The organism is Dasania sp. GY-MA-18 (genome assembly GCF_024734385.1).
Classification (GTDB): domain Bacteria; phylum Pseudomonadota; class Gammaproteobacteria; order Pseudomonadales; family Dasaniaceae; genus Dasania; species Dasania phycosphaerae.
In genome coordinates, this window is record NZ_JANHAP010000008.1 from 115,344 (window position 1) to 172,570 (window position 57,227).

Consider the following 57,227-nt stretch of genomic DNA (forward strand, 5'->3'; position numbering starts at 1 on the left):
CCAGGTTACCGCAGGCCAAACTGGTAATCGTATTGGCGTTGGTATAAGCCTGTATGAGTTCTTCATTGGCAACGATGATGCCCGTGCGCGCACCCGGCAGGCCCAGCTTGGATAAGCTTAGGGCTAGTATGGTGTTTTCATCCCAGTGGGGTTTGGCATCGCAAAATAAAATATTAGGGAAGGGCAGGCCGTAGGCGCCATCAATAATTAAGGGTATGCCCTGTGCTTTGGCTATGCTGCTGAGGTGCGCCAGCTCATCGTCGGTTAATACATTGCCGGTGGGGTTGGTGGGGCGGGATACACATAGGGCTGCAGTGCTCTGGCTTAATTGCAGCTTAGAAAAATCTACATGGTATTTAAATAAGCGATTATCCAAATGTTCAATGTTGGGCTTGGTGGCGCTAAACAGTGGCTCGCTAAGGCCGGTATCACCATAGCCTATATACTCTGGTGCTAAGGGTAAGTGTATTTGGCGCTGGCTGCCGTCGGCCATTTTGCCGGCCAGCAAGTTAAATAAAATAAAAAAAGCGGCTTGGCTACCATTGGAAATGGCGATATTGGCAGCACTTAGCTGCCAGCCAAATTGCTTATTTAAAAACTGGGCTAGCTCGCTGCGAAACTGGCGCTCGCCTTGGGGCGATTGGTATATGCCCAATAGGCTGTGACGACTGTCGGGGTTGTTAAGAATATTCTCCAAGCACTGTTGAAACTCTTCTTCAACATGAGGGATACGGGCAGGGTTACCGCCCCCCATAAAGATCATGTCGGGGTTTTCGTTAAGGGCGCTGCCCAAATCGTCCATTAAATCGACGATACCGGAGTGGCCAGCAAATTTTTCACCAAAAGCGGATAATTTCACGTCTGCTCTACATTAATTCAAGTAAGTGGGCTTGGCAGCTTATATGAAAATGCATGCCTATTTATAAAAGCAGGATTATAACTCATTATAGGTGCTTTGAGTCTCTAGTCGCTAGCGCAAAGTCTGTGAGCAAAGTCCTTAGAACAAAAGCCTCTAGATCCCTCTAGAACATAAGCCTCTAGAACAAAGCCCCTAGAGCTAATGCGCTAAGCTAATGCCTATAAAGTTGTTATTTAAAGAGGATGTACTATGTCGTTAGAGAAGGTGAGTGAGAATAAATGCTTTGCTGGCAGGCAGTTGCGTTACAGTCATCAGTCGGCAGTATTAAACTGCAGCATGAATTTTTCGATTTATCTGCCTGCAGAGGCTGGCAGCCACAAAGTGCCGGTTTTATATTGGCTATCAGGTTTAACTTGTACTGATGAAAACTTTGTTACCAAGGCCGGTGCTCAGCAGTTTGCAGCCCAACATGGCGTTGCCATTGTTGCTCCCGATACCAGTCCACGCGGGGAGGGAGTACCCGATGACGCCGATGCTGCCTATGATTTTGGCCTAGGCGCTGGCTTTTATGTTGATGCCACCCAAGCTCCCTGGTCGCAGCACTACCATATGTATAGCTATATCTGTCAGGAGTTACCCGAGCTAATCAATGCTAATTTCCCTGTGGATGGCCAGCGCAGCTCTATTTTTGGGCACTCTATGGGCGGCCATGGTGCCTTAACCATAGCACTAAAAAATACCGATAAATACCAGTCCGTCTCGGCCTTTGCTCCTATAGCTTCAGCTATGCAATGCCCCTGGGGTGAAAAAGCTTTGAGTAATTATATAGGCACCAACAAAGAGGACTGGCGCCAGTATGATGCCACTGAACTGGTGGCAAAAGCTGAGCGGCAAATCCCCATGCTGGTTGATCAAGGCACGGCTGATAATTTTTTGGTCGAGCAGCTTAAGCCGGTGTTATTACAGCAGGCTTGTGATGCCGCAGGCTATCCAGCCACTATACGCATGCAAGAGGGCTACGATCACAGCTACTTTTTTATGAGTAGCTTTATGGCTGATCATATTGCCTTTCATGCTAAGTATTTAAAGTGATAAAAGTATTTTTAATATACCGGCTTACAGCCGGTATATTTTTAACCTATGTATACGCTGTTATCAGCTATACTCTATAGTCTTGAAAAATATCATCGGGAAGATAAATTAGAACTGCACCAGTTATAAATATAATGAGGGGACTATGGCCGATAAAAATAAAAACAGTGGCTTTACTATAAAATTAAAACATTTACTTATAGTTGTTTTTATTTTTATTTCTGCGGTGCCGTTATTTTTCAGCCTGCAGTATCTCAATCAATACGCACAAAACCAATATCGTGAGCAAGTGGGCGAGAAATTAGAGGCCTTATCGCTGATAGCCAAGCAACGCATTTTAACCTCTGTCGCTAGGCTGGAAGATAGCGCCGCGCTGATAGCTAGCCGCACTCAAATGCGTGCATATTTGGCACAATGGGGGCAACAACAATCACCAGAGCTATTAGAACAAATCAATAAAATAATCTTTGATGCCAGCGCTGCGGTTCCGCATCTGCATGAGATTAGTCTTTATAATAATGAAGGCGCTCCTCTCACATCTACTATAGAAGCTTCGCTAGAAGAAAAGCTACTGTCGCCGCCTGTTAAAGGCACTAAGGTTCAGGCCGAACCTTTTGAAAACTCACTTTTGCTTACCGCAGTAACACCGTTAATCTTGGATAGGAAGAAGGTGGGGTACTTAAAGGTGGCTTTTTTTGCTGATTTTTTGTTAGAGCTTATAGAAGAAAGAGCCGGTTTAGGAACGACTGGGGAATGGTTGATTGTTACACGCAGTGCCGAGGGGCATGCTCTTTTTGTTACCCCGCTAAAATACGATAAAAATGCTGCCTTTACCCGCATCATTGATAAAGCTCAAATAGATATACCCACGACGCAAGCATTGTTGGGTAATGAAATATTAATGGATCAAGCGCCTGACTATATGGGGCAGCCGGTGATGGCTTATACCCGCTATCTACCTAAGCAGGACTGGGGTTTAGTAGTAAAGATGCATGAATCTGAAATCGCTCAATTAACGGTAGAGTTTAAGCGCGTGTTACTGCTACTGGAGACGGTGATTATTGCTTTGGCGGTTATTATTGGAGTGATAGTTTCCTTTTATATTGCCATGCCCATAGAGCGCTTAAGAAGTTTTACCCAAAAGGTTAGCTCTGGTGATTATAGTCATAATGTTGAGCCTAGCGGTTGGCTGGAAGCCAAAGAGTTGACTCATTCGTTTAATACTATGACCAAGTCTTTGCGCGATTTAAATGAAAATCTATTAAAAAAAGTTGAGGAACGCACTCAAGAGTTAGATAAAGCTAATCAGCGTTTGCTAGAGTTGGCGAATAAAGATGAATTGACTGGTGTAAATAATCGGCGTTATTTTGAGGAAAGATTAGGTCAAGAGATCAAACGCGCTAAACGAAATGGCAGCTCTTTAGCCTTGGTCATGTTAGATCTTGATTATTTTAAGGTGGTCAATGATACCTGGGGGCACTTGGCAGGGGATCAAGTCTTAAAAACGGTATCACAAAAATTACAGTATTGCCTGAGAGATACCGATATTATTGCCCGTATAGGTGGCGAAGAATTTTGCTTGGTGATGCCAGATGGCTCTTATGATGGCGTTATTGCCCATCTAGAGCGTATACGTATAGATATTGCAGCGCTAAAAATTATTTATGAATCCCATGATATATCCATAAGCTGCAGCATGGGGCTGGCGTTTTGCCGCGAGTCCGATACGATCCAAAGCTTAATGGAAAGGGCTGACGATGCCTTATACCTTTCTAAAAACGCTGGGCGCAATAAGCTTAGTGATGAAAATGGAGTGGTGCAGTCTGTGATGGCTAGTAATACAGAGGCTAAAAAAACGGGCGAGTAGTGTGTGAGGGTTAGGCTGCACAGCTAACACTTTAGTTGTTATAGCATTATTTATGCAGCCTGATGTTAAGTTAATAAGCTCAGGGTGTAAGAGTTAATTACAGCTTTCGCTGATGACAACTCTTGAGATGGGGCTGCCATCGTGGGCCTCATTCATGGTTTGCTGTAAAAAGTTTGATAATGCTCGTTCTATATTTAGCTGCAATTTTGGGTCTGCCAGATAGGCGTCAGCCTTTTCTTTAATTTTTTGGCTCATCCGTTCTCTGACATCTTGTTGCACCACAGCCTCTAAGTCAGTGTAGAAAATGCCGTCTATAGTGGTGCCTCGGTCTGGGTTGATGGAAATCTGCTTATTGGTCCATACCACGGCAGGGGCGCGCACTTGCACCACACCTTTTTGTGGGTCTAGTACTTTTGAGCACCAATCCCAATCTTGTAAATCGTAGCCAAATGTAAAGGTGTAGTCGGTAGAGTAAAAGGCATGTACCAGGTCTTTTAAGACCCCAGCACCACCTGCGGGCCTATCGTATTTTTCCTTAAGCTCTAAAATAAAAGTTGTGGTAACTTGAGCAAACTCAAAGGTTAGTGCATCTTTTAAAATGCCGTCTAGAGCTTTTATTTTGCGCAGTTTCTCCAGCTCTTCAACTCTTTGTTTTTGTTTTATCCAGTCTTGGGTGATATAACTGCCCGCAGCACCAAGGGCGATGAGTATAATTACGAGTACTAGATTGATGTTTCCTTTTTGCTTGCTCATAGTGCTGTCCTTTAGGTTTTATAATAAGTCTCTATCTGGGCTAGGTTGGTATTGATTATTACAGGCTTAAGCGTAGACCTTAACTGAAATTGCAGGCATAAAAAAGCCGAGAGCTGCATTGCAACTCTCGGCTTAATTATTATAGGCGCTAGCCCTTGGGTTTGGTCAACCACTCTTTGCCTTTTAGCATGTGGTTAAAATACACATAAGGCAGTACTTTGGCCTTTAAAAACCAGGCTAAGCGAGTAGGTTTTAAACCATTGAGTAAGCAGGTGGGGAAAGTGGGTGTGACCTTACCGCCATAACTAAACTCAGCTAATACTATCTTGCCGTGCTCAACAGTTAAGGGGCAGGCGCCGTAGCCGCCGTAGTTATCGAGCAGGGCGCTGCCATTGAGTAGGCGTAGAACATTTTCAGCGACTATGGGGGCCTGCTGCCTGACTGCAGCGGCAGTTTTAGCATTAGGGGTAGTGGTGCAGTCGCCCAAGCCAAAGATGTTTTTATGCTGGCTATGCTGCAATGAACCTTGGTTTACATCTAACCAGCCTGCTTCGTTAGCCAGCGGGCTGGCTTTGATAAAGTCAGGGGCCGACTGCGGCGGGCATACGTGTAGCATGTCAAATTCGCGCTCTACGGTAACGTCGTTGCCATCGGCGTCTTTACCGGCGAAAGTTGCAATTTTTTTGTCGCCATCTACCGCGATAAGGTTGTGATTAAACTGTAGGTCGGCGTTATATTTTTTCACGTACTCCATCAATGCCGGGATATAGTCGGCAACGCCAAATAGAGCGGGGCCGGCGTTGTAAAAGCTGATGTCTATATTGTTTATGCTGCCATTTTGAGTCCAGTGGCTGGCCGATAAGTACATGGCTTTTTGCGGCGCACCTGCGCATTTAATCGGCATGGGCGGCTGGGTGAATAGGGCGGTGCCCGATTTTAGATTTTGCACCAGCTCCCAGGTATAGGGGGCTAAATCGTAGCGGTAGTTGGAGGTAACGCCGTTTTTGCCTAGTGTCTCTTCTAAACCTGCGACCTTAGCCCAATCTAATTGTAGGCCGGGGCTAACCACTAGCGCATCGTAGCTGAGGGTGTCGCCGTTATCTAAAGTTACTTGGTTTTGCTCTGGCTGAAAGCTGCTAACGGAGGCTTGTATCCATTTTACGCCGCTGGGTATTAGGCTTTGGGTGGGGCGTGCGGTTTCGGCTTGTTTGAAGATGCCGCCGCCTACCATAGTCCAGCCGGGTTGATAGTAGTGTTCGCTCTGCGGCTCTATCAGGCTGATATTTATTGAGGCGTTGCGTTTTAGCAAGCTGGCAGCGGTTGCAATGCCGCCGGCGCCACCGCCTATGATGACTATGTTCTGGCTCATGGTATTCTCCATATGTCTTTATTAGTAGGTTTGAATTGCTAAGCTGCTGACCGCATTTGCCGCTTATAGCCTGTGCTAGTTATAAATTAAGGGCCTGTTTAGCTAGGCTGAGATCGTACCCCAATGTTTTCGCATGTTCTATAGCTTGTGCTTGCTCGGCACCTTTTAAGGTGCATAGCCACAGGTTGGTGGAGCGCGTTCCGGTGCGGCAAAAAGCAAAGCTTGGGCCTTGAGCCTTTTGTAGTTGGCTGGCCATTTCGTCTATAGCATTTTGTGGCAGGCTACGTTGTATAGGGATGTGGGCATATTGCAGGCCTGCATCCGCAGCGGCCTGGGCTATCTCGTCGCTGCTGGGTTGACCTTCGGCTTCGTTATCGGGGCGGTTGTTAATGATCAAGCTATAGCCTTTGGCTGCTATGGCAGCCACATCGCTGGGCTGTATTTGTTCTGCGGTAGTAAAGGCTGCGGTATGGCGCTTCATTTTAAGCTTACTCTCATCAAAGGGCTGGCTGGTTTTTTGCCCGCACTGCAGGTTCGCGGGGATGGCGACATCCATCATTTTGGGGTTGGCTAATTTCAAGTTGTGCATGATGTCTACAAACTCGCTGGCTTGCGAGACTTGCAGGCGCGGATTGTTGGCTTTTTCCTCGCCTATGCTGGATTGCGTCCAGCCCTTGTAGTCGTGAGCGGGGTAGACCAAGGTGTCATCGGCCAGGGTTAGTACTTTGTTAAATAAGCTGTGATATAGCGTCTCGGCGCTGCCATTTTGGAAATCGGTGCGGCCGGTGCCGCGGATTAACAAAGTGTCACCGCTAAAGAGGTAGCCCTGTGGGTTGCTGGCACTGGGTGCCAAGTAAAAGCATAGTGAGTCGTCCGTATGGCCAGGGGTAGCTAGCACAGTAAGGGCTATTTTACCGCAGTGAATTTTGTCACCATCGGCCACATGTTGATCGGCGCAAGCCAGCCCAGAAATATGCGAGACTATGGTTTGGCAGCCTAGGCGTTCACGTAATGCCCCTAAGGCGGTGATGTGGTCGGCGTGTACGTGAGTGTCTAGTGCGTATTTAAGGCTGAGTTTGAGTTCGCTAAGTAGTTGTATATAAAGATCGGTTTGTTCAAACACCGGATCTATCAGTAGGGCTTCGCCACTGTCGGTATCAGCGAGTAAATAACTATAGGTATAGCTGGCTTGATCGAAGAGTTGTCGTATAAGCATGCGCGAGTCTCTATAACACTATGGATAGGCTTTTGACGTAGGCGTTGCAAGATACGCTAGCGAGGAACGCCCAAGGCGATTATACATTTTTTTACAAAAAGAACTGACTTAAAGCGCATGCTCTGCCGTTTTTTACCGCTGGTAAAGGCTGCAGAAAATGCGCTTGCCGTAATGCTAGCTGTGGCCCGGGGGAACCCTTAGGCCGAAACTTTTGCGACTTCCTCAGCCTGCAGGCCTTTAGGGCCATCAACAAGGTTGTATTCTACCAGTTGCCCCTGCTCTAAGGTTTTATAACCTTCGCCGGCAATAGCGCGAAAATGTACAAAGACATCATCGCCAGATTCTTGATTGATAAAGCCAAAACCTTTGGCATTGTTAAACCATTTTACGGTGCCAGTAATACGTGATGACATTGTTTTACCTCATTGTTGTTATTTTTGAAGAGTAAACAGGCGCCCTTAGAATAAGCATTGCTAGCTTAGGCTGCGGCGTAGTAGCCGCCATGCCAGCGTTGCTATTGATTATGTTTATTCACAACTGGCGTCTATAAATATTACTCACTCAACATTATCGACACAAAATCGATTATGTCTAGTTTCTGCGGCGTATAGAGGCGGAAATGTAAATATTACCAAAAAGAAAAGGCGATACCCGTGGGTATCGCCTTGTGCTTGTGACTAACAGTTAATTTTATAACTGTTTTATGCTTTGCAATTGCTGCTCTAGTTTATCCATGGATTGCTGCTGTGCGGCCTGTTTTTCTTTTTCTTTGGCAACTACGTCGGCGGGGGCTTTGTCCACAAATTTGGGGTTGCTCAGCTTGCCTGAAATCCGTGCCAGCTCTTTGGCCAGCTTGTCGATTTCTTTATTAAGCCTGCTGATCTCAGCTTCTTTATCGATTAGCCCGGCCATGGGTACCAGTATTTCCATGCCGCCGACTATGGCTGTCGCTGACATGGGGGCATCGTCACCGGGGTTTAGCCAGGTGATTTGCTCTAGCTTGGCCAGGGTTTTGAGGAATTGTTCGTTGTCCTTAAGGCAGCGCTGATCGTCAGCTGAGCCATTTTTAATAAACACTGGCAGGGCTTTAGCGGGGGAGATATTCATCTCGCCGCGTATATTGCGTATGCCTATAATCACGCCTTTTAGCCAAGCGATATCGGCCTCGGCTTGCGTATCGATTTTACTGGCGTCTGCTTCGGGGTAGGCAGCCAGCATAATGGTTTCGCCTTCAACACCGGCTAGGGGCTTAATGCGCTGCCAGATTTCTTCGGTGATAAACGGCATTAGCGGGTGAGCTAAGCGCAGCACGGTTTCTAACACGCGGATTAGGGTGCGGCGGGTGCCTTTCTTTTGTGCGGCGCTGGCGTTGTCATCCCATAGTACGGGTTTAGACAGTTCTAAGTACCAGCTGCAGTACTCGTTCCAAATAAAGTCGTATAGCGCTTGTGAGGCTAAGTCCAGGCGGTAGCTGTTAATGCCATCGGCTACCGCTTTTTCTACTTTCTGTAACTCACTAGTAATCCAGCGGTCGGCCAGTGATAGTTCGTAGCCGCCATCGTTGTTTTGGTCACAGTCCTGGCCTTCGGTATTCATGATGGCGTAGTTGGCGGCGTTCCAAATTTTATTACAGAAGTTGCGGAAGCCTTCTATGCGGCCTACATCAAAGTTAATGTCGCGGCCGGTAGAGGCTAGCGAGTAGTAGGTGTAGCGCAGTGCATCGGTGCCGTAGCCATTAATGCCCTCGGGGAATTCTTTGCGGGTTTGCTTTTCAACTTTTTCACGCAGGCGTGGCTGCATCATGCCAGCGGTGCGTTTGGCCACTAGGCTTTCTAGGTCTATGCCGTCGATTAAGTCTATGGGGTCTAGTACATTACCCTTGGACTTGGACATTTTTGCACCTTGGCTATCGCGCACCAAGCCGTGTACGTAAACGGTATGGAAGGGCACTTCTTTTTTGAAATGCAGGGTTAGCATAATCATGCGTGCTACCCAGAAGAAGATAATGTCAAAACCAGTCACTAATACATCGGTAGAGTGGAAGGTTTTTAAGAAGTCAGTTTGCTCCGGCCAGCCCAGGGTGCCGAAAGTCCATAGGCCTGAGCTAAACCAGGTGTCTAATACATCGTTGTCCTGTTTAAGGTTGATGTCGCCCAAGTTGTGCTTTTGGCGCACTTCGGCTTCGTCACGGCCTACGTAAACATTGCCGGCATCGTCGTACCAGGCGGGGATGCGGTGGCCCCACCACAGTTGTCGTGAGATACACCAGTCTTGTATGTCGCGCATCCAAGAAAAGTACATGTTTTCATACTGTTGCGGCACAAACTTAATGTCACCACTCTCTACCGATTTAATGGCTTCATCGGCCAAAGGCTGGGTTTTTACATACCATTGGTCGGTGAGATAGGGCTCTATAACCACGCCGGTACGGTCGCCGCGGGGGACTTTTAACGTGTGGTCGTCGGTTTTAACAAGCAGGCCTAAGCTGTCGAATTCGGCGATGATTTGCTTGCGCGCGTCGAAGCGATCCAGTTTGTGATAGCTCTCAGGCAGGGGGCGGTCTTGAGACTCTAGGCGGGTGCCGTCCATGCGGTAGGCATCGGCTACGCAGCGCATGGCGGCATCGTCATCTAGCACATTGATCATGGGTAGGCTGTGGCGCTTGCCCATTTCATAGTCGTTAAAGTCGTGGGCGGGGGTGATTTTTACACAGCCGGTGCCGAAGTCTTTGTCTACATAGTCGTCGGCGATAATGGGGATTTCGCGGTTAACTATAGGCAGCATGATAGTTTTGCCGATTAAAGCTTTATAGCGCTCGTCTTCGGGGTGTACGGCTACGGCGGTGTCGCCCAGCATGGTTTCGGGGCGGGTGGTGGCTACCACGACGTGGCCTGAACCGTCGCTGAGTGGGTATTTAAACTGCCACATATGGCCTTTTTCTTCTTCAGAGATAACCTCTAAGTCAGAGATGGCGGTGTGTAGTTTAGGGTCCCAGTTAACTAGGCGTTTGCCGCGGTAGATCAGGTCGTCTTCATACAGCTGTACAAACACTTCTTGCACGGCTTTGTAAAAACCGTCGTCCATGGTGAAACGCTCGCGGCTCCAGTCCGGTGAGGCGCCCAAGCGGCGCAATTGTTGGGTGATATTGCCACCGGATTCGGCTTTCCACTCCCAGACTTTTTCTAAAAACTTTTCGCGGCCCAGGTCGTGGCGGGTAACGCCTTGGGCATCCAGTAGGCGTTCAACCACCATTTGGGTGGCGATACCGGCATGGTCGGTGCCCACCTGCCAAAGGGTGTTTTTACCCTTCATGCGATTGTAGCGGATTAGCGCATCCATAATGGCTTCTTGAAAGCCGTGGCCCATGTGCAGGCTGCCGGTAACATTGGGGGGCGGGATCATAATGCAGTAAGGGTCGCCCTTACCTGAGGGCTTGAAGTAGCCCTTGTTTTCCCAGTTTTGGTACCACTTAGTTTCAATGTCGGCGGGTTGGAAGGTTTTATCCATGCGTGATATCTATGCTCAATGTTGTATCAGGGGGCCTAAGTTTGCGGTGGCGGATGTATGGCCACGCAGATTACGGCGCGATTTTAAAGCCGTTCAGTATACATTGAGATAGGCCTTGCCCCAACCGTAAATAAGGGAGTTCGCTACTTATTGAGGTGTTTTTCAGCCAATTCGTGTATGGCTTCGGGGGCGAGTTGCGACAGTTGCTGACGCAGGCGGGCTTCTAGTTCGGGAATCATCTCGTCAACCAGCTCTTGGATGAGTAGTTGCAGGTCAGCTTGGTAGTTGCTTTTGCGCTGTTGGGGTTGTGGCGTAAGCTTGCTGCTGGGGAGCAGGTCTTCTAATAGGGGAAATAGCTCGGACTGTTCCTCTTCGCTGCCAGTTGCGCCGGAGTTGCTAAGCAGTGCGCTGTGAAGATCGTTATCTATAGTTTGTTGTTCGCTGCTGTAGTCCTCGTCGCTAAAGATACTATCTAGGTCCAGCAGTGAGGGGGCGCTGTTGGCCATGCTGTTGTTGACCACATCGTCTAGCACGGGAATGCTGGCGACACTGTTACTGTGGGCATCTAAATCAAACACCTCGTCATTACTGGGTGTTGTATGATCAGGTTCGGCGCTATCCAGTAAGTCGATAATAGACTCTAACTCGCCGAGTAGGCTTTGTTGAGAGTTGCCTGAGTTTTGCATGGCTTACCTCAGTAGATTTTTTATTGTTATTCGGTTTGTTGTTAACACTAATGCTAGCCGTTATAGAGCGGCTTGTCAGTGTTTAATGTGCGGCCTGCTGCGCTAGTTGGTGGGTTTTTACCTCATAGCCGCGCTCACGATAGTAGCGAAAATTGCTGCGGGTGGCTGCTTTAATTTGCTCGTGCTGTACCACAATTTCGCTGACGCGTTGAAAGCGGCTAAAAAAATCGGGGACTTGATTGGAGAGGTTGACCATCACATCATGATAGGGCTCGGGTGGCAGCTCGGTACTTAAAATGATTTCCCCCTCGGCTAGCGCTGCTTGCTCGGTGTCTGCTGATGTTGCGGCTAAGGGGTAGCAGCGGTGGGGTAAAAAGCTGTTGGCTCTAAAGGTCCATAGTAGTTGATCGAGCTTGTCTAATTGTTGCTGGCTGCTGCCATGGACAAAAACGCGGTTGCCCAGCCGGTAGGCTTTTTCTATAAGGCGGCAGGCAAACAGGTAACGTTGCAATACCGCCTCATCGGCTAATACATAAAAGTCTATCTTGGTCATGGGCCGCTTAGTGTTTATTTAGAAGAGCTTTTATTGATTAAGCTTTTATTTATTAAATATTGGCTAAGCAAAGCAACCGGGCGGCCAGTGGCGCCTTTTTTGGGGCCGGAAACCCAGGCGGTGCCCGCTATATCCATATGGGCCCAGCGGTATTCTTTGGTGAAGCGCGATAAGAAACAGGCCGCGGTGACACTGCCCGCTTCTGGCCCGCCTATATTGGCTATATCGGCAAAGTTGCTGTTGAGCTGGGGCTGGTACTCATCCCACAGCGGCATATGCCAGGCTCTATCGCCTGAGCTTTCACCGGCGGCGATCAGTTCGTCGGCAAAATCATCTTGGTTGCTGTATAGGCCGGTGGCATGCGAGCCTAGGGCGACAACACAGGCACCGGTTAGGGTGGCTATATCAATAACCGATTGCGGCTTAAAGCGGGCGGCGTAGGTGAGCGCGTCACATAGCACCAGGCGGCCTTCGGCATCGGTGTTGAGTATTTCTATAGTTTGCCCCGACATGCTGGTGACTACATCGCCCGGTTTGGTGGCGTTGCCATTGGGCATGTTTTCGGCGGCAGCAATAATGGCAACCACGTTGATGGGTAGGGCTAATTCGGTGAGGGTGGTCATGGCGCCTAATACGCTGGCGGCACCGCACATGTCGTATTTCATCTCATCCATTTTGGCGCCGGGCTTAAGGCTGATACCGCCGGTGTCAAAGGTAATGCCTTTGCCTACTAAAACATGGGGCTGTTGTTTTTTGGTGGCACCTTGGTATTCCATTACTATCAATTTGGCGGGCTCGCTGCTGCCAGCGGTAACGGAGAGTAATGAGCCCATGCCTAGCTCGCGCATTTTCTTTTCTTCAATAATGCTGGTTTTTACACTGCTGTGTTTGCGGGCTAGGGCTTTGGCCTGTTTGGCTAAGTAGCTGGGTGTGCAAATATTAGCCGGTAAGTTGCCCAGCTCTCTGGCTACGTTCATGCCTAAGCCAACCGCGGTGCCGGTACTGGCGGCCGTTTTTAGTTTGGCGCTGGGCTTTTGCGCTAGGGTTAGGGTTTTGAAGCTGGGTTGTGCTGGCTTTTTGCTCAAGGTGGCGTTGTAGCTATAGCTGCTTAGCACGATGGCTCTGGCAATTTGCTCGCTCATCCATTCGCTGCTGCGCTCTGCTACGCTAAGGCCTTCGGATAATAGTGTGGCGCTTTTGATGCCTGCGTTGTTGAGCTGCTCTAGCAGGGTGGAGGTGATTTTTTTAAAATCGGCAGTGCTGATATTTTTACCATCGCCACAGCCTAGCAGTAACACACGCAGTGCTTTCAAGCCTCTAACCTGAGGTAGCAATAGGCTATCGCCAACTTTGCCAGCAATATCGCCACGCTTTAGCAGCTGAGTTAGGTTGTTATGTCCGGCCTGGTCTACGCTTTTAGCGGCGGCGCTGAGCTTGCCGCCGGTGAGTACGGGTACTATTAAACAGTCGGTTTTGTGAAGTTCGGGTTGAGCCAGTGTTTTAAAATTAACAGTCATAGGTTTACTCACAAGACAAGTTTGATAGTTTGATAGATAATGCCGCTACATATTTAATAGTGGTTGGCGCGGTACTCATAGCTAAGCTGCCAGCTAGTGTAATTGTTCATCGCTGTAGTTAAAAGTCCAAAGGCACACAAGGGTTAGATTAGCTTGATTTTATTTCGTTATTTAAGTCGTGAGATTTTTCTCTCTACCTTTGCGGTGAGTATCACCTTATTGGTCATAGTGATGAGCGGTCGCTTGGTTAAGTATTTGGCCGAAGCCGCGGCGGGTGATCTATCCCCTGACGTGTTAATGAGTATTATGCTGTTCCGCGTGCCCAGCTTTTTGGAGCTGGTGCTGCCACTGGGTTTGTTTATAGGCATATTACTGGGCTATGGCCGCCTGTATGTGGATAGTGAGATGACGGTGATGTCGGCTTGTGGTTTATCGGTAAGCCGCTTAGCCGCCTACACCTTAGTGCCCGCCTGTTGTTTGGCGGTACTGGTGGGCTATATTAGCCTGTACCTTAGCCCCGCAGGTATGGCTAAGGTCAATGAGATATTTGAAAGCTTAGAGGCCAGCAGTGGTTTGGACTCGGTGGTGTCAGGGCGCTTTCGGGTAGATCAAAAAACGGGCCGGGTGACCTATGTTAAAGCGTTTACCAACGACAAAAAATTAATGAAGGAAGTTTTCACTGCCGATCCCCATGTGTCTGATGATGGCCGCGTGCAGCACCATGTGATTTTAGCTGAGCAGGGTTATATTGATATACCCGAGCAATACGATGGCCGCTACCTAGTGATGGAAAATGGCCGCCGTTACGAGGGCCAGCCTGGTGAAAAGGACTATCAAGTGACTGAATTTAGCCAGTATGGCCAGCGCTTGAAGGATAAAGTGGTGGCTAAGCGTCGCAGTGGCAGGGTAGATGCTTTGCCCACCGAGGCCTTGATGGATTCTAAGCACCCCCGTGAACGCGCGGCTTTGCAGTGGCGTGTCTCGTTGGCCATATTAGTGCCTATTATTTCGCTGATCGCCTTAGCCCTAAGTAAAACCACTCATAGGCAAGGGCGCTATGTAAAAATGCTGCCAGCGTTTTTAATTTACATTTTTTACGTGGTTTCGCTTAACGCGGCCAGGGACGCTATAGAAAAGGGCGACCTGCCGGTAGGCTGGGGTATGTGGTGGGTGCACCTGATCTTTTTAGCCCTGGCCCTAGTGTTGTTATATGGCGGCGATGGTTGGCGACGCTTGCGTGCGCGTAAGGCGGTTAAGTCATGAAAAAATTAAACCGTTATGTGAGTCAGGTAGTGGGTTCAGCCATATTAATGGTGTTGCTGGTCATTATTGGTTTAGATGCCATAGCCTCCATTATTGATGAGATGGAAAACATTAAGGCAGGTTATACCTTCTGGGCAGTGCTTAAGTTTGTACTGTACTCGGTGCCTGGTGATGTTTATGAGTTTTTGCCCTTTGCTGCTTTAGTGGGTAGCTTGGCTGGCCTAGGGGCTTTGGCCAATAATAGTGAGCTGGTGGTTATACGCAGTGCCGGAGTTTCTACAGGCCGTATACTTTGGATGGTAATGCGCCCCGCTTTACTGATTACTGCGCTGGGTTTTTTAATCAGTGAATATGTGGCGCCGCATACCGAGAGCATAGCCAAAAGTGAGCGCGGTATAGCCTTGCGCGGTGATGCCAATGTGGTTAGCCGTGAGGGTTTGTGGCATAGGGAGGGCAATAATTATATGCACTTCGATGTGGTGCAGCCCAACGGTGTGTTATATGGCGTGAATATTTACCAATACAATGACAAAAGAGAGTTGCTGGTAGCCACTCAGGCTGAGCGGGCGATATATCAGCAGGGCCACTGGCTATTAGAGGACATAGCCGAGAGTTATTTTACCGATGGCCAAGTCGCTACCCAGCGCTTTGCCTCCCGGCAATGGCAAACCGATTTATCGCCAGAGCTATTAAGTATTTTGGTATTGGACCCCTTGGATTTATCGGTGCAGGGTTTGTGGGATTATAGCCGCTACCTAGAGCTGCAAGGTTTAAATAACGGCTCTTATTTATTAGCGTTTTGGAAGAAAGTATTACAGCCCCTATCAACCTTGACCCTAGTGTTGGTGGCAATTTCCTTTATTTTTGGCCCGCTGCGGGAAGTGACCATGGGCTTTAGGGTATTTGTAGGTGTGTTAGTGGGGATAGTCTTTAGAACGACTCAGGATATGCTAGGCCCTGCCAGTTTAGTTTATGGCTTTGAGCCTATCTACGCCTCAGGTATTCCTATACTGATCTGTGCGCTATTCGGCGTCGTGCTGCTGCGGCGGGCCGCTTAATAGCCTAGCTAGTTGCCAGGCTTAGGCTTTATTGCTGCTTAGGATTTGCTCAATTGTAAAACGCGGGTTTTAGACCAGCGGTCGTGCCAGGTTAAATGCTCCTTATCTAGCCATAGCCACCAATATCCCATACCTAAGCAAGCAAAAGAGATCAGCGCATAGAGTAAGCGCTGCAGGCACTGCAGGATAGTGGGGGGCTGATTGTGTTGATTCACTAGTTTGAGTTTCCAGGCTTGCATGCCTAAAGTCTGGCCTTGTTTGTGCCAAAATAAACAAAAAAATAGCACCAGTACTAGTAGTAAATAGCCCTGAAAGGCTGGCCCAGTCATCAGTGGGTGTAGTTCATGCACCACCGTGCCATTGGCATTTTGCTGTTGCTGGCCGTTTAGCAATAGGGCGGGGATTAGCGTGGCGGTAAACAGCACGCCAAATAATAACAAGGTATCGTAAAACATAGCGGCAAAGCGTTTTACTAGGCCGGCATTAGGGGCGGAGCTGAGCGGGTCATTCATGGCAGGTGGCTTTTGGCTTTCACTGGGCGCGCAATATTAGCAGAATATGGGGGGTATACACATACAGCGGCTTTAGTTATTCGCCAGCTTGATGTGTGAGGTGTCGGGTGCTGCTGGCGCTGCGGGTTTAGTTTGCCCTTCTAGGAGGTCGGCTCCGGCAGGGGCCAGGCTAATACTGCTGGTATCCGGGTTGAGTTCCGGCAGCTCTTCGTGCAGCTCCTCTAATAGCGCGCCCGGTGGTGCTAGGGTGATGTCGTCTATATCTAATGCTAGGGGGGGCGCTGGGTGTTTGGGTTCGCTTATGTCGGCACCGACCTCTGCCACGCTGATATGGGAGGTGTCGGGGGCTGGAGGAGGGGGAGTGGCCTGGTCAAAGTTTTCAAGAAAGGGCGAGCTGAGTTTGATGTTGCTGGTGTCTATATCGGCGGGGACGAATTGACGCTTTTCATGGGCAGCTAATACATCACTGCCTACAGCTGCCACGCTGAGCTCGGAGCTTGCGCTAGCCGTACTGCTTGCTGGTGGTGGAGTTGCTGCGGCGCGGCTTGCTTGGCTTGCGGGGTTGGTTGCTGAATCAGCGCTCATTTTAAATAAAATGGATAACCCAGCTTTGCGCAGTGCAGACTTATATTTGAGTGCGGATTCTTTATCTAAGCCCCGTTTTAGTACATGGGTTTGGCCGTTAAACAGATGGCTTATTTTGGCGGGCTGGGTTTTAAACAATTTTGCGACAGCTTGTTGTGCTTGCTCAGGTGTCACTTCGTCCACCAGTTTGCCGGTAAAGTAAACATCGTATAGCGTTTGCTGTTGCTTCATTTTGTTATTAGCTCTTCGTGGTCAATATGCTACTAGTATAGAAGAGCTGCTTACAAAATTGCACCTGTTTATATTGCCGTGGCTGGGTTTTGCAGCCTGGCTATGAGTAACTGTACTTATAACTTTATGTGAGACAGCGCACAGTTTTAAGCTTGCACTAAACCGCGCAACACAATGAACTGGTTCAAATAAGGGGCTGCGCTAATATAGCGCGTACTTCTGCTGTAATTGAGGTATCCCTTGCCAGAGTCAGGTCTTGTTAAAGAATCATCTACGATTTTATTGCGTTATGGTTTCGATCAGGCGATTAATTTAACTGCCGATCCCCAGCAGCAGCGGGCACTGATGTTAAATACTTCACGGCTAATCGCAGCCAGTGATAGCTTTTATAACGTATTTCAGGGTGTTAGCCCGGATATTATAGAAAACACTTCTTATTGGGCGCTGGCGGACTATCTAGCCGATTATATGGGCTGCGAGCATGATAATGGCAATTGTTTTGAAAGCGTACTAGGCTTAGCCATAGATAGCAGCTTTGCTGATGTGGGGTGTAGCCCTGAGTTTTTTGTTTTAGACGGTGGCTGTTATACATTAAAAATAGTGGCCATGGTAAGTCTGGGAACATTAAAGGGATTTGATGTGGTAATGAAGCAAGTCGAACAACAATACGAAGCTCCAGTTGATGTGCTGCATTTATCGAAGACGATATTAGCCCAGCCTAGTGAATATTTTTTCAGTGAATTAGTTACCTTTCTTAGTCGAGTACTTTCTATTGATGTGGTTATTGCTGCCAGCATAACTCAGCGTGAGTTTACTGTGGTGGCGGCCAATTATGACGGTAAGTTAGAGTATGGTTTTCAAGCGCCGTTAACGTTCTCCCCTTTTGCCGATTTGCAGGGTGGTTTTCATTACTACCCCAATAATGTTTCAGAATATTATCCCCAGTGTGTGTGGCTGGCACACCAACCTATTAGCGCCATGTTTAACTTTCCCTTGTGGAGTGCTGAAGGTACTTGCATAGGGGTAATTAGTTTAATGCATTCAAAGGCCATCAACGATATAGGCTTAATGAGAGCATTGCTGCAGGTTTTTGCCCCCAGGGCCTGTACAGAGATTACCCAGTTTCAAGAAAATTATCAGGCCAGCAGGCGTTACCAGCATTACCAAGAGTTGGTAGAAAAAAATCGTTGTGGCATGGTGGTGTTGGACGTAGAGCCAGCCATGCCTATGGCACTTACTAGTACAGAGCAACTTGCATATTTGTTAGAGCATACACGTTTCAGTGAGTGTAACTCTGCGTACTTGCATCTTTTTGGTTTGCTGGCTGAAACCGACATTCTGGGTAAGCGCTGCATTGATGTGCTATCTGAGCAGGAGGTTGCTGCCCACTTACAGCATATGGTGGCAAATAATTTTAGGGTTGAGGGTTGTATCAACGAGCATCAGCATTTATCGGTGACCACTTGGGTATCCAGTCATTATAGTGCTCATATAGAAGGCAATAGCCTGGCCCATATTTACGGTATTTGTAGCGATGTTTCCCAGCTGGTTAAACAAACTCAGCAGTTAACTTTTCAGGCTAATCATGATGAATTAACGCAATTACCTAACCGGCGTTTTTTTAAAGAGCATTGTGATGAGCTGATAGCAGGGCTTGCTGGTAATAAAAGCTTGGCCATGCTTGTTTTAGATTTAGATGGTTTTAAGGAGGTCAATGACACCTTGGGCCATATGACCGGCGATGAGTTGCTAGAATTAGTGGGCCCTAGGCTAAAGCATGGCTTAGATGCTTATGATGCGGTATTAGCACGCTTGGGAGGAGATGAGTTTGGGGTACTCATTACAGGTGCAGCTAATGAATCTGAACTGTTGGATGTTGCGATTGCAATGGTTAGAGCGATAAAAAAACCATTTCATGTTAATGGTTTAGATTTATGTATAGGCGGCAGTATAGGTATCAGTTGTTACCCAAAACATGGCACTAGCTTTTCATCATTAATGCGCTGTGCCGATGTTGCCATGTATAGAGCCAAGCATTTATCAAAAGACTTTGAGGTATACCAACCAGAGGATGATTATTATTCTGTGCGGCGCTTATCGCTAATGATGGAGATGCGCAGTGCGGTTGAAGGCCAGCAGCTGGTTTTATATTACCAACCCATAACCCGTATGAGTGATAAATCCATAAAAGGCTTTGAGGCCTTGGTGCGCTGGAACCACCCAGAGCATGGCTTAATTCCCCCCGGCGAGTTTATCCCTTTAATAGAGCTAACGGATGTTATCGAAGCGATGACATGGTGGGTAATAGAAACGGCGGTTAAACAATTGCGAGAGTGGCAGGCTCAGGGCAAGCAATACACCATCTCGGTGAATGTCTCTACGCGCAATATCAGTGAAGATAGTTTTGTTTATAGGCTGTCCTGCCTGCTTAGAAAATACGGGGTAGAGGGGCGCTTTTTAGAAATTGAAATCACCGAAAGTACGCTAATGGCCGACCCCAGTAAGGGGCGCAGTGTACTTAATGCCATGGCCGCTATGGGTGTGCGCTTCGCCATAGATGATTTCGGCACCGGCTATTCGTCTTTGGCCTATTTAAAAAGCTTGCCCATTAATACCTTAAAAATAGACCGCTCGTTTATTGATCAGATGCTTAATAATGAGGCGGATCAGATTATTGTTAAGTCCACTATACAGTTAGCCCATAACCTGGGTATGAAAGTGACCGCGGAAGGGATAGAGGATTACAGCTTAATCAGCTCCTTGGCGGAGCTGGGCTGTGATTATGGCCAAGGTTATTTTATTTGCAGGCCCATCCCTCTAGGTGAGCTGGAACAGTGGGTGGATTTATATGAGCACGGTATGGAGACCATTAGTGGTTTTAGTTGATATACTGGGCCAATTTCATATGTAGTGGTTGTTTATATTATGTCCGTTGAAGCCAGTTTGCGCTCAAAATTGCAGCAGCATTTTAACCCTAGCTATTTGCAGGTGGATAATGAAAGCCATATGCATAGTGTGCCAGCCAACTCAGAGACCCATTTTAAGTTGGTAGTAGTTGCTGATGGCTTTCAGGGGCAAAGAGCTATTGCCAGGCACCAGCAAATTTATAAGCTGCTGGCTGAAGAGCTGGCAGGCCCTATCCATGCCTTGGCTATACACACCTACACTCCCGAGGAGTGGCAGCAGCAGGCGGTCGCTCCAGACTCCCCGAATTGCATGGGCCGGCGCTAGAGCTAGCCTTTATTAGTGCATACCGTTTTATCGTTATTTAGTCTTGAGTAAAAGCCAGTTTAGCCTAGCTATACCGGCAGTATTCGCTATGCTGCTACTGTGTAGTAGCGTTTAGCTACTCAGTGGTTTTGCTCATGCGGCTAGGGAAAGTGATTGGGTTGGGGTGGCAGCCTTGATAGGCGCTATCTTATGTTCGGGGTTGAGCATTTTACCTATCGGCACATACGTCAACAGCAGTGTATAATGCGCAGCCCCAAACCGCCTTCCTTGGCCGCGACCTATTACCTTTCTTTTCTTCTCGATGGCTGCAGCAGGCTTGCTGATCCGCCATTCTTTCCTTTTTCTGACTTTACGTACAGTCTCTGGCTGCATTTTATAGCTGTTACTTTGATAAAAAAACGGAGCCTGTCTGGGGCTCCGCTACGCTTAATTACCACTAATTTAAGACCTGGATGAGAAGATCTCCTTAGGAGATGTCTTAATACTATTTTCCTTAAGAGTAAACTAAGCGTAGCAGTGCATACTAAGTGCTGCCATAGTTGTCTACGAATAAATCTTCATAAAAGCACCGACCAAAAAGGAGATACTGCTATAAATACTTGCGATTATTATAAGCTTCAACTTTAATGGATTTGTGTATAGCGAAAGCACCTATAAATCAAATACTTATATTTAGGATTTGTGTTTTGTTAACCATTAGGCATGGGCATAATGGTTAGCTAGCTTGTTATAGTTAACTATACTTTGAAATTATGGATTATTAGTGGCCACTTGCAGCCACGCAGGTGATAAAAATAAGTGCGCAGTAGTAAGGAGTTTGTGTGGTGATAGTTTCCGGTTGTGGGTTGTACAGTCAATGAACCAGATGAAAAGTGGGCGCAGCGTTGCTGCAAAGCTGAATCTGCTTATTGTGATCACAACATCGTTGGCCATTCTGCTAGTGACTATAGCCGGTATCCATTTTGACTATCAGCAAAGTCAGGAAGAGGTCAGGCATTTGCTTGAGAGTCATGCCAAAGTCGTGGGCAGTAATAATACCGCCGCAATCGTCTTTGATGAGCCTTTCAGTGCTAGGGAGTCCTTAAAATCCTTAGAGATGCTGTCCAGTGTCACCATGGCCGTTATCTATAATGGCGACGACCAACTGTTTGCCGATTACCAAAAAGCCTCAGTCAGAGGTTTAGCTATACCGGCGGTTAAACCGCCCGGCTATTACGAGGATGGTAAGTACCTTAGCCTCTACCAACATATAGAGCTAGATGGCGATAAGGTTGGCACCATACTGCTAAGTTATGACATGTCGTCGGTGTACCAAAACCTGCGCACCATGATTTTTTCAAATTTATTCTTGGGTTTGCTGGCTATAAGTGCCTCGGTGCTGATGGCGACTTGGTTTCAGCGTTTATTAACCCGCCCCATACAGGAGTTGGCAAAAGCTGCCGAGCGGGTGTCCAATGAAGGTGATTACACCGTGCGGGTGCCGGTAACTAGCCATGATGAAATTGGCCAGCTAAGTGAAATCTTCAATGAAATGTTACAACAGGTGCAGGATAGGGATGGTGAGCTGGCTCGCTCCCATGATTTATTAGAGCAGCGTGTTATTGCTCGCACCAAAGAGCTAACCATCGCCAAGGATCAAGCCGAGCAGGCCGCTAGGTCCAAGTCACAGTTTTTAGCGGCCATGAGCCATGAAATAAGAACTCCCTTAAATGGGGTAATAGGCATGGCCTCGCTGTTGTCCTCTACTGAGCTCAATGAGGAACAAAGAGATAGTCTTACCACGGTGCAAAGCTCGGCTGAGTCACTACTGACTATTATCAACGACATCTTGGACTTTTCAAAAATTGAAGCCGGCAAAATGGAGCTGGAGCCCATCGCCTTCAATGTGCGTGACAGCTTTGAGGAGCTGGTCGATGTGATGCGGGTTAAAGCGATAGAGAAGTCTATATATCTGCAATTGTATATCAGCCCCAGTGTGGTGGAGTGGGTCAAAGGTGACCCAGGGCGTATACGGCAGGTAATGATGAATTTCATCAGTAATGCCATTAAGTTTACTGACAGTGGCGGGGTATTAGTGGAGGTCAGTAATGAGCGCGATGGCGATGGTTTAAATCACCTGCGGTTTTCTGTGCATGATACGGGTATAGGCATTCCGCAAAATAAATTAGCGCATGTTTTTGAGGAGTTTACCCAAGCAGACAGTTCTACCACTCGTAAATATGGCGGCACAGGCTTAGGTTTAAGTATTTCTAATTTATTGGCGCAGTTAATGGGCGGCGGTCTGCAAGTGAGTAGCGAGCTTAATCAGGGCTCAACCTTTTCGCTGCAGCTTACCTTGCCCGATGCCGAGGTTGATCACAATAGGGTAAAAGATCCTTGCCTTACTCAGATGCCACTACTGCGAGCAGCGCATATTTTAATAGTGGGCGATGTTACTGCATCCTATCAGGTGACTAAAAAATGGTGCCTAAGTTGGACGCCTAACACGCATTTCTACCAGACTATAGACAGCGCTAGATCGGCCTTGGCTCAGAAAAATGTAAAAGCTGATGTGGTGATTTTGGATGAGTGCCTGGGTCGCGGTGGGGTGGTGCATTTTGCGGCAGAGTTGCGCAGTCTTTATCCCGACTTAATTATTTTGATGCTGGCCTCCAAGCAGGAAGATCAAGGTGAAAGCTTACGGGAAATGGGTGTGGATGGTTATTTGTCGCGGCCCGTCAGGGAGTTGCAACTGCGCCAGAGCTTAATTGACTTACTGCATGATAGAGAGGCCTTTTTATCGGGCGTACAAGAACAAAAAACATTTATTACGCCTTTTAAAGAAGTGGCAAAGCCCAGTGCCAAGCTGGCACCAGCGCGTAATTTACGCATTTTATTAGCCGAGGATAATATAGTTAACCAGAAGGTTGCCGTGCGCATGCTGCAAAAATTAGGGTGCAGTGTGGACGTGGCAGCTAATGGCAGAGAAGCGATAAGAATGTGGAAGCAATTTTCATATGACATGATCTTTATGGATTGCCATATGCCCATACTGGATGGCTACGAGGCTACCAGCGCCATACGCGAGCAAGAGGTGAGTGGGCATATCAGCATTTATGCCTTAACGGCAAATACCATGAGTGATGAAATCGATCTGTGTAATAAAGTGGGCATGGATGGATTTATCAGTAAGCCCGTGAGGATAGAAGATTTACGCGGTATTATAGAGGAGGTTAGCGCAAGCTTGGATCCCTCTACTGTGTAAATACTATGCCTAGTACTAAACCCCCGTCTTTTACTTTACCAGCCTCGTGGTCATCACATCTGGCTGCTGAGCTAGATAAGCCTTATTTTCAATCCCTGTGTTCTTTTTTAGCTCAGTGCAGGCAGCAGGGTAAAACGATTTACCCACCGGCACCGCTAATTTTTAATGCTTTTGAACACTGCGGTTTTGAGCAGGTAAAAGCCGTGATACTGGGCCAGGATCCTTATCATGGCCCAGGTCAGGCTCATGGCTTAAGTTTTTCTGTGCCGCAAGGCATGCCAGTACCGCCCTCATTAAAAAATATTTATAAAGAGCTGCAGCAAGATTTATCTGTTCCGGTGGTGGCGCATGGCTGCCTTGATAGTTGGGCCGAGCAGGGGGTATTACTGTTAAACAGCGTGCTTACTGTCGAGCAGGGGCTGCCGGGCTCCCATCAAAATAGAGGCTGGCAGGATTTTACCGATAAGGTAATCAGTACCTTAAGTGATCAGCGCAGCGGCTTGGTGTTTTTTTTATGGGGTGCTTATGCTCATAAAAAATCGGCGTTGATAGACGAGTCTAAGCATTTGATTTTGCGGGCTGCGCATCCTTCGCCTTTATCCGCTTATAGGGGGTTTTTGGGTTGCGGCCATTTTTCGCAGGCTAATAACTATATGCTTGCACAGGGTGTAGAGCCTGTGTCTTGGCAGTTGGCTGAGCAACAGGCAACGTTAGGGTTTTAGACTGGTAGCGAGGGGGAGGCTGCCTGGCGGCGCAGGCAGCGCAGTTTTGCTGGTTAATGTGCTGTTTTCTTAAGAGGCTGGCAGCGCGCTATTGTAATAGCGCCATAGCCGCTTCCATGTCATCTGACAGGTCTTCGGCTTCGTGGGCATTAACCTCTGGGTCTAGGCCTAGGCGCTGGAAGGCACTAATGGGCGACCAGTCCATTTGTGCTAAGGGGTGGTCGCTGCCTATATAGCTTTGCAGGTTGGCAACCATCACTATATCGGCGTAGTCGACAGCGGCCACGCTGCGATCAAACTTCATATGTTGTTCCGGGACTAGCTGTAGTTCTTCCGGGAAGTCCCATGCCTCTAGAATTTTGCGGCCAATTTGTGGGTGTATGCTATTGATAACCTCGTCTAAAGCATTGATGTCTTTAAGTAGGCGGCGGTTGTCTTCGGCATAGGTCAAGATAGGCAGCACACCTATCTTATGCACTAGCCCGGCCAGGGTGGCTTGGTCGGGTTTGAGTTTGGTGTAGTGGCGGCATAGTACATGGCTAATGCCGGCTACCTCAGTGCTTTTGGCCCAGACATCGCGCATATACTTATCTACGGTATCTGAGGTGGCTTGGAACATCTGCTGCATCGCTAGGCCGGTGGCCAAATTGGCGGTGTAATCTATGCCTAGGCGCATGACCGCCATTTTTAAATCTTCTATAGGGTTGCGTGCACGCAGCAAGGGGCTGTTGGCGACTTTAATAATTCTGGCGGTAAGGGCGGCATCATTACTGATGATATTGTCTAGTTTTTGCGCATTAACATTGGGGTCGGCAGCTATTTCTCTTACCTGCAAGGCGACTTCAGGTAGGGTGGGAAGAACAATCTTATCGTTGGCGATGGCTGTTAGTATATCGTCTCGGACTTGTTCGGCTAATGTACTCATCTATCTTCCTATTTTTTGTGCTGGGTTAGGCGCAGCTGTTGTTATTTAGTTAAGGTTATAGGGTAAATCCAGCAGGCTGACCGGAACAGTGGTCTCGTCAGCCTTAACGTAGAGGCTTGCATCTAGGGCGGCATCATTATTGAGCACGGCCAAGGCCTCTTGCGTGTTGTTGCCGCTGGGTGCGATATTAATAAGGTTACCAACCGCGCTGTTTTTCTCTGAGCTAAAAACCTCATCGTTAGGGTTAAGAGTAGCAGAGTTGGCCAATTCTATACGATAAAGGCGGCGTTTTAGTTTGCCTTTATACTGCATGCGGGCAACGATTTCTTGGCCAGTAAAGCAACCCTTTTTAAAGCTGATGGCGCCTGTGGCTTGGTAGTTGAGCATTTGTGCTATGTATTGATCAGCGGTGGCGGCGCTGACCTCGGCTATGCCTAGGCGTATTAATTGCAGTTGCCAGTACTCGCTGGCTGCACAACTGAGGCCGCCGCTAAGCTGGGGCCAGTACAGGCTGAGGGCGCTGTTTTTAATCCAGCATTCATAGAGGCCTTGTTCGGGGTCTATGGCTATTACGCTATAGTCGGCGCCATTCAGGCTGGCTAGGGCGGTGCTAGGGCAGCTACCAAAACAGTTGGCAATATTGGCGCTGACGTTAGGGCCCTTGAGACCGAATAGGCTGTAGTCGCTGCTGCAGTCCTGTTGTTGGGCTTTAAAAAAAGCTAAATATTTAGCTAGGTTTTGCTGGGTATTTTCGACTATGGATAGGGGTAACCTTAGCAGGTAGCTGTCATCACTATTTTTGCTGGCTAAAAAATGCGCATACAGGCGGCCTTTGGGGCTGCTAAGGCTGCCGTACTGAGCTTGCTGCTCAGTAATCTTATTAATGTCACAGCTGGCTTGCCCTTGCAAAAACTTGCCGGCGTCTGGGCCCTGTGTGGCCAGCAGACGGTAGTGGTCTAATAGGTAGATAAAGTCCTGGCCGGTGGATTTAGGGGTAGGTTGTTGTAGGTCGAATTGGCTCAATAAAGATGCCCAGCTATCGTGCATAAGGTGCTTCTATGTTGGTGTTGATGAACAGTTCGTCATTCTACGAGCAATATACGCTGCTGTCAGCTAGATTGCGCTATCGTCGTGTAGATTGAGTCGCTATAATGCCGCTACTTTTCTATGTCTATTTCACAATGCTATTAGCGGCTAGTTTTTTCAAGGGTGTTTTATGTTAACGGATCAGGAATTTAATCGTATAACCTGGGCTAGTCGCCGCGGCATGCTGGAGCTGGATTTAATCTTGGTGCCTTTTGTGGAACAGCGTTTACGCGATTTAGATGAGGTTGATCTACAGCGTTATTTAGATTTACTAGAGTCCGAAGACAACGATTTATTTGCCTGGTTTTTAGGGCGCGGTAAGCCAGAAGATAGTGAGCTGGCCATTATAGTCGACAAAATCATTGCCCATGCACGGCCCGCTTAGCCTCGTTGTTAGCCCTTCTTTAATTCTTAAAAGCTATCTTTTCGCTTTAGCCTGCTTGCTGCTGTTGGCATTGTTGGCTTACCCACTGCCCTGGTATGGGTTGTTGCTAGTGCTGCCCTTGCTGGCGATGTATTTTTATCGTTGTTGGCGGCAATATTTTTCAGCGCAGCGTTTACAAGGCTTGCAGCACGAAGGTGGCCGCTGGTTGTTGCGCTATGCTGGCGGTAATGTAGAGGTGCATTTGCAGGCGGCTACCGTATGGCCCTGGTTGATTGCGGCGAGCTATTATCACCCCTTAAATCGCCAAGTTTATCCTGTGCTATTGCTGGCCGATAGCTGCCAGCGGGATGATTTTCGGCGCCTGCGCGTGTTGTTAAAAAGCCGCAAGGCATACCAAGCGGCTTAATACTGCAGCAGCTGTTAGTCGCTTATTGCAGTGGCTCTTTTTTATCGGGGTAGAGTATGGTGTCCTCGGCCTTAGCCAGGGTATCGGGGTAATCTAAGGTGTAGTGCAGGCCGCGGCTCTCTTTGCGGCTTAGTGCTGAGCGTATGATTAGCTCGGCGACTTTGGCGAGGTTACGTAGCTCTAATAAATCATTACTGACCTTGTAGTTGCTGTAATACTCGTTTATCTCCTGTTGTAATAATTCAGCGCGACGCAGGGCGCGTTGCAGGCGCTTATTGGTGCGCACTATGCCCACGTAATCCCACATAAAGCGGCGCAGCTCATCCCAGTTATGGGAGATAACTACATCTTCATCGGAATCGGTAACCTGTGATTCATCCCAGGGGTTAATATTAACCGCAGGCCATTGCTGATCCAGATTGGCCATCATATGTTGTGCGGCTGAACGGCCGTACACCAAACACTCCAATAATGAATTGCTAGCCATGCGGTTGGCGCCGTGCAGCCCGGTAAAAGAGGTTTCTCCTATGGCGTAAAGATTGGCGATATCGGTTTGGCTGTATTGATCAACCATCACGCCGCCGCAGGTGTAGTGCGCAGCCGGTACTACGGGTATAGGGTCGCGAGTGATATCTATGCCTAGCTCTAAGCAGCGGGCTTTTACGGTGGGGAAGTGGTGCAAAATAAAGTCCGGCGAGCGATGGCTAATATCCAAATACACGCAATCACTACCTAAGCGCTTCATTTCGTGGTCTATGGCGCGTGCCACTATATCTCTGGGGGCCAGCTCACCGCGTTCGTCAAAGCGATGCATAAAGCGTTCGCCATTGGGCAGTAATAGGCGGCCACCTTCGCCCCGTATGGCCTCGGTAATCAAAAAGGACTTAGCTTCAGGGTGGTATAAGCACGTGGGGTGGAACTGGTTAAATTCCATATTGGCCACTCGGCAGCCCGCACGCCAGGCCATGGCTATGCCATCACCGCTGGCGCCATCGGGGTTGCTGGTATAGAGGTAGGCCTTGCTGGCACCGCCGGTGCTTAGCGCCACAAACTTGGCTTGAAACAGGTCTACATGGCCGGTGTTTCTATTGAGCACATAGGCGCCGTGGCATTGGCCTTGGCGGGTAATAAGGTCTACCGCTACGCGCTGCTCGTAAATATGAATATTATCGGCTTCTATGGCGCGCTGTATCAGGGTTTCAGAGACCGCCCGGCCAGTGGCATCGGCGGCGTGAATAATGCGGCGGTGACTGTGGCCACCTTCTTTGGTTAAGTGGAAAGACTGGCCGGGGTCGGTGTTGCGGGTAAATTGCACCCCTTGCTCTACTAACCAGTTAACTAAGTCGTTGCTATTGTTAACGGTAAAGGCCACGGCATCTTCGTGACACAGATCGGCGCCAGCGGCGAGGGTGTCGGCTATATGGGCCGCGCAGGAGTCTTCCTCATCCAGTACTGCCGCGATGCCGCCCTGTGCGTAATAAGTCGCGCCTTGGCTGAGCTCGCCCTTACATATCAGCGCTACCTGCAAGGCGGGGTCTAAGTGCAAGGCCAGCGAGAGGCCGGCCGCACCACTGCCTATAATTAATACATCGTGTTGTAAGGGACTGCTCATAAGTGTGAGGGGTGCTTTATCAATTAATGGTTTTTTATAGTGGGGGGGTCGCGTAAACTCGCCACTGATTAGCTGGCTACAATGTGCGCGTAGTATAAGCCCGTAAACACAAAAAGCGAAATTAAACAGGGTGTTAGCGGAACTATAGAAAAAGCAGGGGCTCTTAGAGGGCAAGCATAAAGCATGAAAGAACTTTTACTACACACTATGGTCAACCCATTGAACAAGAAGTATGCAGTTTGTTGGGGGTGCAATGTCTAGCACCCCAAAGGCGGACCAGCAACTCGTTAAGCGAGTACAGCAGGGCGATAAGCGAGCCTATGATTTACTGGTATTAAAGTACCAGCATAAAATCTTTGGGTTAATTTCTCGTTATATACGCGATCACGCTGAAATACAGGATGTGGCACAGGAGGCTTTTATTAAAGCTTACCGAGCCCTGCCTAATTTCAGAGGCGATAGTGCCTTTTATACTTGGCTGTACCGTATAGCTATAAACACCGCCAAAAATCACTTGGTGTCTAGAGGGCGCCGCCCGCCTAGTGCCGATATAGATGTAGAAGATGCGGAACATTTTGAGGGTGACTCCCCTCTAAAAGACATTGAAAACCCAGAGAATGCTTTATTTGGTAGCGAATTGAAGGCGGTTTTAGATAAGGCTATAGAGGATTTACCCAGTGATTTACGCACGGCGTTGACCCTGCGTGAGCTGGAAGATTTTAGTTATGAGGATATCGCCGATGTTATGGGTTGCCCCGTAGGCACCGTGCGATCACGAATATTTCGTGCCAGGGAGGCGGTGGACAAACAGGTAAGAGCGCAGATGGATGGCTTGCAAACGGCCTAAGCGGGTACCAGCAGCAACGGCATTGATATGAGTAGCATTAAAAAGGCAGAGGTAGTTTTATGAGTGAGCAATTGCGAGAGGCATTGTCGGCATTAAAAGACGGTGAGGCAGAAGAGCTGGAATTGCGCCGTTTACTAAAGCACGGTGATACTCAGGAGCTGGATCAGTGTTGGCGATCTATGCACCGACTTACCGATGCCATGTCTGGTGGTGAAGCGCTGGCTTTTACGCAGTGGGATATTAGCGATAAGGTGGCTGCGGCTATAGCGCAAGAGCCTGCCCATGCGGTGGCTGAAACTGCCTCGGTGGGCGAGCAGCCCAAGGCTTGGTACAAGCCGGTGGCCGGCTTTGCGGTAGCTGCCTCTGTGGCTATGGCCATAGTGGTAGGCGGTCAAAGTTTTATTAATAGCGATGCTGGGGTAACGCCGGTGGTTGATACCTTAGCTACGGCCAATAATAGTGGTCGAGTCTATCCTGCCCAGTTAGCTGCCAGTGGAGTAGGTAATGTCACCGTGGCTGCCACCCTAAATCAACAGTCAATAATGCCCGGTACTGGTTTATCAAAAGCGGTAGAGCAGGGCGACCTCACCGCCGAGCAGCGTTTGCATCAATATATGTTGGAACACACCGAACAATCCGCATTAAACAATGGTCAGGGCATGATTAACTTTGCCCGTGTTGTTAGTTACGAGGCGCAGTAAATCATGTTGCGCTTTAAGTCCGCTCTGTTGCTTGCATTATTGATGACCATCAATCTGCTGGCTAGGGCCGATAGCCTAGCACCGCAGGATTGGCTGCAAAAAATGTCTAGCAGCCATAGGCAGTTAAATTATCAAGGGCTGTTTACTTATGAGCAGGCCGATAGCATACAGACCCTGCGTATATTTCACGCCCTGATAGACGGTGAAGAGTACGAGCGCTTAGAGCGGCTCAATAGCACAGAGCTTAATGTGGTACGCAAAGGCCACGGTCCCAGCTGCCTACATGCCGGTGATAAGCTGATTAAATTGCTAAAACAGCAGCATAATAGCCATGTGGGTATGGCACATTTTTATGACTTTTCCATCGCGGGGCGCGATAGAGTCGCTGGCCGTAAAGTGGTGATACTGGCAGTCATGCCCAGGGACAAACACCGCTTTGGTCACCGTTTATCTTTGGATGAAGAAACCGGGCTGTTGCTGCGGGGCGTGCAATACAGTGCTGACAATAAAGTGCTGGAGCGCTTTCAGTTTGTCGACATAGAATTAAATGCCGATATCCCCCGTGAGACGTTCAACGAACCTAAGCATATGCAACAAGCAGCGCATATTGCCCCTGCTGTGAACGACAAAGCCAACTATGCTTGGCGCTTAAGCTGGTTGCCGGGTGGTTTTAAATCTATCCCTAGCCCTGCAAAAAAATCCCCCGTCGATAGCCAGACCTTTACTGATGGCTTGGCAGTGTTTTCGGTATTTGTCGAGCCCCACCAAGATAACAGCCCCGCAGCCGGTGTACAGGGCAGGGCTCAACGTGGTGCCACTATGGCTTATTCTCGTGCCTTTCAACTCCATGGCCAAACCTATAGGGTGACCGTGGTAGGCGAAATCCCCCAGCTCACCGCTGAGCGTGTGGCGGCCTCTATAGTGGCGGCTAGCTAAAGCGTATGATGACCGAAGTTGCTAGAGTGTTGGCAGTAGAGCCGCAGCACTTATGGGTGGAAACTTTACAAAAAAGCACCTGTAATAGCTGCACAGCCCAAAAAGGCTGCGGCTATGGCTTGATGAATGAAGCTGCTCACCAGCGCCGTAACCATTTGCGAGTGGCCATACCGGCCGCTGATAGCCATCATTATCAACTGGACGACAAGGTAGAGCTGGAGTTTCCAGAGCAATTGCTAGTTAGCGGCGCGATGCTGGTGTATCTGCTGCCACTGTTAACTATGTTGGCGGCCGGTGCTGTAGCCAGCCTTTGGTTTAACCGTGAGGGTTTGATTGTGCTGGCTTCAATAATGGGCTTGGCACTGGGTTTTGCATTGGTGTGGTGGCGCTCTCGCCAGCAGGCTAGCAACGTAGCCGGGCAGGTAAAGGTTAGGCTTAGTGGCAGGGCTAAAACCGCCTGCGCTGAGGTTATTAGCCGAGCTTAAGTATTCAAAAAGCGCTATTCATAGCTAGATCCCCCCCTTTCCTGTAAAATTCCGCGCTTGACTGAGATGAGTCTTATTCAGCCCGCTCACATACGGTTTTTATAGCGGCTGTGATAAGTGTATTTATGTAGTTTTCTGGAAGTGGTTTAGCGAGTGAGTAACTTAGATTTAATTCGAAATTTTTCCATTATTGCCCATATTGATCACGGTAAATCCACCCTCGCTGATCGCTTTATTCAAACCTGTGGGGGGCTGACTGCCCGCGAAATGGCGGCCCAAGTGCTGGACTCTATGGATATAGAGCGCGAGCGCGGTATTACCATTAAAGCGCAAAGCGTTACCCTCAATTACAACGCCAAAAACGGCAAAACCTACCAGCTTAACTTTATTGACACCCCGGGCCATGTGGACTTTTCCTATGAGGTGTCACGATCCTTGGCGGCCTGCGAGGGGGCTTTGCTGGTGGTAGATGCGGCCCAAGGGGTAGAGGCGCAATCGGTAGCCAATTGCTATACCGCCATAGAGCAGGGCTTGGAAGTGTTACCCGTGCTCAATAAAATGGACTTGCCGCAGGCTGACCCCGATACGGTTAAGCAAGAGATAGAAGAAATCATCGGCCTAGATGCCGAACATGCCATCCCCGTAAGTGCCAAGTCGGGCATGGGCGTGGATGACTTACTTGAGCAATTGGTAGAACTGATCCCACCGCCGGAAGGCGATCCCGAAGGTGATTTGCAGGCGCTGATTATCGACTCTTGGTTTGATAATTACTTGGGCATAGTGTCGCTAGTGCGTGTTAAACACGGCGAGTTGCGCAAGGGTGACAAGATCATGATGAAGTCTACCGGCAAGCAACATATAGCCGATAGCGTAGGTATTTTTACTCCCAAGCGTACCGTTACCGGCGTATTAAGAGCAGGTGAAGTAGGTTTTGTGGTGGCCGGCATTAAAGATATACACGGCGCGCCAGTGGGTGACACCATCACCCATTCCAATACGCCTAATGTGGCTCAACTACCTGGCTTTAAAAAGGTAAAACCACAGGTTTATGCCGGCTTATTTACGGTAAGCTCCGATGATTATGAAGCCTTCCGCGATGCGTTGGCCAAGTTAACCCTTAACGACGCCTCTTTGTTTTATGAACCTGAGAGCTCTGATGCGCTGGGTTTTGGCTTCCGTATAGGCTTCCTGGGCATGTTGCACATGGAGATTATTCAGGAGCGTTTAGAGCGTGAATATAATCTAGACCTGATCACCACTGCGCCCACGGTTATTTATCAAGTACTCACCAAAAAAGGTGAGGTGTTAATGGTAGATAACCCCTCAGCCTTGCCTGATCCAGGTGTGTTGGATGAGGTGCGCGAGCCTATTTGTATAGCCAATATGCTGGTGCCGCAGGACTACTTAGGCGCTGTCATTACCCTATGTGTAGAAAAACGCGGTGTGCAAAAAGATATGCAGTTTTTAGGTAAGCAGGTGGCGGTAAGCTATGAACTACCTATGAACGAGGTGGTGTTAGATTTCTTTGATAGATTAAAGTCTGTCAGCCGCGGCTACGCCTCACTGGATTACAGCTTTGACCGTTTCCAAGAGGCCCCACTGGTCAAACTGGATGTATTGATTAATGGCGATAGAGTTGATGCGCTGTCGATTATAGTGCACCGCGATCAAGCGCAAAGCCGCGGTAGAGCCTTAACTGAAAAAATGAAAGAGCTAATTCCCCGGCAAATGTTTGATGTTGCTATACAGGCCGCCATAGGTGGTCAAATAGTGGCTAGGCAGTCAGTAAAAGCCTTGCGTAAAAACGTAACCGCCAAATGTTATGGCGGTGATGTTAGCCGTAAGCGCAAACTGCTAGAAAAACAAAAAGCGGGTAAAAAACGCATGAAACAAGTGGGTAATGTAGAGATTCCACAAAGCGCGTTTTTAGCGGTGCTAAAAGTCGATAACTAATCATTTAACAATAATTATTGGATTTATCTATGGTTAATACGCTGTTGTTTGTCGTTTCAGGTATTAGTTTGCTGTTGTGGTTAATGCAAGAAAAGTTTGCCCGCCCACAAATACAAACCGAGCTGGATAGCTGCATACGTAACGATCAAACGCTATCGGCCGACGAGCTGCTAGTAAAAACGGTGCCCAGCTGGTCAGAGTGGTTTTATAGAGCCACTTTTATTATGTGGTTGGCCTGGGGGGCTTCCATCTTTTTAGTCAAAGATGGCGACTTCGCCTTAGTGCTGGTGTGGTTAACGCTGTTTAGTGGGCTGGTCTATGCTATTGATCACTTCTTCTTTGCCGATAAGCGCAACAGCTATGTGGAGTCGCCGTCGGTAACGGCCTTTTTAGGGCGTTACGTGGCCGAGCAAAAAGAATTATTGCTTAGCAACTATGGCCGCGAACTGATTTTGGCAGAGTATGCTAAATCCTTTTTTCCGGTATTGTTTGTGGTGGTGATACTGCGCTCATTTATCGTTGAGCCTTTTCAAATTCCCTCGGCCTCTATGGTGCCTACCTTAAAAGTAGGGGATTATATTTTAGTCAACAAATACACCTACGGCCTAAGGCTGCCAGTATTGGGCACTAAAATCTTAGAGGTTAATGAGCCACAGCGAGGCGACGTCATGGTGTTTTTCCCACCCGATGACCCGCGTTATTTTATTAAGCGGGTAATTGGTCTACCTGGCGATGAAATTATTTACAGCAACAAAACGCTGACTATTAACGGCGAGCCTATGGCGCAAGAGTTTGTCGCGCAAATCTATGAAGCGGGTCAGCCGGTTAAACGCTATAAAGAGCAGTTTGCGGGCAGTACCCACACCATACACCAGTCCATAGGCATAGATAGAGGCGGTTTTTCTATAGTGGTGCCCCAGGGCCATTATTTTATGATGGGCGATAACCGTGATAACAGCAGCGATAGCCGCTTCTGGGGGCCTGTACCCGAGCAAAATATAGTCGGCAAGGCTTTTGCTAAATGGATGTACTGGCCTTCTATTACCCAGCTGCCCAGCTTTAGCCGTGCCGGTATGATTGAATAAAGCGCTGGCAGGCAATATGGCAAAAAGACACTACAATACGATAAAAAACAATAAGTGGAGAGATAGCATGGTTAGCCCTATACGCCAACGCGGCATGTCAGGTTTAAGCCTATTAGTGGTTTTGTTATTAATCGGTTTTTTTGCAACAGTATTAGTGAAGTTACTGCCTATTTATATGGAGTCCTGGACTATTAAGGGCGCTATCAATGGCGCTATAGAAGATGGTGGCCAAGGGCTATCAGCAGCCGATATACGCAAAAGCCTAGATAGACAGTTTACTGTTAACCAAGTAACAGCGATTGCCGTTAAAGATATAGAAATTAAACGTGAAAAAAATGGCAAAATGACCATCAACGCGAACTATGAAAAGCGCGTCCCCTTTATGCAAAATGTGGATGTGGTGGTTAAATTTGAGAAATTTATATTTGAAGTACAAGGTAAATAATTGACAGTAACAATATCTCCCCAGCGGTTAATGGCCAAACTGGGTTATGAGTTTAAAGATAGCCAGCTATTAGAACGTGCTCTTAGCCACCGTAGCGTAGGGGCAAAAAATAATGAGCGCCTAGAATTTTTAGGCGATTCCATTGTTAACTTTGTGATAGCAGAAAGTTTGTTTGAGCGTTTTCCCAAACTCAAAGAGGGCGAGCTTAGTCAAATGCGTGCGCAATTGGTTAAGGGCAAAACTCTGGCGGAAATTGCTAGGGAGTTTGAACTGGGTGGTTATTTAAAGCTGGGCCAAGGTGAGATGAAAAGCGGTGGTTTTCGTCGTGAATCTATACTTGCCGATACGGTAGAGGCCTTGATAGGTGCCATCTATTTAGATTCCGACATGTTGCAATGCCGCGAACGGGTATTGAGCTGGTATCACACGCGCTTAGAGGCTATAGCCTCTAAAAGCAGCCATAAAGATGCCAAAACCACCTTGCAAGAAATACTACAGGCGCAAAAAAAAGCCCTGCCCGTATATACCTTAATTGAGACCAGTGGCGAAGATCATCAGCAGCACTTTCAGGTGGCCTGTGAAATAGCCGGGCTACCCAATTGCATGGGTGAGGGTGGCAATAGGCGCAGTGCTGAACAAGCAGCCGCAGCGGCGGCGATAGAGTTAATTGAAAACAGCCAGTAAGGCTGTAGGAAAGATTATGAGTGAAACACGCTGTGGTTATGTAGCGATCGTAGGCCGCCCCAATGTGGGTAAGTCCACCTTGCTCAACCACATATTAGGGCAAAAAATCAGTATTACCTCGCGCAAGCCACAAACCACGCGTCACCGTGTGCTGGGTATCAAAACCGAAAACCAAGTGCAGTCCATTTTTGTGGATACTCCTGGCTTACACCAAAACGACGATTCCGAAAAAGCCATTAACCGCTATATGAACCGTGCCGCCAGCTCGGCGATTAAAGATGTGGATGTGGTGGTATTTGTAGTGGATAGAGGTAAATGGACAGCCGCTGATGATTGGGTGTTAGAGCAGGTCAAGCGAGCTCCTTGCCCCGTGATTTTAGCGGTCAACAAAGTTGATCAGATGGACGACAAGAGCAGCCTGTTACCCTTTATAGAGGCCGCCGAACAAAAAATGGACTTTGCTGATATCGTACCTGTTTCAGCCCTAAGAGATACCAACTTAGATCGCTTAGAGGCCTGCATTAACGAGCGTCTGCCCAAAGACGATTGGTTTTATGATGAAGACCAAATTACCGATAGAAGCTCGCGTTTTATGGCTGCCGAGTTAGTACGCGAAAAGATCATGCGTCAGCTAGGGGCCGAAGTACCCTATGAAATCACCGTAGAGATAGAAGAATTTAGCGACAGCGGCAAAAGCTTGCATATAGGCGCATTAATCCTAGTCGAGCGCGAAGGCCAAAAACGCATAGTGATAGGCGATAAGGGCAGCCGCTTAAAACTGATAGGTCAGGAGGCCAGGCTAGACATGGAGCAAATGTTTGAGCGCAAAGTTATGCTCAAACTGTGGGTGAAAGTAAAGTCAGGCTGGTCTGATGATGAAAGAGCCCTGCGCAGCTTGGGCTATAACGACTTCGACTAGCGTAACGTGACCATGCGTGTTGAACTGCAAGCCGCCTATGTTTTGCACACCAGAAGTTACCGTGATACTAGCTTGTTAGTCGAATTTTTTACGCCCCAACATGGCCGGATTAGCGCCGTTGCCAAGGGGGTAAGAGCCAGCAGCAAACTGGCTAAGCAAAAGCGCAGCTTATTGCAGGCCTTTAAACCCTTACTGATTAGCTGGGGGGGAAAAAGTGATTTAAAAAGCTTGTTTCATATAGAGGCGCTAGCCTCTAGCTACGCATTGCAAGGCGAACGCTTATTTAGCGCCATGTATATCAACGAGCTATTAAGCCGCTTACTGCATAGCGAAGAAGACAGCGAAGACATATTTTATTTATACCAGCAGCTATTAAGCCAATTAAACCAGCAAGAACCAGTAGATATTATCTTGCGCCGCTTTGAACTAAGCCTGCTGGAATGTTTAGGCTACGGTATAGAGTTACAGAGTATTGCCGATAGTGGTGAGCCTATTCATGCAGAGGGCCATTATCAATACTTCCCTGAGCAAGGGTTTAGGCCTTATCACGGCAGCCAGGCAGTGCTAAATAGTTTTAGTGGCGCCGATTTACTAGCCATAGCGGCACAAGATTTTCAGCCCGCCGCCAGAGCCGCCGCCAAAAGATTGTGTAGGCAGGTGCTGGGCTTTTATCTAGGAAGTAAACCACTTAAAAGCCGAGAGTTATTTTTATGATGGCGTATATAGCCCTTAACAGGTTAGCAGCATGATAGTGGGTATAGGCACTGATTTAGTAAAAATAGCGCGCATAGAGGCCAGCTATCAGCGCTTAGGCGATAAATTTGCCCAGCGCATATTAACCGCGCAGGAATTTAAACAGTTTCAAACCGCCGCCAAGCCCATGGCCTTATTAGCCAAACGCTTTGCAGTGAAAGAAGCTACCGGCAAAGCCTTAGGCACAGGCATAGGCCAAGGGGTAAGCTGGCAAGATATTTATATAGAGCACAGCCCGCAGGGGGCACCGATACTCTGTTTAGCCGGTAAGGCAGCGGAGTATGCCGCCAGCAAACAGGTTTGTGCGCAACATGTCAGCATCAGTGATGAAGACGATATAGCTACGGCCTTCGTTATATTAGAAAGCTAGTAAGCCTATAAAAAGCGACATAGATCCAAGCGACTCAAAAGGAATACCAGTTCATTATGGTAAAAGTACGCGAAGAATATCCGGTTAACACCGACGGCTCCATAGATGTAAGCCAGTGGCTGGATAGGCTGCCGGTAGATCCGGAAGTTGATAAAAAAGAATTACTGCGTGCCTGTAACTTTAGTCAGTTTATAGAGCAGCAACCCAGTACCGATTCGCCCAATTCCTGGGGCAAAGAGCACAGCCGTTTCCGCATAGGTATGGAAATGGTGGAGATACTGGCAGACCTACATCTAGATACAGAAACCCTGGTTGCGGCCATGATTTATCGCTTGGTGCGCGAACATCAGTTAGAGCTGGATGTCGTCAAAGAAAACTTTGGCGAGCGAGTAGCCACCCTAATTGAAGGGGTGATACGCATGGCCGCCATGAGCAAGGTTATTGCCGGTGATACCCCGGTACTAGGCCAGGCTAGCGCGCAAAAAGAAAACATACGCAAAATGCTGGTCGCCTTAGTCGACGACGTGAGGGTGGCACTTTTAAAGCTGGCCGAACGCACCTGCGCGATACGAGCGGTAAAAAACAATCCTACTCGCCGCTATTCCGTAGCCAGAGAAGTGTTTGATATCTACGCTCCCTTAGCCCATCGCTTAGGCATAGGCCACATTAAGTGGGAGCTAGAGGATTTATCCTTCCGCTATTTGCACGCCGCCTCCTATAAAAAAATCGCCAAATTGCTCGATGAAAAAAGGCTGGCTAGGCAGAGCTATATAGAAAACGTTAAAAGCTTGCTTACCGAGGTGTTGGCAAAAAACAATATCGAGGCCGAGCTTACTGGTCGCGCCAAGCATATCTATAGCATTTGGCGCAAAATGCAGCGTAAAGGTATAGGCTTTTCTCAGGTTTATGACATACGGGCCGTGAGAATATTGGTGCCTGAGCTAAAAGACTGCTATGCCGCATTGGGTTTAGTGCACGGCCTGTGGCGCAATATTGCCAACGAGTTTGACGACTATATAGCCAATCCCAAAGACAATGGTTATCGCTCCTTACACACAGCGGTAATAGGCCCAGAAGGTAAGGTTTTAGAAATACAAATACGTACCTTTGCCATGCACGAGGAGTCCGAGTATGGCGTTTGCGCCCATTGGCGTTATAAAGGCGCCGACAGGCACGGCGGCAGCAGCTATGAAGAAAAAATCGCGTGGCTGCGGCAGGTTTTAGATTGGCACGAAGAGATAGACGGCGGCACCGAAGAAATCACCAAACGCTTTTCTAATGCCCAAGATAGGATCTATGTATTTACGCCCGATGGTCATGTGGTGAACCTGGCGCAAGGCTCCACACCGCTAGATTTTGCTTACCACATACATACCGAAGTAGGGCATCGCTGCCGCGGCGCTAAAGTGAATGGCCGCATAGTGCCGTTAACCTACACCCTGGCTACCGGCGAGCAGGTAGAGATACTTACTGGTAAAGAAAACAATCCTAAGCGTGACTGGTTACAGCCCAGTCTGAACTATCTGCAATCTTCACGTGCGCGCAGCAAAGTGCAGGCTTGGTTTAGGTTACAAGCCAGAGAAGATAATGTCGCTGCTGGCAGAGCCCTAGTCGAAAAAGTTTTTAAACGTATGGCCTTAACCAGCCTGGATTATAAAACCGTAGCCACCTATTTTGGCTATCAAGTCGTTGAGGATATGTATGCGGCGGTAGGTGCGGGAGATATTAACACCGCACAAATCATTGCAGTCAGTGAGCGCTTTGATAAAGGCGTGCAAGCCACCGAACCCGATCTCGTTACCAAGCCCGTGCGCTTGGATGAGAGCAGTAACGACATAGTGGTGCAAGGGGTGGGTAATTTACTAACCCATTTTGCTAAATGTTGTAAGCCGGTACGTGGCGATATGATTATGGGTTATGTCACCCAAGGCAGAGGCGTGAGCATACATCAGCAAGATTGTGCCAAATTACTGCAGCTACAACACAATGAGCCCGAGCGCATTATAGAAGTGAACTGGGGTGATAATCACAAACAGCAAGGTTATCCGGTTGATTTAGAAGTGACTGCCTTTGATCGCCAAGGTTTATTGCGGGATGTAACCACCTTGCTGGCCAATGCCAAAGTCGATGTTATCGCCATGCAAACTACCACCAATAGAAAAGATCACACGGCCTTAATGACCTTAACGGTAGAAATGCACAGCCTGGCGGAGCTAGCTAATCTGCTTAGCAAGATTAATAACCTGCCTAATGTGTCTAATGCCTATAGGGTTAGGGAAGATAAAAAATAATGGCAGAACCGCGTTATACCCTAGGTGACTTGCAAACACTTATGCAGCGCTTGCGTGACCCCAAGGATGGTTGCCCTTGGGATAGAGCACAAAGCTTTGACAGCATCGTGCCCCACACCCTAGAAGAAGCTTATGAGCTGGTTGACGCCATAGCTCAAAAAGATATGCAGCATATAAAAGAAGAGCTGGGGGACGTGCTATTTCAAGTTATTTTTTACAGCCAGCTCGCCGAGGAGCAGCAAGCGTTTAGTCTTGATGAGGTCATTCACGACTTGACCGTCAAACTAATACGCCGCCACCCCCATGTATTCCCCAGTGGCGATTTGCACAGTCGCGCTGGCCAACAAAACACCCCAAGCCAGCAAGTAAAACAAAACTGGGAGGCGATTAAGCAACAAGAGCGCCAGCAAAAGCAGCAGCACGGCCTGTTGGCAGATGTGCCGCTAGCCTTGCCCGCGCTTAACCGAGCTAGCAAATTACAAAAGCGGGCAGCTAAAGTGGGCTTTGACTGGGACGACATCAACAAAGTAATAGAAAAGCTGCACGAAGAGCTGGCCGAATTGGAGCAGGCTCAACAGGTAGGTGATAGGGCAGAAATCGAGGCTGAGTTAGGCGACATCCTATTTTGCTGTGTCAACTTGGCAAGACATTTAGACGTTAGCCCAGAGTCAGCGTTACGCGCTACCAACCAAAAATTTGAGCGCCGCTTTGGCTATATAGAGCAGCAACTACAAGCCCGTGAGCAAAATATAGCGGACGCAGAATTGGCGGCTTTAGAAGCTTTGTGGCTGGAAGCCAAGCGCCATCTAGGCTAGCTACAGGGCTTACAATTAGCAAATAAGTTGTTGATTAGGCTTGTTTTTTTGCATTTTCTACACGCTATTAGGCAGGTTTGTTTAAAAAATGAGCGATTTGGCCTGCCAGGGCGATGAATACGCTTGAGCTTGGCTGGCTAGATGTGTAAGGTTGTGCGCCTTATTTGGTAGTAAATATATTATTCTGCGCTGTATGCAGGCTTTAAAGGTTTATTTATTTTTTAGGAGCAATCCCAATGCGAGCTATTTTGTTAGGTCCACCAGGTGCCGGTAAAGGTACACAAGCGCAGTTCATCTGTGAGAAGTTTGCGGTACCGCAAATATCTACCGGTGATATGTTGCGTGCAGCAGTAAAAGCAGAAACTGAAATGGGCTTGCAGGTAAAAGCAGTTATGGCCAGTGGCGGTTTGGTTTCTGACGATATTATTATCGGCATAATTAAAGAGCGTATTGCTCAAGCTGACTGTAAAAACGGCTTCTTATTTGATGGCTTTCCTCGCACTATTCCCCAGGCTGAAGCGCTACAAGAAGCTGGTGTGGCTATAGACCATGTTCTAGAAATCTCAGTAGCAGATGAAGAGATAATTTCACGTATGAGTGGCCGTCGTGTTCACGAAGCTTCGGGTCGTGTCTATCACGTTGTTTTTAATCCGCCAGCAAAAGAAGGTGTGGACGATGAAACGGGTGAACCACTGATCCAACGCGAAGACGATCACGAAGACACCGTTCGCAAGCGTTTAAATATCTATCACGAGCAAACCGCCCCTTTAGTTGCTTTTTATCAGGATAAAGCTGATGAAATAGGCTCAAAATACCATCGTGTAGAAGGTGTGGGCAGTGTTGAGGAAATACGTAATAAAGTCTTAGCTGCTCTAACTAGCTAAAACTCATAAGTGTTGTCTTTTTCGACACCTTTAAAAGCTTCTTAGGGAAAAGCTCCTTAGGGAGCTTTTTTATTGCCTGTTATAAATAGTCACAATGGTTAAATTAGTCTGCTTAGCATCGTGATACTACGACTTTGTTTAGCCGCAAAAGTCGACAGCCTTATGGGGCAATCAACTTTTGCCAGGCTAAAACCATAGCCAACTGCAGTTTATTTTTTAAATATTATAGCTGCCGGAAATTTTATCTTTTACAGCTAAATCAGATTAAAAATCCCCAATTCTCAATTTCAGCCCTGATTTTTTAAAAAAAAGGCGATTTTTTTAAAAAAATAGAGAAAAAAACCTCAAAAAACTTTAGAAATTTCATTTTTTAGGCTAAGTATTAAGTGGATTTTTTAAAACTGTGCATGCTTCTTATTTAATAAAACTAATCAACCCCTAAGAAGCTGTTGTAACGCACAAGGCCATTGTTGAGGAGAAGGTAAAATGCCTAAAGCTAAAGCGAAGAAAAAGCCTGCTGCGAAGAAACGCGTTGCAGCAAAAAAAGCACCAGCTAAAACTGTTGTCAGCCCTATGGTTGCGAAAGCACAAGAGGCTATAGATAAGCTGAATAAATCCATTGCTGCCGAGCAGAAAAGCCAGTCTGCTTTACAGAAGAAAGCGGCAGCTGCTAAGAAGAAGGCAGCCAAATCAGGTAAGGCTGCAGATAAAAACGCTGCTAAGCGTGCCAGGGCAGCTACGGCTAAAGCCGCTGCTAAAATCAAAGCTTTGCGCGATAAGTCGGCTGATGCCAAGCTTAGGCTGACTAAAGCCAAGTCAGACGCTAAGGCTAAAGCCGCGGCAGCAGCTGTAGAAGCTACCCTAGCTAGCCGTGCGGCAGCGGCAGCGGCAGCGGATAATGCGGCTCTAGCCAAAGCCGTTAAAGCCTTTGAAGCCAATTGGCTGAAGAAGCGTGCTGCAGCTAATAAGAAGAAGTTAGCCGCATTAGCTAAAAAGCTAAAAGCCAAGGCCGCCGCAGCAGCTAAGAAAGAAGCTGCTAAGGTAGCCACAGCGGAGCGTAAAGCCGCCGCTAAAGCTAAAGCCGCCGCTAAAAAGGCAGCAGCCAAAGCCAAAGCAGCGGAGCGCAAAGCTGCAGCCAAGGCCAAAGCCGCCGAGCGCAAGGCAGCAGCAAAAGCCAAGGCAGCAGCTAAAAAAGCCGCCGCTAAAGCGAAAAAGAAAGCTGCACCTAAGAAAAAGGCTGCCAAGAAAAAAGCAGCCCCTAAGAAAAAGGCCGCTGCTAAGAAAAAAGCAGCTCCCAAGAAAAAGGCCGTCGCTAAGAAAAAACCAGCCAAGAAAAAGGCTGCTAAGCGTAAAGCCGCTAAGAAAAAGTAATACTTAGCACTATCATAAACCCCAGTTAGCCTTGCTACTGGGGTTTTTTATTGCCTGTTGCTAGCCGCTCAGGACTATTAATATTAAGAAATTGACCTCGCAAATCCGACAAGTCTGCTGCTTGCGCCCTATGTTGTTGCTGCCAATCCCGTACTCGCCGATTTCCCTGTTGCAAATAACGATTTAAGTTAGTGGCTACCGAGGTTTTTAGCAGGCAAAATAGATATTGGTCCCGTTCTCCATCATTAACATAGCTAATGTCACCATCGCTACTAAGTAAGCTATGGGTCAATCTGGCGACTAAATCAGGGGGTAATATAGGACTGTCACAGGGGCAAATAAGGCAGTAGTCAGTTTTAATATGGGGCAGGCAGCTGGCTATACCGGCTAAGGGGCCTTGAAAGTCGGTAAGCTGATCGCGAATACAGGGGTAACCATACTGCTGATACTGTTCCAAGTTGCGATTACAGCTAATAACTATATCACTCACTTGCGGGCCTATTTGTGCAATGACATGACTAATCAGGGGCTGATCTTGCCACTGTACCAAGCCTTTATCACGGTATTGAAAACGGCGACCTTGGCCACCCGCTAAAATAATTGCACTAATATTATTGCGATCAATTTTCATTATTTTGCCGTAAACTGCTTGTTGATAAAATCTCCGTGCTTTAGTTTACACCTAAATAGCTAGGCGCCCTAAGTCATTAACCCTTGTTGTAACGGTAGTTCATCATAGCTGTGAAAAATTCTACAGATTATTCCTCGCTGCTAGGTGAGCATGGGCTGTTTGCTCAGCAGCTTAGTGATTTCGTTGATAGGCCCGGCCAGCTGCAAATGGCTGAACAGGTGGGCACGGCCATTAGCCAGCAACAAAACTGCGCGATAGAGGCACCATCGGGGCTAGGTAAAACCTGGGGCTATTTGATACCGGCGTTACTTAGCGGTAAAAAAACACTAATATCTACTGCAGGTCACTACCTACAAAAACAATTGTACTTACGCGATATTCCGCAAGTGCAGCAGTGTTTAGGCTTAAGTCGTTCAGTCGCTTTATTAAAAGGCCGCAGCAATTATTTATGCCCCTATTACCTAAAAAAACATATACAGGCTGCTGCTAAAAGTACAGCAGGGCAGATACGGCAAAGCCAACTTAGCCATATTTACCAGCAGCTACGTGAAACCGGCCAGGGTGATATCAGCGCTCTGGGGCTAGCTAGTGATTTGCGGCCTTATTTAACCTGCGCCGCTGAAGAGTGCTTGGCCCAGCGCTGCCCTGATTTTAAAGCCTGCCCTTTATATAGAGCCCGCAGCCGTGCTGAACATGCTGATGTGGTAATCGTTAACCACAGTTTATTGCTGAGTTATGAAAATACCTCTGGCAATGCCTTAATCGCCCAGGCTGACACGGTGGTGGTGGACGAGGCGCACCGTTTATTGGCCTTGGCGCAGCAATCGGCCGGGCACAGCCTAAGCAGCCGACAGTTGCGGCAATTTATTCGGCAGCTGCTAAATACTTGTCAGCGTTGCACCGCTGAAGATGCTACGATTTTGCGTTACCTCAGCCAATTACAGCAGTGGTTACAGGCGTTAACATTACCCCCGGCTATCCCGTATCAGCGCGAGGCCCACCTACATGTAGTACAGCAATTTATCCAAGTGTTTAAGCAGCTGCTCCCCTGGTTTAATATCGCCAAAGAGCGCGATCATCAATTAACTTTACTGGCGACGCAGGCGCAGTTGTTGTATCAAACCTTGCAGGCCATAGTCAGTGCTGAAGGGCTGTGCTGGGTGCAAAAGCAGGGCCGGGGCTTTGTACTGCAAAATACACCCGTGCATGTTTTAGATAAACTGAAAAAAACCATAGCGGCCTACCCACAGCACAGCTGGATACTCACTTCGGCAACTCTGTCTACCGGAACCGAACAGGCAGCGTTAGCAAGCGAAACCGTATTGCGGCGTACTGGCCTAACCCCACAGCAGTTTCACCGTTTAGCCAGCCCTTTTAATTATGCGCGGCAGGCACGTTTATATTTGCCCGCCATGCACAACAGCCCTGAACAAAAGGATTTTTACCAAGAGTTTAGTCAGCGCTTGGCTGAGTTTATAGCCCTATGTCCCGGTCGTGTATTAGTGTTGTTTAGCAGTTACCGGGCATTAAATAGTGTGGCTGAACAATTAGAGCTCGCTGAAAGGTCGCTGTTACAGCAGGCTAGACCCCAACAGGGAGGCGCTGATAATTACGCGCTACTAAAACAATTTATCGCCTTACCACAGGGCGTATTACTGGCCACTGGCGCTTTCTGGGAGGGGGTAGATTTATCGGGTGCGCCTTTATCGGCGGTGGTGATGGATAAACTGCCTTTTAGCTCGCCCACCGATCCTCTGAGTAAGTTGCGTAGCCATTATTTACAGCAGCACGGGGTGGATAGTTTTAATGAGTTTATGCTGCCCGAGGCGATTATTAAATTCCGTCAAGGTTGCGGCAGATTATTGCGGCGAGAAGGGGATAAGGGCGTTATAATGCTGGCCGACAACAGGCTGCATACTAAGCCCTACGGTCAGCGTTTTTTAGAGACTTTAGCCAGCCTGCCGCAGTGTCAAAGCTTAGATCAGCTTGCCGCGTTTTTTAATGAACCAACGCCTAAACAATCAGCACGAATGAATTTATGAAAATACTAGCCGTAGATAGCAGCACCGAGGCTTGCTCCGTTGCGCTACTCGATAGCCAATGCCGCGATGAAAGCGCTTTATTAGCGCTATATGAATTAGCACCTAGAGAACATAGCCAGCGATTACTGCCCATGGTTGATCAGTTATTGGCTGATGCGGGCATAACTATACAGCAGCTAGACGCTATAGCCTTTGGTAAAGGCCCCGGTTCGTTTACCGGTTTACGAATTTGCCTAGGCTTAGTGCAGGGCTTGGCCTTTGGTGCTGATGTGCCAGTAGTGCCGGTGTCGTCCTTGCAAGCCTTGGCGCAAACCGCCCTAGATTTGGGCGAGGTGGATGAGCAGCAGCCAGTGATAGCCAGTATTGATGCCCGTATGAGCGAGATTTATTGGTGTGCCTACCGCTGTGAACAAGGCCTAATGCAGCCGCTAATCGATGAGCAGCTCAGCGCCCCAGAAGCGTTTAAACAGCCGCAAGAGCTGCAGTCTTTTGCCGCCGTGGGTAGCGGCTGGCAATATAAAGAGCAAATGGCATATCAGGGCCTGCACTACTGCAATGATCAATTGCTACCTCGAGCGTCAGCGGTCGCTAAATTAGCCCTGCATTATTATCAGACTGGCCTATATTGCGCAGCCGATAAGGCTCAGCCCAGCTATATACGTGACCAAGTGGCTTGGAAAAAAATCTCTGAGCAATAAGCCTAAAGCCAATAAAAATAACCAAACAATAATACAGGGAGTCACTGAGTAGTGGACCAGTTACAGATTATTTTGCTCGCTATAGTGCAAGGCCTTACCGAGTTTTTGCCTATATCCAGTTCCGGTCATTTGCTACTGCCAAAAGAACTGCTGGGTTGGCCAGATCAGGGTCTAGCTTTTGATGTGGCTGTGCATGTGGGCTCATTAGCGGCGGTATTACTGTATTTTCGAAAAGACGTCATCAATTTATTACAAGCCTGGTTGGGCAATGTGGCCGGCAAGGCCGCCAGTGACGATAGCCGCTTAGCCTGGTGTGTAATAATTGCTACCTTGCCAGCGGGCCTAATAGGCTTGTTGGCCGATAGTTTTATAGAGCAACATTTACGTGGCATAGCCGTAGTTGCTAGCACCACAATACTTTTTGGCCTGCTCTTGGGTTGGGCAGACAAAACAGGTTCGCAAAGTAAAACCTTGCTTAGCATTAGCTGGCGGTTGGCTTTAATTATAGGTTTTGCCCAAGCGCTGGCCTTGATCCCCGGTACTTCGCGTTCAGGTATTACGATTACAGCTGCCTTATTACTAGGGTTTAGCCGCGAGTCCTCAGCGCGATTTTCATTTTTATTATCTATACCGTTGATTGTGGCGGCCGGTGGCTTAAAAACACTACAGTTAGCCAGCGCACCGAGCGCCGTGCCCTGGGGGGAGTTAATCACTGGTGCCGTGATTTCGGGTATTACTGCCTACCTGTGCATTTATTATTTTCTCAAACTGATAGACCGCATAGGTATGATGCCTTTTGTGTATTATCGGCTAGTGTTAGGCGTGGGGTTGCTAGCTATACTGTGGCTATAAGCTAGCAGGCTAGATTTACAGGGGCCGCAGGCTCAGCCTATAATACGGCCCAGATCGTTTTCTAAGCGAGTTTAACTACCGTGCAAATTGCTAACTCAACTATTAGCCCGCAAATACCCAGCGTTAGCGATAATGCTCAGCGCTCATTGCGCGATGCACCGCAGCAGCGGCCTAACTCCGATACCGTGCCCCCCACGGTAACTGAGTTTGATAGCGAGGAGCTGCTGCAAAAACGCCTAGAGTTAAGCCGCGCCATTGCCGCCAGCCGTAGTGCCAATGAGATTGATCAACGTTTACCCCGCAGTAGCCAGCAGGCTATTAGAGCCTTTGAAAGCAATAAGCCCACCGTAGAGCAGCAATTGGGTGTGCAGCTAATTGGCATAGATACCTACGCCTAAGCGCTATGCCGCAGTCACTATTCTTCTTACTTTTTTTACCTGCCCATTGGATGTCAGCATGCAAGAGCTAAACACGTTTAACCAAGACCTAATGGCGTTCCTGGCCGCTTCACCCACTCCTTTTCATGCGGTGTCTGAAATGGTCAGCCGTTTACAAGCCGCTGGCTATCAAGCCTTAAACGAGGCTGAGGCTTGGGATTTAACACCCCAAGGCCGCTATTACGTGGTGCGTAATGGCTCAGCTATTATTGCCTTTAGCAACTTAGGGGGCAGCCCGGTAGAAAATGGTTTTCGCATGGTGGGGGCACATACCGACAGCCCTTGTTTGCGAGTAAAGCCCAACCCTGAGCTAAACCGTAATGGCTATTTTCAATTGGGCGTAGAGGTATACGGTGGGGCGCTATTAAATCCGTGGTTTGACCGGGATTTGTCACTGGCAGGGCGGGTTAGTTTCAAAACGAAAGCCGGTGATATTAAAAGCGCATTAATTAATTATGCCAAACCCATAGCCGTTATCCCCAGCCTAGCGATTCATTTAGATAGAGAAGCTAACAATACCCGTAGTATAAACCCGCAAAAAGATATACCGCCTATAGTGATGCAGGCCGAAAACGATCAACAAGATTTTCGCGCCATGTTATTAGCGCAGTTAAAAAAACAGCAGCCTAATAGCGATGCGGCAAAAATTTTAGATTATGAACTCAGTTTTTACGATACCCAGCCACCCGCTATTATCGGTTTAGAGCAGGACTTTTTAGCCAGCGCTCGCTTGGATAATTTATTGTCTTGCTATATAGGTTTGCAGGCACTGCTAAGCAATCACGATCAAAATGCCCTATTGGTGTGCAATGACCACGAGGAAGTGGGTAGTGCCTCTAGCTGTGGTGCCGATGGCCCCATGCTTAAGTCGGTATTAGAGCGCATAGTGCCCGATGCCGAACAGCTAACCCGGGCCTTGGATCGCTCTATGATGGTGTCGGCGGATAATGCCCACGGTATACACCCCAACTACGCCGACAGGCACGATGCCAATCACGGCCCACAACTAAACCGTGGCCCGGTGATTAAAATTAATCACAACCAGCGCTACGCGACCAACTCGGAAACCTCAGCCCTAATACGTCATTTAGCTGAGCAAATAGAGGTGCCCATACAAAGTTTTGTGGTGCGCACTGATATGGCTTGTGGCAGCACCATAGGTCCTATTACCGCCAGTGGCCTAGGGGTTAAAACCTTGGATATAGGCGTGCCCACTTTTGCTATGCATTCCATACGCGAACTGGCGGGCATCAATGACGGCCATTATTTATACCAACTATTGGCTGCCTTTTATCAGCAGCACAGTGTTGCCATCGCTAATTAATGCGGCGCATTTTACTGCTTTCGGCCTATCACACCAATAGCCACAAGGCCTGGTGTGATGGCCTGATCAGCCAGTTTAGTGAGTATCATTGGACCTTGTTAAGTTTGCCCGACCGCTACTTTCGCTGGCGTATACGGGGTAACCCCTTGTCTTGGTATGAGTCACCGCTATTGGCTCAGCACTACGATTTAATTGTGGCTACCTCTATGGTGGATTTGGCGACCTTAAAAGGGCTACAGCCACAGTTAGCAGCTACCCCCAGTGTGCTGTACTTTCATGAAAACCAATTTGAATTTCCCGCCTCACAGCAGCAGCACGCTAGCGTAGACCCACAAATGGTGAACCTGTACAGCGCTATGGCCGCCAATACCCTGGCCTTTAACAGCCAGTGGAATCACGATAGTTTTTTTGCTGGGGTAGAGCGCTTATTCAACAAATTGCCCGATCAAATGCCTCAGCACTTACTGGCCACCCTAGCCGCAAAAAGCACCGTGCTACCCGTAGCCATAGCCGATGATTTACAGCCTGTAGCTAGCAAAAAAACGCAGCCCTACACGCTAGTGTGGGCGGCGAGGTGGGAATACGACAAAGGCCCAGAGCGTTTATTGGCGGCCTTAGAGTTATTAGAAGCCAGCGGGCTAGACTACCGGCTCAATTTAATAGGCCCCCAATTTAGGCAGTTGCCTGTCGCTTTTGAGCACATTCAACAACATTTTCAGCACCGCTTACTGGCCGTGGGCTATCAAAACAGCAGGGCAGAGTATCTGGCGGTGCTGCAAAGCAGCGATGTGTTTATCAGTACCGCCATCCATGAGTTTCAAGGTTTGTCGGCGCTAGAGGCGGTAGCCTGTGGCTGCATACCGTTGGTGCCTGCACGCTTGTCCTATCCAGAACTATTTGCCCCCGAGTATTGCTACGACTCTAGTATCGATTCCATAGCGCAAGAGGCCAAAGCGCTAGTAGCTAAAATTATCGCTTTTAGCCAAGCCAGACCGCCGTTACCCAAGGTCCATGGCTGGCAGTGGCCACAGCTGCGGCTGCGCTATCAGGCCTTGCTGGATCAGGCCATACATAAAGCATCGTGAAGGTATGGCGAGGCTAGGCCTGACTCTGTATCATTGCCGCCTCTATTTTCAGATTTTCACTTTCGCTCAGTTTTTTAGGTAAGTAGATTTATGGCTAAGCAACGCGTATTAACGGGTATTACTACCACCGGCACTCCCCACTTGGGTAACTATGTAGGCGCAATACGCCCTGCTATAGAGTCCAGCCGCGACAGTAATATTGACGCTTACTTTTTTTTAGCGGATTACCACGCGCTAATAAAATGTGGCGACCCAGCCAAGGTGCAGCAATCCACCAAAGAAATTGCCGCTACCTGGCTGGCCTTGGGCTTAGATACCGATAACACGACTTTCTATCGTCAGTCTGATGTACCCGAAGTCACCGAGCTAAGCTGGATACTGACCTGCTTAACCGCCAAAGGTTTAATGAACCGTGCCCATGCCTATAAAGCTGCCGTACAGGTAAATGAAGAAGAGGGCGAAGACCCCGATAAGGGCATTATGATGGGCTTGTTTAATTATCCCATTTTAATGGCTGCCGATATTCTCATGTTTAACGGTGAAAAAATTCCCGTAGGCAAAGACCAAATCCAGCATATAGAAATGGCTAGGGATATAGCGCAAAAATTTAATCATCACTACAAGCAAGAGGTATTCACCTTACCTGAAGCGGTAGTCGGCGAGGATGCAGCCGTGCTCAGCGGTTTAGATGGCCGCAAAATGAGTAAAAGTTATAACAACACCATACCGTTGTTTTTGCCCGAGAAAAAATTACAAAAGCACATCAATAAAATCAAAACGAATTTATTAGAGCCAGGCGAGCCTAAAGACGTAACTGATTCCACCGTCTTTGAAATTTGGCAGGCCTTTGCCAACCCCGAACAAGTGCAGTACATGCGTGAGCAATTTGCGCAAGGCATAGCCTGGGGGCAGGCCAAAAAAGAATTATTTGGCTTGATTAACGAGCAGCTTAGTGGTGCCAGAGAACGCTACGAGGCACTGATGGCCGACGGTTCTTTTATAGAGCAAGAGCTACAAAAAGGCGCAGCTAAGGCGCGTGCTAGCGCCAGGCCTTTAATGGAAAAGGTACGCAAAGCAGCGGGTATAGCGCCTATTAGCTAATAGCGAGGCTAGCATTATTAGCGAAGTATTCTAAGCTGTAGGAAAATCGCCAGAAACCAGTAAGGGCTAATAACCCCATGATAAACAGACCATTAGTTATAATATTAGCGCCTCACGCTCAGGCCGAAGCGCTAATGACAGATAAACTCGAAGATGAGTTTCATCTACTCAATGCTGAAACCATGGATGAGTTACTAGCCTTAGTCGGTGAAAGAAAACGCGTAGAAATGCTTCTGGTTTATACCGAAAGTTTGGCCGCCGATTGTGCGCAACTGCGTGCCAATGAGCAGTTGCGTGGCCTGCCTATTTTAGCTGTGGGCCGTTATGGCTCAGAGCAAATGCAGGATGAAGCTATTACCGCAGGTGCTATAGATTACATAGATGTAGGTAATGTTAGCGCTACTGTTTTAGAGGCTAGGGTGCGTTCCCTATATGAGCTAAAAGCCCGCGGTGATCAGCTAGCTGAAATTGCCCGGCTGGATGCGCTTACCGCTGTACCCAATCGCTATTACTTTGAAGAGGCCATAGATGTAGAGTGGCGCCGTTGTTGCCGCGAATTTAATGCCCTTACTTTAATTATGATAGATGTTGATGGTTTCACCGCTTTTAACGAGCATTACGGTGCTGGCGTGGGTGACAATTGTTTAAAGCGCATAGCCAAAGTGGTAGAAAATAACTGCCTGCGTGCCGCCGATGTGGTAGCGCGTTTTGATAGCGATGAGTTTGTGGTGCTATTGCCAGGCACAGAGTTTGAAAACGCGATGCGGGTAGGTGAAAATATTTGCCGTGCGGTAGCGGCTTTAGACTTAATACACGAATACTCCGATTGCTCAGATATCGTTACTGTAAGCATAGGAGTGGCTTCTATAGATCCTAGCCAGGATCAAGATTACAAATTGCTAGTCAATGAAGCTGAGGAAATGCTGCACAGCGCCCAACAACACGGCGGTAATCAGGCGTTGGGCGTAGCCTTATAAACAAGCTTCTAAACACAGCCGCCGCAATGATTGTTTGGCCTGCATATCCAGGCCCTTCATCTCACTAATGCTAATACTGCCAGCCGCTAAAGCTTTGGCTAAGGTATTGGCATTAATCGCAATATTTATACGTGCCGGCGCTTGGCTCTTTTCATATTTATTCACTTTGTGCTCCTTACTAGTGGCTGCCAGCCCAGTGAAAACGATTTAAGGGCAGTAGCTCGTTAAGGCCGCTGCGCTGTAGCGGTTTTAGTTGCTGGCTAAGTTTTTGGCTGGGGCGTGATTTTTTACGGCTGCCAAACTGTTGTATGGCATTGAGTGAAATGGCCAAATAATTATCTAATAACCAGTGTTGCCCAATCAGCTTGGTGCCGTGGCGGCTCAGGTGATTGTGTACTCGTATTAAAATATCCAGCTCTAAACTATAGTGCTGCATTTGTTTATAGCACTGTGCCAAAGAGTGACCGGCAAGCATCATGCGCTCGGCATAGTTGAGCCTGGTGTTTTTGTGCTCGTTTTCATTTAGCTGCTGTAGCAGCCATTCGCCCACCTCAAAACTACAGCCATAATAGCTTAGCGCCTGCTGCCAGTTACCACTTTGATACAGCGCTTGGCCATCGGCCATCCATATTTCCCAGTAGCTTATCGCTAAGCGTGCACTGCTTAAGCTGTGGGCTTTATGCGTTGAGCAAAGAAATTGTGTGGGGCTGTTGCTTAGCATAGACCTTGTCCTTGTTGAATATATTGGCTAGTGCAGCAAGCTTAGCGCGAGCAATATATTAATGCAAATGATAATCGTTATCATTTGTTGGTTGTGGGTGTAGACCCTTACATCTGGGGCATAGCTGCTAAGCTTAAAGCCTGCCTAGTCGTCGCTACTTACAGTTAGCCTGTGGCTAGATTGCTAAGTATTACAAGGGGTTATCGAAAGTTGAGCTTTAGTTGATCTACTTCAAAAGAAAGTTCGCACCATGCACGTACTATGTTGGATTAGATATGCGTTTAAAGACACAGTAGTGGCTTGTTACCGCTGGCTATCGCGCTAAACAGCTAAGCCTGTGGCTAGGGGTGAATATGGATAGACAGATACTGGTACTTAATGTGGGTTCTTCCAGTATAAAATTTTCGGTGTATCAACAGGCTGCTGATGGCTTGTTGAAGGTATTGCTAAGTGGCCAGCTTACTCATCAGGGGCAGAACCGTGAGTTTAAGGTTGATTGTTTTGCAAGCGACTGTTTTGCCAGTGACAGCCGGCAGCAGTGGCAGGAGGCTCGAGTCGATAATAATCGTAAAGCAGATGTGGCGCGTATTCTGGATTATCTTGCTAACAGTAAAGCTGGTTTTGCTATCACCTTAGTAGGGCACCGAGTCGTGCATGGCGGTACTAGTTTTGCTAAGCCAGCCCTGATTAATGAGCAGGTGCTAGCTAGCTTACGTGAGCTACAGGATTTAGCGCCCTTGCATCAAGCCCATAATGTTGACGCCATTGCTGCGGTTGCTGAGCTGTGGCCCTCGGTTAAGCAGGTGGCTTGTTTTGATACTGCTTTCCATCACAGCATGCCCGCTGAGGCTCAAACTTTTGCTATCCCCAAACATTTTACTGAGCAAGGCATTAGACCCTATGGTTTTCATGGTTTGTCCTACCAGTATATTGCCAGCATTTTGCCTAGTGTTAAGCCCAAACCATGCTTATCGCGTGTGCTAGTGGCGCATTTGGGTAGCGGTGCTAGCTTATGTGCTATGCGCGATCTACGCAGTGTGGCCACCACTATGTCGTTTACACCTTTAGATGGTTTGGCTATGGCTACCCGCAGCGGTGCTATAGACCCGGGAGTATTGCTATATTTATTAAATAATAAAGCGATGACAGTAGAGCAGTTGCAGCAGCTATTAAACCATCAGTCGGGGCTGCTGGGTATGTCGGGTATTAGTGCGGATTTGCGTGAGTTATTAGCCAGTGATCATCCGGCTGCCAGCGCAGCAGTAGACCATTATATTTATCGAATAGTACTGGCGCTGGGCTCTATGGCGGCCGCCGCAGGCGGCATAGACACATTGGTGTTTACCGCAGGTGTGGGCCAGCACTGCGCACAAGTACGCGAGCGGGTATGCCAGCAAATAGCATGGCTGGGCGTTAAATTAAATACACAGGCCAACGCTAGTCACGCCCAGTGTATTAGCCATAAAGATAGTCAGGTAGCGGTATATGTCATCGCGACTGATGAAGCATTAATGATTGCTCAGCATTGTCTAGCGTTAGATATTGCCAGCTAATTGTATAGAGGAAGTTTACATGACAAAAAAAAATAATACGGTTACAAGTACGCAAACACCGCTGGATGAGCAGGAGCTAAAACAGTTACATGCTTATTGGTGTGCCTGTAATTATCTGGCTGCGGCTATGATTTATCTGCAAGAGAACCCCTTATTGCGCCAACCCTTAGCCAAAGAGCATATTAAAAAACGTTTATTGGGGCACTGGGGAGCTAGCCCCGGCTTGTCGTTTATGTATATACACATGAACAGGCTGATTAATAAATATGATCTAAACAGTATATTTTTATCGGGCCCCGGCCACGGTGCCCCCGGTGTTTTGGCGCCGGTTTATTTAGAGGGTACCTATACCGAAGTTTATCCCGATATGCGTGAAGATGAGGAAGGGCTACGTCGTTTTTTTAAACAGTTTTCTTTTCCCGGTGGCATCGGTAGCCACTGCACACCAGAAACTCCGGGCTCTATTCATGAAGGTGGTGAGCTAGGCTATAGCCTATCCCACGCATTTGGCGCAGCCTTTGATAACCCCGATTTAATTGTTACCGTGGCTGTTGGTGATGGCGAGGCAGAAACGGGGCCACTGGCTACGGCCTGGCATTCCAATAAATTTTTACATCCCATACGCGATGGTGCTGTGCTACCTATATTGCACTTAAATGGTTATAAAATTAATAATCCCACCCTATTATCCAGAATTACAGGGCAAGAGTTAGAAGATTTATTTAGTGGCTATGGTTGGCAGCCTTACTTTGTTGAGGGTGACGACCCCATGGTTATGCATCAACAGATGGCGGCAACTATGGAGCGCTGTGTAAGCGAGATACAAAGCATACAGCAGCAAGCCAGAGCTGGCGGCAACGCCAGCCGAGCGCGTTGGCCTATGATAGTGTTGCGCTCACCCAAGGGCTGGACCGGGCCTAAACAGGTGGGCGGACATAAGGTAGAGGGCTACTGGCGCGCCCACCAGGTACCACTGGCCAATGTCCACAGTGACGAGCAGCAGTTACAGCAGTTAGAGCAATGGCTAAAAAGTTATCAGCCTGAATTATGGTTTGATCAGCAAGGTAAACTCATCCCCGAATTAAAAGCCCTAGCCCCAAAAGGCTTGCGGCGTATGAGTGCCAACCCCCATGCTAATGGTGGTTTGTTACGCCGTGATTTGTTAATGCCTGATTTTCGTGACTACATGATAGCGGTTACAGAACCGGCAAAAAGCAGTGCCATGAATACGAAGCCTCTGGGCTGCATGCTTAGAGATATTATGCGACTTAATAGCAATAATTTTCGTGTGTTTGGGCCTGATGAAAATACCTCAAATAAATTAGATGCGATTTATGAGGTGAGTAAAAAACTATGGCTGGCGGATTACAAACCCGAGGATGAACAGGGTGGTGAGCTCAGCCCCGATGGCCGAGTGCTTGAGATGCTGTCGGAGCACACCTTAGAGGGGTGGTTTGAAGGCTATGTGCTAACTGGCAGGCACGGTTTTTTTGCCACCTACGAGGCCTTTGTGCATGTTATAGACTCTATGTACAACCAGCATGCGAAGTGGCTGGCGATATGTGAAGAGCTGCCTTGGCGTGCTCCCATAGCTTCAATTAATTTATTAATTACGTCTACAGTTTGGCGTCAGGATCACAACGGTTTTACTCATCAAGATCCGGGCTTTCTAGACTTGGTGGTTAATAAAAGCCCGCTGGTCACCCGTATCTACTTACCCCCAGATGTTAATTGCCTGCTGTCCACCGCAGATCATTGTTTACGTAGCCATAATGATATTAATGTAATTGTGGCTGATAAGCAGATGCATGTGCAGTATCTCGATAAAGATGCAGCGATAAAACACTGTACCAAAGGTCTGGGTATATGGGAGTGGGCCAGCACTGATAAGGGAGTAGAGCCCGATGTAGTAATGGTGGGCTGTGGTGATATTCCCACCAAAGAAGCGCTGGCAGCTACGGCTATGCTAAGGGAATATTTCCCCGATTTAAAAATTCGTTTTATCAATGTGGTGGATTTATTTCGCATGACTCCAGCCGAAGAGCACCCACACGGTTTAAGCGACAGTGACTTTGATAGCCTATTCACTAAAGATAAGCCCATAGTATTTAACTTTCATGGTTACCCCTGGCTAATACACCGGCTCGCTTATAGGCGTGCGAATAAAAATTTACATGTTAGGGGTTATATAGAGCGAGGCAATATTAATACGCCGTTAGAGCTGGCCATAGATAATCAAATTGATAGGTTTAGCTTGGCTATAGATGTTATTGATCGTGTGCCGCGTCTACAGGTAATAGGTGCGCATGCCAAACAAAGTCTGCGCGATAAACAAATAGACTGTAGGCATTATGCTCATGAGCATGGTGTAGATAAACCCGAACATAATAACTGGGTGTGGCCCTTTTAATCATTGATTTATTAACTAAGGCTTTGGCGTTAAATCTATGCAGCAACATTTAATTCTAATAGGTATGTTAGCCGGTGGTTTAGGTTTGTTTATGTTAGCTGTGGGGATGATGACCGACGGCCTTAAATCGGCTGCCGGTCAGGCCCTGCGTGATATTTTAGCGCGCTGGACCCGTACC

Annotated in this window: 53 protein-coding genes (2 of these 53 cut by a window edge); 36 read left to right on the top strand and 17 right to left on the bottom strand. The window is 48.0% G+C overall.

The features are described from left to right. Positions 1-859, bottom strand: partial view of a valine--pyruvate transaminase gene (locus tag NO559_RS10875; RefSeq protein WP_258331854.1) — the 5' portion only. It extends 398 nt beyond the left edge of the window; only the first 859 of its 1,257 coding nucleotides appear in the window; its start codon is at positions 857-859; the stop codon falls past the left edge of the window. A gap of 249 nt (positions 860-1,108) precedes the next feature. Between NO559_RS10875 and fghA the strand changes: the two genes are divergently transcribed. Continuing rightward, the gene (gene fghA / locus NO559_RS10880; protein ID WP_258331855.1) at positions 1,109-1,951 is read left to right on the top strand and encodes an S-formylglutathione hydrolase; all 843 of its coding nucleotides are present in this window, start codon (positions 1,109-1,111) and stop codon (positions 1,949-1,951) included. A gap of 145 nt (positions 1,952-2,096) precedes the next feature. Continuing rightward, the gene (locus NO559_RS10885; protein WP_258331856.1) at positions 2,097-3,818 is read left to right on the top strand and encodes a diguanylate cyclase domain-containing protein; all 1,722 of its coding nucleotides are present in this window, start codon (positions 2,097-2,099) and stop codon (positions 3,816-3,818) included. 93 nt (positions 3,819-3,911) lie between these two features. Here NO559_RS10885 and NO559_RS10890 read toward each other — a convergent pair whose 3' ends face one another. The 8 genes from NO559_RS10890 to NO559_RS10930 all read right to left on the bottom strand — a co-directional run bounded on the left by NO559_RS10890 (position 3,912) and on the right by NO559_RS10930 (position 13,419). Then, positions 3,912-4,571: a hypothetical protein gene (locus NO559_RS10890; protein WP_258331857.1), complete on the bottom strand. Its 660-nt coding sequence runs from the start codon at positions 4,569-4,571 to the stop codon at positions 3,912-3,914. 148 nt (positions 4,572-4,719) lie between these two features. Next, positions 4,720-5,940 carry an FAD/NAD(P)-binding oxidoreductase gene (locus NO559_RS10895; protein ID WP_258331858.1) on the bottom strand — a complete coding sequence of 407 codons (1,221 nt, stop codon included), beginning with the start codon at positions 5,938-5,940 and terminating at the stop codon, positions 4,720-4,722. Positions 5,941-6,019: 79 nt separating this feature from the next. Next, positions 6,020-7,156: a TIGR01244 family sulfur transferase gene (locus NO559_RS16985; RefSeq protein ID WP_309149067.1), complete on the bottom strand. Its 1,137-nt coding sequence runs from the start codon at positions 7,154-7,156 to the stop codon at positions 6,020-6,022. Between the two features lie 197 nt (positions 7,157-7,353). Then, positions 7,354-7,569 (bottom strand): cold-shock protein, encoded by a 216-nt coding sequence (locus NO559_RS10910; protein WP_258331859.1) that lies wholly within the window; start codon positions 7,567-7,569, stop codon positions 7,354-7,356. 277 nt (positions 7,570-7,846) lie between these two features. After that, entirely contained in the window at positions 7,847-10,663 is a 2,817-nt protein-coding gene (locus NO559_RS10915) for a valine--tRNA ligase (protein WP_258331860.1), read from the bottom strand. Positions 10,664-10,806: 143 nt separating this feature from the next. Beyond that, complete coding sequence (locus tag NO559_RS10920; protein ID WP_258331861.1) at positions 10,807-11,349, bottom strand: hypothetical protein; 543 nt, start codon at positions 11,347-11,349, stop codon at positions 10,807-10,809. An 82-nt stretch (positions 11,350-11,431) separates the two neighbouring features. Beyond that, complete coding sequence (locus tag NO559_RS10925; protein ID WP_258331862.1) at positions 11,432-11,902, bottom strand: DNA polymerase III subunit chi; 471 nt, start codon at positions 11,900-11,902, stop codon at positions 11,432-11,434. 14 nt (positions 11,903-11,916) lie between these two features. Beyond that, positions 11,917-13,419: a leucyl aminopeptidase gene (locus tag NO559_RS10930; RefSeq protein WP_258331863.1), complete on the bottom strand. Its 1,503-nt coding sequence runs from the start codon at positions 13,417-13,419 to the stop codon at positions 11,917-11,919. 153 nt (positions 13,420-13,572) lie between these two features. Here NO559_RS10930 and lptF point away from each other — a divergent pair, with 153 nt between their 5' ends. Both lptF and lptG read left to right on the top strand, forming a co-directional pair. Continuing rightward, entirely contained in the window at positions 13,573-14,682 is a 1,110-nt protein-coding gene (gene lptF / locus NO559_RS10935; RefSeq protein WP_258331864.1) for an LPS export ABC transporter permease LptF, read from the top strand. Continuing rightward, on the top strand, positions 14,679-15,740 hold the full coding sequence (lptG, locus tag NO559_RS10940) for an LPS export ABC transporter permease LptG (protein ID WP_258331865.1): 1,062 nt from the start codon (positions 14,679-14,681) through the stop codon (positions 15,738-15,740). The genes lptF and lptG overlap by 4 nt, the downstream gene beginning before the upstream one ends. 38 nt (positions 15,741-15,778) lie before the next feature. Here lptG and NO559_RS10945 read toward each other — a convergent pair whose 3' ends face one another. Both NO559_RS10945 and NO559_RS10950 read right to left on the bottom strand, forming a co-directional pair. Then, a complete protein-coding gene (locus NO559_RS10945; RefSeq protein WP_258331866.1) occupies positions 15,779-16,252 on the bottom strand; it encodes an RDD family protein in 474 nt (157 codons plus the stop codon). Between the two features lie 72 nt (positions 16,253-16,324). Then, positions 16,325-17,068: a hypothetical protein gene (locus NO559_RS10950; RefSeq protein WP_258331867.1), complete on the bottom strand. Its 744-nt coding sequence runs from the start codon at positions 17,066-17,068 to the stop codon at positions 16,325-16,327. Between the two features lie 240 nt (positions 17,069-17,308). On the opposite strand from NO559_RS10950, the gene NO559_RS10955 reads away from it, so the two are divergent. The 4 genes from NO559_RS10955 (at position 17,309) to ung (ending at position 24,265) form a co-directional block, all read left to right on the top strand. Continuing rightward, entirely contained in the window at positions 17,309-19,954 is a 2,646-nt protein-coding gene (locus tag NO559_RS10955) for a bifunctional diguanylate cyclase/phosphodiesterase (protein WP_258331868.1), read from the top strand. A 39-nt stretch (positions 19,955-19,993) separates the two neighbouring features. Further along, positions 19,994-20,299, top strand: a complete 306-nt coding sequence (locus NO559_RS10960; RefSeq protein WP_258331869.1) for a BolA family transcriptional regulator — start codon at positions 19,994-19,996, stop codon at positions 20,297-20,299. An 856-nt stretch (positions 20,300-21,155) separates the two neighbouring features. After that, positions 21,156-23,543 carry a response regulator gene (locus NO559_RS10965; protein WP_258331870.1) on the top strand — a complete coding sequence of 796 codons (2,388 nt, stop codon included), beginning with the start codon at positions 21,156-21,158 and terminating at the stop codon, positions 23,541-23,543. Between the two features lie 5 nt (positions 23,544-23,548). Next, a complete protein-coding gene (gene ung, locus NO559_RS10970) occupies positions 23,549-24,265 on the top strand; it encodes a uracil-DNA glycosylase (protein ID WP_258331871.1) in 717 nt (238 codons plus the stop codon). Positions 24,266-24,353: 88 nt separating this feature from the next. On the opposite strand, the gene NO559_RS10975 is transcribed toward ung, so the two are convergent. After that, positions 24,354-25,190, bottom strand: coding sequence for an HDOD domain-containing protein (locus NO559_RS10975; RefSeq protein ID WP_258331872.1), 837 nt, complete (start codon positions 25,188-25,190; stop codon positions 24,354-24,356). Between the two features lie 45 nt (positions 25,191-25,235). Continuing rightward, the gene (locus tag NO559_RS10980) at positions 25,236-26,237 is read right to left on the bottom strand and encodes a folate-binding protein YgfZ (protein ID WP_258331873.1); all 1,002 of its coding nucleotides are present in this window, start codon (positions 26,235-26,237) and stop codon (positions 25,236-25,238) included. Between the two features lie 169 nt (positions 26,238-26,406). Between NO559_RS10980 and NO559_RS10985 the strand changes: the two genes are divergently transcribed. Next, positions 26,407-26,661: a succinate dehydrogenase assembly factor 2 gene (locus NO559_RS10985; protein ID WP_258331874.1), complete on the top strand. Its 255-nt coding sequence runs from the start codon at positions 26,407-26,409 to the stop codon at positions 26,659-26,661. Beyond that, a complete protein-coding gene (locus NO559_RS10990; protein WP_268905125.1) occupies positions 26,645-27,067 on the top strand; it encodes a protein YgfX in 423 nt (140 codons plus the stop codon). Before NO559_RS10985 ends, NO559_RS10990 begins: the two co-directional genes overlap by 17 nt. Before the next feature lie 22 nt (positions 27,068-27,089). On the opposite strand, the gene nadB is transcribed toward NO559_RS10990, so the two are convergent. Further along, positions 27,090-28,679 (bottom strand): L-aspartate oxidase, encoded by a 1,590-nt coding sequence (gene nadB / locus NO559_RS10995; RefSeq protein WP_258331876.1) that lies wholly within the window; start codon positions 28,677-28,679, stop codon positions 27,090-27,092. Positions 28,680-28,932: 253 nt separating this feature from the next. Here nadB and rpoE point away from each other — a divergent pair, with 253 nt between their 5' ends. The 15 genes from rpoE (at position 28,933) to NO559_RS11070 (ending at position 43,218) form a co-directional block, all read left to right on the top strand. Next, on the top strand, positions 28,933-29,526 hold the full coding sequence (gene rpoE, locus NO559_RS11000; protein WP_258331877.1) for an RNA polymerase sigma factor RpoE: 594 nt from the start codon (positions 28,933-28,935) through the stop codon (positions 29,524-29,526). 59 nt (positions 29,527-29,585) lie between these two features. Next, positions 29,586-30,227 carry a sigma-E factor negative regulatory protein gene (locus NO559_RS11005; protein WP_258331878.1) on the top strand — a complete coding sequence of 214 codons (642 nt, stop codon included), beginning with the start codon at positions 29,586-29,588 and terminating at the stop codon, positions 30,225-30,227. A gap of 3 nt (positions 30,228-30,230) precedes the next feature. Beyond that, entirely contained in the window at positions 30,231-31,163 is a 933-nt protein-coding gene (locus NO559_RS11010) for a MucB/RseB C-terminal domain-containing protein (RefSeq protein WP_258331879.1), read from the top strand. A 5-nt stretch (positions 31,164-31,168) separates the two neighbouring features. Then, on the top strand, positions 31,169-31,648 hold the full coding sequence (locus NO559_RS11015; protein ID WP_258331880.1) for a SoxR reducing system RseC family protein: 480 nt from the start codon (positions 31,169-31,171) through the stop codon (positions 31,646-31,648). Positions 31,649-31,801: 153 nt separating this feature from the next. Beyond that, positions 31,802-33,601 (top strand): translation elongation factor 4, encoded by a 1,800-nt coding sequence (gene lepA / locus NO559_RS11020; RefSeq protein ID WP_258331881.1) that lies wholly within the window; start codon positions 31,802-31,804, stop codon positions 33,599-33,601. A gap of 29 nt (positions 33,602-33,630) precedes the next feature. After that, entirely contained in the window at positions 33,631-34,686 is a 1,056-nt protein-coding gene (gene lepB, locus NO559_RS11025) for a signal peptidase I (protein ID WP_309149068.1), read from the top strand. A gap of 67 nt (positions 34,687-34,753) precedes the next feature. Continuing rightward, entirely contained in the window at positions 34,754-35,131 is a 378-nt protein-coding gene (locus tag NO559_RS11030) for a DUF4845 domain-containing protein (RefSeq protein WP_258331883.1), read from the top strand. A gap of 30 nt (positions 35,132-35,161) precedes the next feature. Beyond that, complete coding sequence (gene rnc / locus NO559_RS11035; RefSeq protein ID WP_258331958.1) at positions 35,162-35,815, top strand: ribonuclease III; 654 nt, start codon at positions 35,162-35,164, stop codon at positions 35,813-35,815. Positions 35,816-35,831: 16 nt separating this feature from the next. After that, positions 35,832-36,734, top strand: a complete 903-nt coding sequence (era, locus tag NO559_RS11040; protein ID WP_258331884.1) for a GTPase Era — start codon at positions 35,832-35,834, stop codon at positions 36,732-36,734. Positions 36,735-36,746: 12 nt separating this feature from the next. Beyond that, a complete protein-coding gene (gene recO, locus NO559_RS11045; protein WP_258331885.1) occupies positions 36,747-37,448 on the top strand; it encodes a DNA repair protein RecO in 702 nt (233 codons plus the stop codon). A 31-nt stretch (positions 37,449-37,479) separates the two neighbouring features. Continuing rightward, positions 37,480-37,857 carry a holo-ACP synthase gene (gene acpS, locus NO559_RS11050; RefSeq protein WP_258331886.1) on the top strand — a complete coding sequence of 126 codons (378 nt, stop codon included), beginning with the start codon at positions 37,480-37,482 and terminating at the stop codon, positions 37,855-37,857. Positions 37,858-37,913: 56 nt separating this feature from the next. Continuing rightward, entirely contained in the window at positions 37,914-40,148 is a 2,235-nt protein-coding gene (gene relA, locus NO559_RS11055; RefSeq protein ID WP_258331887.1) for a GTP diphosphokinase, read from the top strand. Further along, positions 40,148-40,963 (top strand): nucleoside triphosphate pyrophosphohydrolase, encoded by an 816-nt coding sequence (gene mazG, locus NO559_RS11060; protein ID WP_258331888.1) that lies wholly within the window; start codon positions 40,148-40,150, stop codon positions 40,961-40,963. The genes relA and mazG overlap by 1 nt, the downstream gene beginning before the upstream one ends. A 236-nt stretch (positions 40,964-41,199) precedes the next feature. Next, complete coding sequence (adk, locus tag NO559_RS11065; protein ID WP_258331889.1) at positions 41,200-41,847, top strand: adenylate kinase; 648 nt, start codon at positions 41,200-41,202, stop codon at positions 41,845-41,847. A 486-nt stretch (positions 41,848-42,333) separates the two neighbouring features. Further along, positions 42,334-43,218 carry a hypothetical protein gene (locus NO559_RS11070; RefSeq protein ID WP_258331890.1) on the top strand — a complete coding sequence of 295 codons (885 nt, stop codon included), beginning with the start codon at positions 42,334-42,336 and terminating at the stop codon, positions 43,216-43,218. 34 nt (positions 43,219-43,252) lie between these two features. Here NO559_RS11070 and mobA read toward each other — a convergent pair whose 3' ends face one another. Then, positions 43,253-43,849 (bottom strand): molybdenum cofactor guanylyltransferase MobA, encoded by a 597-nt coding sequence (gene mobA / locus NO559_RS11075; RefSeq protein WP_258331891.1) that lies wholly within the window; start codon positions 43,847-43,849, stop codon positions 43,253-43,255. A gap of 110 nt (positions 43,850-43,959) precedes the next feature. On the opposite strand from mobA, the gene NO559_RS11080 reads away from it, so the two are divergent. From NO559_RS11080 to NO559_RS11115, 8 genes are all read left to right on the top strand, one after another. Beyond that, the gene (locus NO559_RS11080; protein WP_258331892.1) at positions 43,960-45,891 is read left to right on the top strand and encodes an ATP-dependent DNA helicase; all 1,932 of its coding nucleotides are present in this window, start codon (positions 43,960-43,962) and stop codon (positions 45,889-45,891) included. Further along, a complete protein-coding gene (gene tsaB, locus NO559_RS11085; protein ID WP_258331894.1) occupies positions 45,888-46,589 on the top strand; it encodes a tRNA (adenosine(37)-N6)-threonylcarbamoyltransferase complex dimerization subunit type 1 TsaB in 702 nt (233 codons plus the stop codon). Before NO559_RS11080 ends, tsaB begins: the two co-directional genes overlap by 4 nt. A 51-nt stretch (positions 46,590-46,640) precedes the next feature. Further along, a complete protein-coding gene (locus NO559_RS11090; RefSeq protein WP_258331895.1) occupies positions 46,641-47,441 on the top strand; it encodes an undecaprenyl-diphosphate phosphatase in 801 nt (266 codons plus the stop codon). Between the two features lie 80 nt (positions 47,442-47,521). Beyond that, entirely contained in the window at positions 47,522-47,839 is a 318-nt protein-coding gene (locus tag NO559_RS11095; RefSeq protein WP_258331897.1) for a hypothetical protein, read from the top strand. Between the two features lie 58 nt (positions 47,840-47,897). Continuing rightward, on the top strand, positions 47,898-49,202 hold the full coding sequence (locus NO559_RS11100; protein WP_258331898.1) for a M18 family aminopeptidase: 1,305 nt from the start codon (positions 47,898-47,900) through the stop codon (positions 49,200-49,202). Further along, the gene (locus NO559_RS11105) at positions 49,202-50,287 is read left to right on the top strand and encodes a DUF3524 domain-containing protein (RefSeq protein WP_258331899.1); all 1,086 of its coding nucleotides are present in this window, start codon (positions 49,202-49,204) and stop codon (positions 50,285-50,287) included. The genes NO559_RS11100 and NO559_RS11105 overlap by 1 nt, the downstream gene beginning before the upstream one ends. 90 nt (positions 50,288-50,377) lie before the next feature. Next, complete coding sequence (locus NO559_RS11110) at positions 50,378-51,388, top strand: tryptophan--tRNA ligase (RefSeq protein WP_258331900.1); 1,011 nt, start codon at positions 50,378-50,380, stop codon at positions 51,386-51,388. A 134-nt stretch (positions 51,389-51,522) separates the two neighbouring features. After that, entirely contained in the window at positions 51,523-52,365 is an 843-nt protein-coding gene (locus tag NO559_RS11115; protein WP_258331901.1) for a diguanylate cyclase domain-containing protein, read from the top strand. On the opposite strand, the gene NO559_RS11120 is transcribed toward NO559_RS11115, so the two are convergent. Both NO559_RS11120 and NO559_RS11125 read right to left on the bottom strand, forming a co-directional pair. Beyond that, positions 52,360-52,530, bottom strand: coding sequence for a hypothetical protein (locus NO559_RS11120; RefSeq protein WP_258331902.1), 171 nt, complete (start codon positions 52,528-52,530; stop codon positions 52,360-52,362). The two genes, NO559_RS11115 and NO559_RS11120, sit on opposite strands and share 6 nt — an antisense overlap. 13 nt (positions 52,531-52,543) lie before the next feature. Further along, complete coding sequence (locus NO559_RS11125) at positions 52,544-53,086, bottom strand: hypothetical protein (protein WP_258331903.1); 543 nt, start codon at positions 53,084-53,086, stop codon at positions 52,544-52,546. 353 nt (positions 53,087-53,439) lie between these two features. On the opposite strand from NO559_RS11125, the gene NO559_RS11130 reads away from it, so the two are divergent. The 3 genes in view from NO559_RS11130 to NO559_RS11140 are tightly spaced (at most 37 nt apart) and all read left to right on the top strand, a layout consistent with a single transcriptional unit that may run on beyond the window. Next, a complete protein-coding gene (locus tag NO559_RS11130) occupies positions 53,440-54,639 on the top strand; it encodes an acetate/propionate family kinase (RefSeq protein ID WP_258331904.1) in 1,200 nt (399 codons plus the stop codon). 19 nt (positions 54,640-54,658) lie between these two features. Beyond that, positions 54,659-57,049, top strand: coding sequence for a phosphoketolase (locus NO559_RS11135; RefSeq protein WP_258331905.1), 2,391 nt, complete (start codon positions 54,659-54,661; stop codon positions 57,047-57,049). A gap of 37 nt (positions 57,050-57,086) precedes the next feature. Continuing rightward, a protein-coding gene (locus NO559_RS11140) for a Na/Pi cotransporter family protein (protein ID WP_258331906.1) crosses the window boundary here: on the top strand, positions 57,087-57,227 show its 5' end (the start). It continues 1,581 nt past the right edge of the window; the window shows 141 of its 1,722 coding nt (coding positions 1-141); the start codon lies at positions 57,087-57,089; the stop codon falls past the right edge of the window.

What these genes read in the sequence shown, in the direction of transcription:
- acpS (WP_258331886.1), top strand. Translation starts at nt 37,480, where the DNA reads ATGATAGTGGGTATAGGCACTGATTTAGTAAAAATAGCGCGCATAGAG.
- rpoE (WP_258331877.1), top strand. Translation starts at nt 28,933, where the DNA reads ATGTCTAGCACCCCAAAGGCGGACCAGCAACTCGTTAAGCGAGTACAG.
- lptG (WP_258331865.1), top strand. Translation starts at nt 14,679, where the DNA reads ATGAAAAAATTAAACCGTTATGTGAGTCAGGTAGTGGGTTCAGCCATA.
- ung (WP_258331871.1), top strand. Translation starts at nt 23,549, where the DNA reads ATGCCTAGTACTAAACCCCCGTCTTTTACTTTACCAGCCTCGTGGTCA.
- NO559_RS10990 (WP_268905125.1), top strand. Translation starts at nt 26,645, where the DNA reads ATGCACGGCCCGCTTAGCCTCGTTGTTAGCCCTTCTTTAATTCTTAAA.
- nadB (WP_258331876.1), bottom strand. Translation starts at nt 28,679, where the DNA reads ATGAGCAGTCCCTTACAACACGATGTATTAATTATAGGCAGTGGTGCG.
- rnc (WP_258331958.1), top strand. Translation starts at nt 35,162, where the DNA reads ATGGCCAAACTGGGTTATGAGTTTAAAGATAGCCAGCTATTAGAACGT.
- NO559_RS11100 (WP_258331898.1), top strand. Translation starts at nt 47,898, where the DNA reads ATGCAAGAGCTAAACACGTTTAACCAAGACCTAATGGCGTTCCTGGCC.
- NO559_RS10920 (WP_258331861.1), bottom strand. Translation starts at nt 11,349, where the DNA reads ATGCAAAACTCAGGCAACTCTCAACAAAGCCTACTCGGCGAGTTAGAG.
- NO559_RS10950 (WP_258331867.1), bottom strand. Translation starts at nt 17,068, where the DNA reads ATGAAGCAACAGCAAACGCTATACGATGTTTACTTTACCGGCAAACTG.
- NO559_RS10980 (WP_258331873.1), bottom strand. Translation starts at nt 26,237, where the DNA reads ATGCACGATAGCTGGGCATCTTTATTGAGCCAATTCGACCTACAACAA.
- NO559_RS10960 (WP_258331869.1), top strand. Translation starts at nt 19,994, where the DNA reads ATGTCCGTTGAAGCCAGTTTGCGCTCAAAATTGCAGCAGCATTTTAAC.
- NO559_RS11010 (WP_258331879.1), top strand. Translation starts at nt 30,231, where the DNA reads ATGTTGCGCTTTAAGTCCGCTCTGTTGCTTGCATTATTGATGACCATC.
- NO559_RS10895 (WP_258331858.1), bottom strand. Translation starts at nt 5,940, where the DNA reads ATGAGCCAGAACATAGTCATCATAGGCGGTGGCGCCGGCGGCATTGCA.
- NO559_RS11070 (WP_258331890.1), top strand. Translation starts at nt 42,334, where the DNA reads ATGCCTAAAGCTAAAGCGAAGAAAAAGCCTGCTGCGAAGAAACGCGTT.
- NO559_RS11130 (WP_258331904.1), top strand. Translation starts at nt 53,440, where the DNA reads ATGGATAGACAGATACTGGTACTTAATGTGGGTTCTTCCAGTATAAAA.
- NO559_RS11125 (WP_258331903.1), bottom strand. Translation starts at nt 53,086, where the DNA reads ATGCTAAGCAACAGCCCCACACAATTTCTTTGCTCAACGCATAAAGCC.
- NO559_RS10985 (WP_258331874.1), top strand. Translation starts at nt 26,407, where the DNA reads ATGTTAACGGATCAGGAATTTAATCGTATAACCTGGGCTAGTCGCCGC.
- NO559_RS10890 (WP_258331857.1), bottom strand. Translation starts at nt 4,571, where the DNA reads ATGAGCAAGCAAAAAGGAAACATCAATCTAGTACTCGTAATTATACTC.
- NO559_RS10915 (WP_258331860.1), bottom strand. Translation starts at nt 10,663, where the DNA reads ATGGATAAAACCTTCCAACCCGCCGACATTGAAACTAAGTGGTACCAA.
- era (WP_258331884.1), top strand. Translation starts at nt 35,832, where the DNA reads ATGAGTGAAACACGCTGTGGTTATGTAGCGATCGTAGGCCGCCCCAAT.
- NO559_RS11015 (WP_258331880.1), top strand. Translation starts at nt 31,169, where the DNA reads ATGATGACCGAAGTTGCTAGAGTGTTGGCAGTAGAGCCGCAGCACTTA.
- NO559_RS10925 (WP_258331862.1), bottom strand. Translation starts at nt 11,902, where the DNA reads ATGACCAAGATAGACTTTTATGTATTAGCCGATGAGGCGGTATTGCAA.
- mazG (WP_258331888.1), top strand. Translation starts at nt 40,148, where the DNA reads ATGGCAGAACCGCGTTATACCCTAGGTGACTTGCAAACACTTATGCAG.
- NO559_RS10930 (WP_258331863.1), bottom strand. Translation starts at nt 13,419, where the DNA reads ATGACTGTTAATTTTAAAACACTGGCTCAACCCGAACTTCACAAAACC.
- NO559_RS11135 (WP_258331905.1), top strand. Translation starts at nt 54,659, where the DNA reads ATGACAAAAAAAAATAATACGGTTACAAGTACGCAAACACCGCTGGAT.
- NO559_RS16985 (WP_309149067.1), bottom strand. Translation starts at nt 7,156, where the DNA reads ATGCTTATACGACAACTCTTCGATCAAGCCAGCTATACCTATAGTTAT.
- NO559_RS10945 (WP_258331866.1), bottom strand. Translation starts at nt 16,252, where the DNA reads ATGAATGACCCGCTCAGCTCCGCCCCTAATGCCGGCCTAGTAAAACGC.
- adk (WP_258331889.1), top strand. Translation starts at nt 41,200, where the DNA reads ATGCGAGCTATTTTGTTAGGTCCACCAGGTGCCGGTAAAGGTACACAA.
- NO559_RS10965 (WP_258331870.1), top strand. Translation starts at nt 21,156, where the DNA reads ATGAACCAGATGAAAAGTGGGCGCAGCGTTGCTGCAAAGCTGAATCTG.
- NO559_RS11030 (WP_258331883.1), top strand. Translation starts at nt 34,754, where the DNA reads ATGGTTAGCCCTATACGCCAACGCGGCATGTCAGGTTTAAGCCTATTA.
- lepB (WP_309149068.1), top strand. Translation starts at nt 33,631, where the DNA reads ATGGTTAATACGCTGTTGTTTGTCGTTTCAGGTATTAGTTTGCTGTTG.
- NO559_RS11105 (WP_258331899.1), top strand. Translation starts at nt 49,202, where the DNA reads ATGCGGCGCATTTTACTGCTTTCGGCCTATCACACCAATAGCCACAAG.
- NO559_RS11110 (WP_258331900.1), top strand. Translation starts at nt 50,378, where the DNA reads ATGGCTAAGCAACGCGTATTAACGGGTATTACTACCACCGGCACTCCC.
- NO559_RS11115 (WP_258331901.1), top strand. Translation starts at nt 51,523, where the DNA reads ATGACAGATAAACTCGAAGATGAGTTTCATCTACTCAATGCTGAAACC.
- NO559_RS10975 (WP_258331872.1), bottom strand. Translation starts at nt 25,190, where the DNA reads ATGAGTACATTAGCCGAACAAGTCCGAGACGATATACTAACAGCCATC.
- relA (WP_258331887.1), top strand. Translation starts at nt 37,914, where the DNA reads ATGGTAAAAGTACGCGAAGAATATCCGGTTAACACCGACGGCTCCATA.
- tsaB (WP_258331894.1), top strand. Translation starts at nt 45,888, where the DNA reads ATGAAAATACTAGCCGTAGATAGCAGCACCGAGGCTTGCTCCGTTGCG.
- recO (WP_258331885.1), top strand. Translation starts at nt 36,747, where the DNA reads ATGCGTGTTGAACTGCAAGCCGCCTATGTTTTGCACACCAGAAGTTAC.
- mobA (WP_258331891.1), bottom strand. Translation starts at nt 43,849, where the DNA reads ATGAAAATTGATCGCAATAATATTAGTGCAATTATTTTAGCGGGTGGC.
- NO559_RS10910 (WP_258331859.1), bottom strand. Translation starts at nt 7,569, where the DNA reads ATGTCATCACGTATTACTGGCACCGTAAAATGGTTTAACAATGCCAAA.
- NO559_RS11005 (WP_258331878.1), top strand. Translation starts at nt 29,586, where the DNA reads ATGAGTGAGCAATTGCGAGAGGCATTGTCGGCATTAAAAGACGGTGAG.
- fghA (WP_258331855.1), top strand. Translation starts at nt 1,109, where the DNA reads ATGTCGTTAGAGAAGGTGAGTGAGAATAAATGCTTTGCTGGCAGGCAG.
- NO559_RS10885 (WP_258331856.1), top strand. Translation starts at nt 2,097, where the DNA reads ATGGCCGATAAAAATAAAAACAGTGGCTTTACTATAAAATTAAAACAT.